Genomic DNA, 55,191 nt, shown 5'->3' on the forward strand with positions numbered 1-55,191 from the left:
GGTGCTGGCCCGGCAGCGGGAGCACCGGCCGATCCTGGCCGAGTGGGCGCGCTCGTGGCGCGGCCTACGCGCGGCGGCGCGGCACCAATCGAAGGATGCCGGCTACGTGACCGCGTACCACGCGGTGCGGCTGCCGAAGTACGCGGCGAAAACCGTTGTATGGGCTCCGGTTGGGCTGTTCCGCGGCCTCGGTCGGGCGTTGCACTGGGCCAGCGCCGAAGAGGGCAACTGGCACCTGCGGCAGGCCGCCGCGACCCGTGGTGAGGCGGACGTGTGGCTCAAGCTGGACGCCCGCCGGCAGCGCCAAAGCGTGTGGCGGTGGTGGGTGCTCGCCGCTGGTGCCGGCGCGACCGTGGCCGGGGCGATCGTGCTCAGCCTCGGGCCGCCGTGGTGGCGCTACCTGGCGCTGGCGGTGGTGGTGCCGCTGCTGGCTACCCTCGGCCGTCCGGCGGACAAGCCGCTGACCGACCGGGTTACCGAGGGCACCCGTTACCGCAAGCTGACCGCTGACCTCGTGCGGCGGGCGTTGACCTCGTTGCAGATGGCCGCGATCAACTCGGCGGTTGCCAAGGACCCGAAGGCGATCAGCTTCCCGGTGGACATTCACCGTGACGGCCCCGGGCACCTGGCCGTGGTCGACCTGCCGTATGGGGTGGAGGCCGCCGAGGTGGTCGCCCGCAGGGGTCGGTTGGCCTCGGCGATGCGGCTGCCGCTGGATCAGGTGTGGCCCGAGCCGGCACCGGGTCATACGGGCCGGCTGGCGTTGTGGGTCGGCTACGAACCGGCGTCGCAGATGACGCAACCGCCCTGGCCGCTGCTGTCGACCGGCGCGAAGGTGGACCTGTTCAAGGCGTTCCCGTTCGCCACCACCCCCCGACTGGACGCCCTCAACGCGGAGATGATGTTCCGCAACTGGCTGTTCGGTGGTCAGCCCGGCTCGGGGAAGACGTTCGCGCTGCGGACGTTGGTGCTGGCCGCGTCGCTGGATCCGCGCGCCGAGATCCGGGGTTACGAGTTGAAGGGCGTTGGGGACTTCGCGGTGTTGGAGCCGGTCATGGCCGAGTACGGCAACGGCTTCGATGACGACACGCTCGCCCGTTGCTTCGCCTTCATTGAGTGGCTGTACGAGGAGTGTCGCCGCCGGTCCAAGCGCATCGACCACTACGCCAGGTTGGGCAAGGCACCCGAGAACAAGGTCACGCCCGAACTGGCCAACCTCAAGGGCTCCGGGCTTCACCCGCTCGTGGCGTTCTTCGATGAGCTGCAAGAGCTGATGACCAGCAAGTACGGCAAGGAAGCCGGCGAGATCCTGGAAAAGGTCATCAAGCTCGGCCGGGCGTTCGGCGTGATCCTGCTGATCGGCACGCAGATCCCCGACAAGGACAGCCTGCCGACCGGCATCACCCGCAACGTCAACTCCCGGTTCTGCCTCTCCGTGGCCGACCAGACCGCCAACGACATGATCCTCGGCACGTCGGCCTACAAGAACGGATACCGGGCCACGGTGTTCGTGCCAGGCGACGAGGCCGGGTGGGGCATCCTGCGCGGCTTCGGCCCCAAGCCGACTGCGGGCAAGTCGTACAAGGTAGACACCAACGCCGCCGCCGGGATCGTTGCCCGCGCGGTCGCCCTGCGACAGGCGGCCGGGACGCTGCCCAAGCCGGACGAGCAGACCCGCGAGGTTGCCCCGGTCGCGGACGTCCTGGGCGACCTGGCGCGGATCTGGCCGGGCGACGAAAAGGCGGTGTGGAACGAGACGCTGTGCGGTCTGCTCGCCGAGCTGCGGCCCGAGGTCTACGGCGGGTGGGAGGCGGCGCAGCTCACCACCGCGCTCAAGCCGCACCCGGCGGTGAAGGTCGGCGACGTGGGCCGGCGCATCGACGGCAAGCCGACCACCCGGCGCGGCATCAAGCACCCCGACGTGCTCGCTGCGATCGCGGAGCGTGACCGGAAGCGGTCCGCCGGCTGACCACTGCGGAGGGTGCTAGCGCTAGCGGCCCGATCTGCTAGCGCTAGCACCCCCGCTAGCACCCGATCCGAATCATGAGCTGCGACCTAGCAGATAGCAGCTCACGGCCGTTCGCACCCAAAAACCGGCCCGGGAGGCACTTGTGAACCCCCACCTGACCGCCGCTATCGTCCTCGTCGCGATCCCCGCCCTGATCGCGCTCGGTTACGCCATCGTGTGCTGGGTCAAGCCCGTCAAGACCTGCCAGCGGTGCGCCGGCACCGGCCGCATCACCACCCGCGTCCTGCGCCGCCCGCGTGCCTGCCGCCGCTGCGACCGAGGCCACCGGCTGCGCACCGGCCGCCGCGTCTACAACCACTTTCACCGCCTGCGCGCCGAGGCCAACCGATGAACCGCCGCACCCGCGACGGGCACACCGACTGGTGCGGCAGAGACCACCGCTGCGGCCTCGGTGAGCACCGATCCGAAGAGATCGTGGTCGACGTTGCCGGCCGCTCCCGCGCGGTGCTGGTGCGGGTGCGCACCGCCGCCGGGCGGGAGCACGCCGAGGTGCGCGTCAGGGTCGCGCTCGCACCGGGCGAAGTGGCGGCGCGGCGGCAGTTGGTGGGGTTGTTGGGTGACCTGCGGGAAGCGGTGACCCGCGCCGCCATCGCGGGCCGCCCCCGACCTCGACGGGCCGCCTGATGCCCACCGCGCGCCGCGACGGCCCATCCCCGCGTGACGCCCGGCTGTCCGGGTTGGAGGTCTGGCTCACCGGCACGCCCGCCGAGCTGGACGCCGTCACCGCCGCGCTGGCCGACGCCGGGCACCTCACGCAGCACGGCACCCGCCGACCGCTGACCGGCACCGACGCCGGCCGCTACCGGCTCTATCTGCGCCTCAGCCTCACCGCCAGCCGGCAGCGGCCCACCGGCACCCCGGACGCCTCCGGCGGCGCGCTGATCGACCTCACGGCCGCCCGCGCCGCCCGCCGTCCGGCCTGATCCATCCCCGCGAACCTTTGGGAGATCTCCTATGCCTGACCTGTTGACTGCCGCGCTCGCGCACGCTGCGCGCGGCTGGCACGTCTTCCCCCTGCGTCCCGACGACCGACCTGACGACCCCGATGCGGCCAAGCGGCCCGCGTTTCCCAACCGCTGCACCGCCGAGCACTGCCCCCGCACCGACCCGCGCTGCCGCGCCGCCGGCCGTCACATCGGCTGGGAAAAACGCGCCACCACCGACCCCGAGCGCATCCGCCGGGCATGGTCGACCCGCCCCTACGGCATCGGCATTGCCTGCGGCCCGTCCGGGCTGGTCGTGGTCGACCTCGACGTGCCCAAGCACCCCGACGACACCCCACCGCCGCAGTGGGCTGGGGCGTGTGACGGCCTGGACGTGTTCGCCACCCTCGCCAACCGGCACGGCGGCATCGACGCCACATACACCGTGACCACGGCCAGCGGCGGCAGTCACCTCTACTACCGCCACCCCGCCGGGCCACTGCTGCGCAACACCACCGGCGACCGGGGCGGGCTGGGCTGGAAGGTCGACACCCGCGCGCACGGCGGCTACGTCGTCGCCGCCGGCAGCACCGCCGCCGGCCACCCATACGCGGTGGCGATGGACTGCGACCCGGCGCCACTGCCCCCATGGGTGGCCGGGCTACTCGCACCCGCCCCGCGACCGGTCCACCGGCCCGCACCGGTGGCGCTGCCGGCCGACCGGCGCGGCGCGTACCTGGCAGCGGCGATCCGCCGGCAAGTCGCCCACCTCACCGCCGCGCCCGAGGGCCAGCGCAATCACGCCCTGTTCACCTCGGCAGTGGCGCTCGGGCAGCTCGCCGCCGGGGGTGCGCTCACCGACGACGACGTGACCGCCGTGCTGCAACCCGCCGCGCTGTCGCTCGGCCTGCCCGCCGGGGAAGTCGCTCGCACGATCGCGTCGGGGCTACGGACCGGGGCGCGGAACCCGCGCCGCCTGGGCAGCGTGGGGCGGGCGGCATGAGCGGGATCGGTGACAACCAGAGTTGTCGCCGCGCGCCCCAGCTCCACGCGGCGACGGGTCATGTCGCCGAGCACGCCGCCGCGCTGGCCGCCGCGCAAACCCCCTCGGATGCTCTCGCCACGCTGGCCGCGTTGGAGGCCGCGTGCCGGGAGGCCCGGGAGTGGATCGCGGTTGACGCGGTGCTGATCGACGGGTGGTCGTATGCCGACGTGGGCCGGGCGATGGGCACTACCCGGCAGGCAGCTAGCAAGGCATACGCCGACGCCGTCAACGCCCGGATGCGGCGCACCGTGATGGGCCGAGACGACGCGGTGGTGATCGTGCCGTGCGGCGTGGCGAAGCTCGACCGGACCGCGCCCGCTGGGCGCTTGTACACCGGCAGCTACCACCGCGCATGCCGGCGCGCGGCGGAGCGAATCGGCGGACGGCTGCTCATCCTGTCCGCCCGCTACGGGCTCCTCACCCCGGACACCGAGATCGAGCCATACCAGCTGCGCATGGGCCAACCCGGCGCGGTGAGCGTGCCGACCATCCGCGCGCAAGCACGCCGGCTCGGCATCGACGTGGCCAGCACCGTGACCGTGCTCGCCGGCCGCGACTACGCCGACCCCGTCACAGCGGTATGGCCCCACGCACGCCGGCCGCTCGACGGCACACGCGGCATGCCCGAACAGATGGCCGTGCTCGCCCAGCTGGCGCGCACACCGACAACCCCGGTTGTCACCGAACGACCCACGGAAGGACTCGCCGCATGAGCACCCGGTTGCAGATCGGCTCCGGCCCCGAAACCATCCGCGTGCTCAAAGCGGCGCTGGTCGACGGGCTGCTACCCGACACCTACGTGTCCGCCGGAGCGCTCGTGCACATGGAAGCCGTCTCCGGCGGGCTAGCCACCGCCGCCGACGAAGACTCCCCGCTGCCGGTATCGGCGAGCATGGTCAACCCCGCCGGGCTAGCCGGGCTACTGGCCGAGCACGCCTACGTGTACCGGCTCAAGACCCGCAAGAGCGACACCGGCGACCCCGAGGTCTACGAAGACGAAGTAACCCCACCTCGCGACATCCTGTCGTCCGTGCTGGCCGGCAAAACCTGGCCGGGCGTACCGCCGCTGCGCGGAATCATCGGCGCCCCGGTACTGCGCCGTGACGGCACCCTGCTCCAGCAGCCCGGCTACGACCCGGCGACCGGCCTCTACCTGGCGTCCAAGGTGGCGCTTCCCCCGGTGCCGGACCAACCGACCCCGGAGCAGGTAGACGAGGCGCGCACGTTCCTACTCGGCCGGTTCCTACGCGACTTCCCGTGGGCATCCGCCGCTGACCGGGCTAACTACGTGGCGCTGCTGGCTACGCCGATCCTGCGGCACTTCACTCGGTCCCTGACGCCGTTCGCGCTGATCGACGCGACCATGCCGTCATCCGGGAAGACGATCCTCACGGCCGGGCCGGGCATGCTCTACGGACAGCGGGTCATGACCTGGGCATACTCCGATGAGGAACTGCGCAAGTCCATCACGGCGGTGCTGGCCGAGCAGGTCGGCGTGGTGATCTGGGACAACCTGGCCGAGGGCACTGTTATCGACTCGGCCGTGCTCGCCCAGCTCGTCACCTCCGGCGTCTGGTCCGACCGGCAGCTAGGCGCGTCGCGCAACGTCGCCACCGTCAACGACCGGCTGTGGATGGCCACCGGCAACAACCTCCAGGTGGGCGGGGACATGGCCTCCCGCACCGTCCGGGTGCGCCTCGACCCGGACATGCCCCGCCCCGAGCTGCGCGACCAGCGCGGGTTCGGCATCCCGCACCTTGACCAGTGGATCACCGACCCGGCAAACCAACTCACGGTGTTGTGGCACCTGCTGGTGCTGGTCCTCGACTGGACCCGCCGGGGAGCACCTCGGGTGTCGGGGTTGTCGATGCGGCAGTTCACCCCGTGGGCGCAAGCCCTCGGCGGGTTCCTCGCGCATCACGGCATCGACGGGTTCCTGACCAACGCCGCCGACATTCGTGAGATCGATGAAGACGAAACGCGCTGGCGCGCGTTCCTCACCTGCTGGCACGACCGCCACGGCGGCCGTGCGATGACCGCCGCCGAACTCCGCCAAGACGGCGAACCCATGCACCTCGGCAGCGACGCCCACGACCCGTGGGACGGGCAGTTCATCACCACCCACAACGGCCGCCTACCCAACCCGCTGCAACTCGGCCGACTCCTCACCGGACAGGCCGGGCGGTGGCGCGGTGAGCACGTCGTCCGCGCCGGCCGCAACGACCGAGGCGACCGGTCCGTCTTCTGGGTCGAGCACCACGAGGGGTGAAACCCGCTGAACCATCTCCGCATCTCCGCAACGCCGCACCGACCCCCTACCACCAGGTAAAACACCCTGCGGAGATCAGAACCAAGAGGAACATCGATCTCCGGATCTCCGCAACCAAACTGCGGAGATCCCGGCCCTTTGCGGAGATGACCCCTCACCACCTCCGACCATCTCCGCAAGCATTTGCCCAGCTCACAGGCATGTTTGCGGAGATGCGGAGATGCGGAGATGGTTCAGCCGCTCTCACGCAAGGCGGTTGGCCACCCGCCGTCGACTTATCACCGCAACCCGCTGAGAGCCACACAGCGTTCGACGCAGAGCCCTTACGCCGAACTGCCAAAGATCTTGCCTGTACGGCGCTTTCAGCGGTTCGGACGCCGAGATAGTGCGGGGAGGTCGCCGAGGTGGAACCTCCTCCTTCAGATGAGTTGCATCGAGGGCCTACGCTGGATGCAACCCCGGGCATCCGGGCTGACTCCGCGCCGGAAGAGGTTAGGCCAGTGGCCAAGTCATCGAATTAGCGGGATTGCGGCATGGATCGGACTCGCCCTGCTCAGCGGGCTCGTCCAGAATCTTGCCTACGACGGGATCAAGGCCGCTGGGCGGTGGCTGCGCAAACGTAGTGCCACGGCTCGCGACCGCGCATGCAGGACCGGGCCGGGTGGCGGTTAGCCGCTCGGGTCTTAGCGCCCCGTCCCGTGCGAACCGGGGCGGGGCGCCTCTTTGTGACCGTGCGATCCCGTCAGAAATTCCTGGCGGCCTAGATCGGCCCGGACCACCGATCGCGCGCTGTCTACAGTGCGGTATGCCGGTCGCCGTCCGTGGCAGGGGTAAAGCCCGGTTCGCAGAGCGCTTCGATCGTTGCCCCGCCGTCCCCATAGACCAGGGTGTCGGAGTCCCAAGCTAGTGCCACGTCATCAAGCCCGCGCGGTTGCGGACCATCCAGTCGTAGTTCAGCAGGGCAATTCGCGTCTCTTCGGTCATGCACGCGACCGTAACCACAGAGAACCCACGCTGTCACTGTCTGGTGCCTGTTGGGTTCCTGATCGAGCAACGCAGCGTAGTTGACGCTTACTGGTGGGGTCTTCATAGGTCGGGGCGCCACTGGCTCTCTCGTGGTGCGGCGTGTGGTGCGAAGTGTGGTTCATCGGAGCGAATCCGAGTGGCCAGAGTCATGGCGAGTGCAACCTGAGTTACATGAAGGGGGGACAATCCCCGCCGTGAGTGTCACTCATAATCCCTCGGTCGCGGGTTCGAGTCCCGCCCGCCCCACCAACCGTTTTTCCTGGTCAGCCGCCGATCAACGTCCTGTCATGCCGATGACCGGATGTCGATCGGGTGCCGTGACGCGGGTGTCTTTCCGGCGAACGCAGAAGCTGTCCCACCGCACGCGTGAGATGACGTCCGGCCCAGATGTGCGCCCTGCCGATGGGCTGACCGGCGGGCGCGGTGCCTCAAGCCATCGCGGGAAGGATGACCCGTTCCAGCACCGTGAGCGGGGTCCGCCACTGGTCGGGGTCGTCGTAGTTGCCGGCGGTGACCGCCACGGTGAGGTCCAGGTCGGGCAGGACGAACAGGCGCTGGCCGCCGTTGCCCATGCCGGCCAGCAGCCGATGGCCCTCAATGGATTCGATGTACCACTGGTAGCCGTACTGCGCGCCCCAGTTGGTCTGCAGGCGTGGCTGGAGCATCGTGCGGATCCAGTCGGCGGGGACGATCCGCTGACCGTCCCAGGCGCCCTCGGCCAGCACCAGCTCACCGATCCTGGCCAGGTCGCGGGGCGCGAGTCGCAGCCCGGACGCGGCGGAGGCCACTCCGTCCGCGCCGGTCATCCACTCGAAGCTGTCGATGCCCAGCGGTGCGAACAGGACGGCCTTCCCGTACTGCGGCAGCGACTGCCCGGTGCCCTCGGCGATCAGTCGGCCGAGCAGAGCCGTGGCACCGCCGCAGTAGGTCCATCGGGCGCCGGGTGGCTCGAGGATCGGCCGCTCCAGGATGTACCGGTATCGATCCGGCGCCAGCTCCATCGCGATCTCGGCGTTGGCCGGGCTGTTGTACGGGAGATCTTCACGCCATTCCAAACCCAACGACATTGTCAGTGCGTGCTCGACGGTGAGCCGGGCACGGTGGGGGTCGGCCGCCAGGTCGGGGTACTGCGGGAACCGCTGCAGGAGCGGCTCCGCTGGCGGCGGGACCAGCCCTTCGCCGAGCGCGATGCCGTACAGCAGGACGGTCACGCTCTTGGTGACGGACCGGATGTCGTGGAGGACCCCGGGCCCGAACTCGACGACGCCCAGCGAGTCGCCCCAGGCGAAATCTTCGCCGGCCCTGTAGTACTCCAGCACGGTTTGACCACCGCGAACCGCCGCGACGGCGTGCAGACCGCCGACCTGGCCAGCTTGGAGTATTTGGTCGAGACGGTCACGCAACTGCGTCGTCATGGGCACTCCGAGGGGGCGATGTCGGCCAGCGGAACAGCATGCTTGTTATAGCGGAATTTTCGCTTCTGGATCGACCCGGTGGGGAGGAGGCCCAGCCCGGCCCGCCGCTGCCCGCTGCAGCCATGATTCAGTCGTGAAAGACGGCCACACGCTGGCGCAGAGCCTCGACGTCGACGTCCAGGACGTGCCGGCCCATTTGATGAGATCGCTGTCGACGGTGCGCGGGGTGGTGCCGAGCACGAGCAGCACAACGCTAGAGCAGCAGGCCATCGGGCGTGGACGCACGGAACTACCCTCATTGGCGTGCCCGTTGATGATCTTCTGTTGCCTCCTGCGTTCGAGGCGGTCACGGCCTGGGCCGGTACTGGGCGGGTGGTGCGTGCTACCGAGCTGGACGTGGCGACGTGGCGGCTTCCCGAGCCGCAGAAGGCCGCGCTGGTCTCCTCTGGCGTACCGTTGATCGATGACCTCGTGAGTGCGGTGTCATTCCACGCCGAGCCGACGATGTACCGGTTGGCGAACGCCGATGACCTGGACTGGGTGTACGGTGCCGCGCCGGGGTCCGGTGAGGTGCAGATTTGGTCGTCGGACGGCAGCGCCGGGTTCGTCAACTCAACGATCACCCACTGGCTGTGTTCGCTGCACATGGTTGGTAGCTGGCTGACCAGCTCAACTGTCATCGACCGCTGGGACGAAGATGGACAGGCCGAAGACGAAGCACTCGCGGAGCTCGCCGACCTGCTGGAGCGGATCAAGGCCCTTGACCCGCCCGCGTTCGGGGACGGCGACCATACAACCCACTTTTGGCCCGGGGTGCTCGACCGGTGGCTCTACTGATCGAAGCAGTGCCGGTTGTCGAGGGGCGATGCTGCCGAGCAGCGCCTCACGGAGCTGGTCGAGGTCGCCGCCTGTCCGCTCGATCGCGTCCGTGGTCACGAGGTCGTCGGGGCGCGGCCCCGACGGGCTGCTCCCGGAAGCACGCCGGGCGGGATGATGCCGAACCAGGCTCCGACGGCGACCATCGAGGCGACGACATACGCTACCCACCACCCGAGCAGCGCCCACATTCCCTGGGTGACGGCGCCGGCCAGGCAGGGCAGGACGAGCACGAGAAAAAGGTAGGCCAGACGGCCGTGCGAGAGGCTGTTCGCCTTCGGCAGCCTCCGGGCCTTGCGGAACGGAATGAGTCTGACTCCGTAGGGACGACGGCGCAGCGTGAAACTCGCCGGCCAGAGCCGCCCGTACCCGGCCACGTCGACCACACTGACGCCGGACCCGTGCCGGACCGTGGCCTGACGCGGCCTGGTCAGCTCGCGCAACCACGGTTCCCAGACGACGCGTTGGCGCAGGACACCGCCGTTCCGGCCGCTCACCGTCAGCCACACGGCGTATCCCTTGGGACTGGTGTCGATCCCGCCGGCGGCGCTCACGGCGTCCGCCGCAGCGGTGACCCGCCCCGCACTCGCCGGCTGCGGCGACTGCGCCAGATGCGCGGTCACCATGACGCGCCTCGCGGGAGCACGAGCGGCGCCCCACCACTGCAGAAGGCGGACGAGCCAGGACAGCACCAGGAGGGCTCCCGGAGCCAGCGCCACGAGGATGACGTCCCCCTGCTCGACCCGCGGGTCGGTACCCAGCCGGTACCCCGGCGCGATGAGGGCGGCCAACGCGACGACGCTGCCGATCACGACCATCGGCGCGCGAGCACGCCGATTCGGCAAGGCCGCCGCACTTCCGCTGCTGGCCACCGCGTCGTCCTCCCCGGTTGCCCCTCCGGACGTCGCCCCGACGTTAGCAACGCCGAGCAAGGCCGACATCGCTCGTCCGTTCCAGATTTCACGTCGTACGGCGGTGCGGTGCGGTGCAGTGCGGTCGCGGACGGGCCCTGAGCCGATCGCATCGAGTCCCGCCCGCCCCACCAACCGCACCCCTGTTCAGAAGACGCTAGGTCGAGTCCGAAGATTCGCTACGTCTGCCATCACGTGGCCGATGCCTGATGAGGCCGAACGCGAGAAGCGCGAGCGCCAAACCCGCAAGCGTCCACGTTGTCGCGGGTCCGAACGCGCCGATGAGCCGGCCGAGGTACCCCACTGCGAGTGACACGAAGGAGAGCCCAGCGCAGAGGAACCACATCCCCGCATCGACGGGCCGCATCCACCTCCTTCGGGCAAAAGGCGACATGTGGCCAGTCAGCAGGAGACGAGCACCGTAGCCGGCAAGGACCAAACCGCCGACGCCCAACAGCACTTGGAACGAGGTTCGGGGGTCCATGGATCTGCCTCTACCCGGGGGAGTTGGTTGGCAACCAACGCAAGGCCAGGCCGCCTCGGTAGCAGCGCCCGCGACAGGACGGCTGCCGCCCCTGACCCGGCAGGACGGTGGCATGGTCATGGCACCTGCGAACTGGCGCACCTGTGCGCTGAGTGTCAGCCTGGCCGGCTGACGGACGAGACCCCCGGGTCTGCGGAGTAGCGGCGGGCGACGTCGGCGGCGTCGCCAGCGGTGGCACCGGGATCGAACAGCACCTCCATGCAGGGCGCTTGCGGCCCTTCTGACCCGACGCCCGCAATCACGTGATTCGGGTCGAAGCGGTGGTTCTCGTGCACCAGCTCCTCAGCGGATTGTCCCTCCCGCACGCACACCACGGCCTCGGGCTGACTGCCACCCCAGGCCAGCGCTGGAGCCGACACGCCGATGGTGAGCACCACTGCCGTCCCCACGCCGATTACGGTCATCCGGCCGAGCCCTGGCCGGCTGGGGGGCGAGATCACCGCCACCAGGGCGGACAGTAAGTACACCCAGAGAGCCCGTTTGTCGGACGAGTCATGGAGAGCCAACCCGACGACGCCGGCTCCGACGGTCTGTGCGACCAGGCTGATCGGTCGGAACCCTGGCACGTCGACCATCGCCGCTGGTATTGCCCCGAGTGCACCAAGCAACAGAAGAAGCATGACAAGCCCGTACGCGCTCCATTCACGGCGCGCGTCCAGGACGAGCAACACCAGGGCAGCCACGTGTCCGCAGACGACAAGCGGCGGCCGGAGGTGCGCCAGGATCCGTGCGACCATCGGCAGACCCTACGTGATGAGCGACGTCGATAGAGGCTTGGTCGCGCGGTCCACGTGAGGAGGGGCAGGGCATGGTTCAAGGCACGCGCGACGAGCTGATCGGGCATCTGGCCGAGGCAGTCGGGTCGGTTGCAGTCGCCCACCCGACGCGGGTTGCCGTCGACGGACCGCCCGCCGCCGGCAAGACCACGCTCGCCGACGAGTTGGCCGTCGTCCTGCGCGATCAGGGCCGCGATGTCATCCGCGCCACGATCGACGATTTCCTCTTCCCCCGGGCGCGGCGCTATCCGCGCGGCGAGTACTCGGCCGAAGGCTGCTACTACGACACCCACGACTACGACGCGCTGAACCGGGTTCTGCTCGACCCGCTCGGGCCGGGCGGAGATCGGCGCTTCCAACCCGCTGTCTACGACAGCACCACCGATGCTGTGCTGTCCCCGCCGGTCACGACGGCCCCGGCCGAGGCCGTGCTCGTCTTCGACGGCGTCTTCCTCCTGCGCCCGGAACTGGTTGACCGGTGGGACCTGCGCATCTTCGTGTCGACGGCACTGGAGAAGACAGTGGATCGTGCCGTGATCCGAGAGCGCCGGGTGTCAACTCGGGCCGACGTCGAACGACGCTGGCGCGAGCGATACATCCCCTCGCAGCAGCTCTACTTCGCTACTGCCCACCCGACCCAGCACGCGAACATCGTCGTGCACAACGACGAGCCCCGGCGGCCGATCTGGGGGACCCCACACCCTGACCGCAGCCGGTGAGGAGCCGTGCCTATGGGTGGTCCAGGGGAGGATGGTCCACATGCTCGCCAAACGGCTCGATGGACCCATCCCAGCCGTTCCAACCCTGTTGGGTGAGCTGCCCGTTCGTGTAGGTGTACGACCAGCGGGCGCCGTCCTCGCCCTCGATCTGAACCGTGCCCGAGCGAACGAACGGCGCGACAGCGACGTAGAAGGCCGTCGCCCGGTTCGACCACTTGGGGTCACCCTCATCGTCGTACCCGAACTCGATCCAGTCTCCGTCGCGGACTATTGAGGCCCTGGCCGCCTCCGCCAGGTCGGCAAGCGTGGCGTTCGACAGAGACGCCTCCGGCTCGTACCACTCACCTCGTCCAGCCAGGGCGGCCTGGACAGCGGCGACCGCAGCGGCGTCGTCCGACTCCGGCAGGTTCAGACGGCCTGAAGGACTCACCGTGTATCCCACGGCGCGCACCCTACAACGGTTGGCCACCAATCAGGATGTACTGGGGCGGCTGTCGCGGAGACGGAACTGGCCCGGGAGGTCGCAGCAGCCTTCGGCGTGGAGGTCGAGGGTGGGGGAGTTGAGGGTGGACGGCATGAAGTAGGACGGGTCGAGGTGGTAGGTCAGTCTGGTGCCGGTGCCGCCCGGTGCGTCGAAGTCGTGGCGTGGACCCAGCGGTAGGAGGTCAGGAGGGAGCCGTAGTAGCCGGCGGTCGAGCCGTCCGGGCCGGTCGGCCAGTTGTCGGTTATCGAGAACGCGAGGTCGTCGATGATCTCCGCTGTGACATCGGGTGGGCCGGTGGGTGCGACTTTCGGGCCCGGGTGGAGGGACGCTATGACGACCGCGGTCAGCACGCTGGTTGCCAGGTGCGCATCGGCCCCGAAGTACATGCCTGGCCGGCGGCGGACCGACTCGTCGAATTCCAGGACCGTGATGTTCGCTGCGGTGTACTCACTCACGGGCTTACGGTGCCCGAACCGGCCGGGAAAGAGAAGGTCAGGCTATGCGTCACCGTGACTCTGCTCGCGGGTGCGCTTGATGCTGCCGACCTCGCCTTTGATCGGGAGCCAGTAGAAGGGAATGAACGCGATGACCACTATGAGGCCCACGACCGGATGAAGGGCCCCGAGAGCCGTTCCGACGGCGATCCAGAGTGGCGCGGGGCGGAAGCGTCTGCTGATCGCCCGGGCGGCGTCGTTGTCGGTGGTGGAGGTCAGCAAGCGACGGCCGTGCCTCGCGTACTCCCAGATCACGTTGAAGAGGATGGCCGCCGCCTCGTAGGTGGCCCCGTAGAAGATGAGTGCGGTGCGCTGGCCGTGGCCCGACTCGAACGCGTGGGCCAAGAGGGACGAGGCGAACGGCAGGAACGCGATCACCATCAGCAGCAGGGTGTTGAGCAGGAGCAGCATGCGGTCGGCGGAGCGGATGTGGTCGAACATGACGTGGTGATTCACCCACATCTGCCCGATCAGCAGGAAGGTGATGGCGTACGCCACGTAAGAGGGCCACAGTTCGACGAGGCCGCGGAGCAGGTGCTCGGTGTCCTCCGGCGGCTGGATCTCCAGGACGAGCAGGGTGACGGCGATGGCAATGACCGCGTCGCTGAAGGTGACCGCCCGCTTCGGGTCTCGTTCCGCACCGATCGGAGTGCTGGATCTGGGTGCGCCCGTCGTGGAGGCGTCGTCGGCCGCGCGGAACCAGCGCATGAGCCTCCCCAACGGTTAGAGCCCCCGGCACCCGCACGGCAGCGCCCCGGGTTTCCCGCCGTCGGATGAACCAAACCGGCTATGGAGCCTGCCCGCGACGATCAAGTAGCCGGGCTGTGGCAGCCGCCTCGTCGACCGCGTCGGCAGAGGCCAAGGACTCAGCCTTCCAGGTAGGCGAGTACCGCCAGGATGCGACGGTTGTCGTCCTCGGAGGGCTTGAGACCGAGCTTGGTGAAGATGTTGTTGCTGTGTTTGCTGACGGTCTTCTCGGTGACGAACATCCGGGCGGCGATCGCAGCGTTCGAGCGGCCCTGCGCCATCAGGGTGAGGACCTCATGCTCGCGTGGGCTCAGCTCCAGGAGCTTAGGATCGGTGGAGCGGTGGGTGAGTAGCGCACTCACCACGTCGGGGTCCATAACGGTGCTGCCGGTAGCGACCTGCCGGACACTGGCGACGAACTGGTCGACGTCCGTAACCCGGTCCTTCAACAGGTAGCCCACCGCGCCCGCGCGATCCGACATCAGCTCCCTGGCGTAGATCTGCTCGACATACTGCGAGAGCACCATGATGGGCAGCCCTGGAATCTGCCGGCGGGCCTCGATAGCGGAACGCAACCCCTCGTCGGTGAATGTCGGCGGCAACCGCACGTCGACGATGGCGACGTCGGGGCGGTGCGTCATCAGCGACCGGATCAGCGCAGGGCCGTTGTCAACGGCTTCCACGACCTCGAAGGAATTGGCCCGCAAGATCCTGATCAGGCCCTCGCGCAGCAGGGCGAGGTCCTCGGCTATCACGATACGCACGGCAGCGACATCCTCACCTCGGTAGGTCCGCCCGGCGGGCTGTCAACGGTCAGCGTGCCGTCGAAGGCCGCCAGCCGACGGACGATGCCACGCAGGCCCGTACCGGAATCGATCGAAGCACCCCCACGGCCGTCGTCGGACACCAGCATCGTCAGTTCCCCGGCAGCGCCGCCCCGGTGGGGTGCGAACTCCACGGTGATCCGGATCTGCTGGGCCTGGGCGTGCTTGATGGCGTTCGACAAGGCCTCGGCGACGGCGAAGTAGGCTGCGGACTCGATCGGGGCCGGCAGCCGTCCCGGTAGGCGGGTCACCACAGTGGTCGGGATCGGATTGACCAGGGCCAAGGCATTGAGTGCGCCGTCCAGGCCGCGGTCGGCCAGTACCGGCGGATGGATGCCTCGTACCAGCTCGCGCAGCTCGGTCAGGGCGCTGGAGGTCGACTCGCGGGCCTCGGCCAGCAACTGCTGGACGGCCTGCGGATCCTTGGGCAGTAACTGTTCGGCCAAGCCCAGGCTCATACCCAGCGACACCAGCCGGGCCTGCGCGCCGTCGTGCAGGTCGCGTTCGATTCGGCGCAGTTCACCGGCCTGGGTGTCGACGGTCTCAGCTCGCGAGGTCGCCAACTGTTGGACGCGGGCCCGCAGGCGCGCCTGTTCGGTGGGGCCGAGCAGAGCGCGGATCACCCGGGCGTTGAGGTTCGCGAGGCGCACCGCAGTGACGTACCAGAGCAGAAGGAGAACCGGACCGAGCGGTACCAGCCAGAACGACTGCGCGACGCTGTGCAGCCGGAAGCCCTCCCCCATCGGAGTGCGGAATACCTGGGGAGGCGTCAGCTGATAGATGAGCGGATAGGTCAGGTATAAGACTCCGAAGCCGAAGAACAGCAGCGACAGTCCGCAACTCAACCAAAAGGTGATCGAGTTGACCACCAACCAGATCCAGTCCCGCCACGTCGCCGGGTCGCGCAGGATCGTCCAGAGCCGCACCGGCCACCCGGCGTCCGGCGTCGGCTGATAGGGCCGGGCGGGCACCGGTTCGCCGAGCCGGTCGGCGGCCCACTGGCGATGCAGGTCGGCAAACCAGCGCACCAGTACGGTCGCGAGCAGGGTCAGTGGGATTCCGACGCCAAGGACGGCGATCGATATCGAGGTGATCCACAGTGCGGCCAGCACGGCACCTAGGACCGCGCCCGGCAGCAGCACCAGCGACCAGCCCAGCAGGCTCATCCTCTGGGTCAGCGCGGAGCGCGGAATCGGACCGCTGCGAGCGACGCGACCCGGCCCGGAGCCCTCCCGCGAGGGCGAGGAGCCGCCGGACAGGGCGGTTCGGCTGTTATCGGTCATCTCACTCCATCATTGCGCATCGTGCCGAACCGCCGGGCTGGTGATTCATATCGGCGGCGATCCGCACTGCCCCACGGTCGCTGTCCCCACGTCGCGTGGGATCCAGCGACCATGGTGTCCGTCCGTGGTCCACGGAGGCCCGCATCGCCGATCGACGGCTCGATCGATCGACACCCGCACACACGCTACCCATCGCGTAAGCAGTTCCGGCCCGCTCCCCGAATCTCGACCACCACCTCGCCGTCATCGGGATCCGGTCCTGTCAGCCGTCGGCCCGACGGCCTTTACTTGACGGTGGCGGTCATCTGTTCGATTTCCTTGAGCACCACGGCGGGCTTGTCCTGGGGAACGTCGTGCGAGCTCCCCTCGGCGATGACGAGTGTGCGGTCGGGCCCCGCCTTGGTGAACGCCGCTGCCGCGTCGCGCCAGGCCTGAGCGTCCTGCGGAGATCCATCGAAGGGCGTCTTGTCCGACACGACATAGATGACGGGAACGCCGTCGGGCCAGGAGACCTTGTGGTACGCCTGGTGCGTGGGACCGAAGTTGTCGGCCGTGGCGATGAGCTGGCGGTTCGCCTTCGTCGACGGCGCCTTCTTGAGCTCTTCGATCTGCGGCGTGGTTAGCGCGACGAGGCGTTGGGTCTGGGTGTCGGTGAAGAATTGCGGCACGTTGGCATCGATGAGCACCGCGCCGGAGACAACGCCGGGGTTCGCGAGGACGAAGTAGTGGGCCACCTCTCCTGCCTGCGAGTGGCCCGCGAGGACCACGTTCTGAGTGACGCCGAGTTCACGCAGACCGGCCTGCAGGTCGGAGGCGGCGGCCTTGGGGTCCCATGGGCCCTTCACCTCCTCGCTGGCGCCCAGACCCGCCCGGTCGTAGGTGATGATCTGCGATCCGGTGGCCTGCGACAGTTGCGGCACCAGGGCATCCCAGTACGAGGAGTCCTCGCCACCGCCGGCGTCCAGCACGATGGTGGGAGAACTTCCGGGCATGACGTGGAAGGCAAGCTGATGCCCCTTGTTGGCGATCATATGCAAGCCCGCTGCGGGGGCCGCACTTGCCGGGCCGGCCGCGCTTGTCGAGGTCGAGGGAACCGCGGCTACCGAACTGGCCGCGGGCGCGGCCTTCGGCGCCGCCGAGTCATCACACCCGGCGACTGCCGCTATCACGGCGACGGGAAGGACGAGGGCCAGGGCGGCCCGATGGAACCGGGAGATCTTCTGCGTGGTCATGGAAATGAGCTTCCACGGTTTCCGGATCTTGCTCGATCCTGCTACCTCCCAGTCGGGTTGGGAGTTACCCCTACCCTCGCCAGGGGCAAATCAGAACCTGTCACCGTCTCAGCCGATGTTGAGCAGCAACACCTGGTCGTCGCGAAGGTCGGAGACGGTGTCACGCAGCAGCCTCAACGTGTCCAGACCGGCCAAGCCGCTCTCCTCGAAAACCACCCCCATCTCCTCGAAGTGGGCGGCCAACTCCTCCTCGCGGTGCGCGCCGGGATCGAGCTGTTCCGACAACCCTGGGGCTGGAGTGATGAGCGTGGTCAGGCCGTACGCGCTGTTGATGGCCTCCGACTCGGCATTGAACTCCGACGGCTCCAGGTCGATGCCGCGCTCCTCCAGATAGGTCAGGACGTACAGCATGCAGTAGCCGGACCAGTCGTACTCCTGCCGCGTCTTGCTCCCGTGTTCCGCCAGGTACGTGCGGAACGACGACGGCGATGTGCGGGCCAGGCGGGCCAGTTCGGTGATGCTGTCCCTGGGGACCACTGTCAGTGACGCGATGGCAGACAACGGATCCTCCGTCGGTTCAGGAGAGCACGCGGTAGGTCACGTGCAGGACCGTGCCTGCCGCTCGCGCCGTCGCCTGTTCGAGGGTCAGCGGCGGGACACCATCGAACAGCCGCACGCCGGCGCCGAGGGTGACCGGCACGATGTGCAGCCGCAGCTCGTCGACCAGACCCGCGGCGAGGTACTGGTTGATGGTGGTCGCGCCGCCGTGGATCAGGATGTCGCCGCCGCCGGCCGCCGTGCGAGCCTGTGCGAGCGCCGACTCGATCCCGTCGGTCACGAAGTGGAAGGTGGTGTCGCCCGCCATCGGCTGCGGCTCGCGCGCGTGATGGGTGAGCACGAAAACCGCCTTGTGAAACGGTGGGTCGTCACCCCACCAGCCGTTCCACTGCCGATCCCACTCGCCACGCACCGGGCCGAACATGTTGCGGCCCATGATGACCGCTGAGGCCGCGTTGCTCAGGTCGAGCTCGGCCTGGTTCTCCTCAGCGTCGTCGAACATCCAGGCGTGCAGCCTCCGGCCCCAGCCGTCACCACCGTCGTCACCGAACGGGCGATCCTCGGTCTGGTTGAGCCCGGCCGAGTACCCGTCGGCGGAGATGGTCTGGTCGGCGATCACCTTGCCGCTACGTGTGGTCACTGCGCTCACCTATCCGGGGGGGACGGGGACGGTTGGACGTTCCGGTCTTCGACTGTCGGCCACGGCACGATGGGGTCGCCGGCGGCCGGATAATCGGGCTGCGCTCGAAGGAACATGAGGATCAGGGCGGCCATCATCACCAAGGGGGTCAGGCCGCAGGCGACAGTCACCACCACCGCCGTGACCCGAGAGCTGGGGTCTCTCCCGCTCTGCCACCTCGGGAACGCGTACACACCCAGCAGTAGGAGGACGAGCCACAGTGGCACCAGCACGGGGGCGAGGGCGGGCCAGGCGGACCACACCGGCTCGGTGACTCTGCCCCGGCCCAGGGCCGCCCAGGTGAGGGCGGCGCCCGGGAGGAGGCCAGCCGTCACCAGGGTGCCGACCAGCAGGGGTACGGGTCGACGTCGCCGTGCCACCCACCCGAACAGCGCCGCGCCGGCTGCGGCGCCGACGACGGTGCCAGCGACAGTGCTGGCGAGGAACTTGCCGGGCGCGGCCGGTGCGATGGTCAGCTCAGTCCCGCTCGCCGAGTAGTCGAGCGTGACCGTCAGTCCGTCGCGCTCAGCCCGCCAGCCGTCGCACAGGTAGCCAGGGACGCGGCGGAGGCCCTGCCACCCCTGCGACACGGCGTTGCGTCGCACCTGCTCGGAGAGCCCGCAGTCGTCACCATCGTCGTACCAGAAGAACGCCTGGCCCGAGCCCAGGTCGTCGGCAGCGAGACGGACGCCCCACCGGGAGCCCTGCACGACTCGACCCGAGTTGACCGGCACCGCACCAGGAAGCAACTGCGCTGCCATTGTCCGCGCCTGGTCGTCGGTGGGCGGCGTGACGCCGCGGCCGCCGTACCAGGCACCGAGGCTCAGGCCGACCGTACCCAGCATCACCGCACCGAGCAGCGCCATCGCGACGCGCCGCAGCCGATGGCTCATCGGCGCACCTCCCTGCCGTAGTGCGCCAGAGGTTAGCTCCCGAGGCCCTCCTGTGCTGCCCTGCGGGTGTCGCCGCGGGGGCGACGTGGATCGTGTCCATTACGCGACGAATAGATCGAGTTTGCTGGGCGGGGGACGTTAGTTTGATTCGGTGATGTCAATCGCTGGTACGGGCGTGCGCGTCAGGCTGCTCGGGCCGGTGGAGGTGGTCGTCGCCGGCAGTCCGCAGGCGGTGAACGGCGTGCGCCGCAAGGCGGTACTGGCGACGTTGGCGCTGCACGCGGGCCGGGTGGTCAGCGTCGACCGGCTCATCGACGTGGTCTGGGGCGACCAGCTACCGGCCACCGCGGCGAACACGTTGCAGCGTCACGTCTCCTACCTGCGCGGGGTGCTCGGCGAGCCCGGGTCGATCGTGGCGCGCCAGCCCGGTTACCTGCTCGACACCGGGCCGGATTCCACTGACGTCCAGGCCGCCGAGCGCCTCATCGACCTGGCCCGGCGCTCGTCGGACCGCAACGAACGGGTGAAGCATCTGACGGCCGCGGTGGCACTGTGGCGGGGCCCACCGCTGGCCGACGTGGCAGGGTCGGCCTGGCTCGAGGAGCAGGCGGAACACCTGGCACGCCTGCGGTTGGAGGCCGAACGATCGCTCGCCGAGGCCCGGTTGTCCGTCGGTGAGCATGCTGAGCTGGTCCCCGGGTTGGAACGGCTCGTCCGACAGCACCCCTTCGACGAGCACCTGCACGCGCAGCTGATGCTCGCCCTGTACCGCGACGGCCGACAGGGCGAGGCAGTGGCGACGTACCGGCGGCTGCGCGACAACCTGCGGGAGAACCTCGGACTCGACCCGGGTCCGCGGCTACGGGACCTGGAGTGCGCGATCCTGCGTCAGGACACCTCGATCGCCGCACCGGCCGTGGCGGCACCAACGCGGGTCGCGGCGCAACTGCCTCCCCCCGTACCGACGTTCACCGGACGCGACGCGGAGCTGGCGGTCCTCGACGCGCTGGTCGACCGGGGCGGCACCGTCGTGGTGTCCGGGACCGCCGGCGTCGGCAAGACCGCGCTCGCCGTGCACTGGGCGCACCGCGCGGCCGAGCGCTTCCCCGACGGGCAGCTCTACGTCAACCTGCGCGGCTTCGACCCGGCGGCCACCCCGACCGAACCGGCGCGTGCGCTGCACGGCTTCCTGGAGGCGCTCGGCGTTCCGGTGGCCCGGATGCCCCGAGACCCGGACACGATGGCGAGCTTGTACCGCACGACGGTGGCGGGCAAACGACTGCTGGTGGTGCTGGACAACGCGCGCGACGCGGAACAGGTCCGGCCGCTGCTGCCCGGCTCACCGGACTGCCTCGCCATCGTCACCAGCCGCGACCAGCTCATCCCGCTGGTCGTCACCGAAAGCGCCCAGCCGGTGCCCCTCGATCTGCTGAGCCCCGGCGAAGCCCGCGACATGCTGGTCCGCCGGCTCGGGGAGCGCCAGGTCGCCGCCGAACCCGCCGCGGCCGACACCATCGCCGACCGGTGCGCGCGGCTGCCCATCGCCCTGGCCATAGTGGCCGCCAGAGCCGCCACCAACCGGCACTTCTCGTTGGCCGCCGTCGCCGGCGAACTGGGCGACCTGGACGCCTTCCGCGCAGGCGACGAGGCCACCGACGTACGGGCGGTCTTCTCCTGGTCGTGCCGGACGCTCAGCCCACCCGCGGCGCGGCTGTTCCGCCTGCTGAGCCTGCATCCCGGCCCGGACGTCTCCGCCCCGGCCGTGGCCAGCCTGGCCGGCATCGACGGTCAGGCGACCGGCCCTCTGCTCACCGAGTTGACCCGGGCGAATCTCTTCACCGAGCACACCTACGGGCGCTACGCGTTCCACGACCTGCTGCGCGCGTACGCCGCCAGCCTCGCCGACGAGGCTGAGCCGCCGGCCGAGCGTCGGGACGCCGTGCACCGGCTGCTCGACCACTGCCTGCACACCGCCCACGCCGCCGACCTGGCACTGCACCCGCACTTCAGCGCGATCAGCCTCCCACCACCCCCGGCGGGCGTGACGCCGGAGCGCCCCAGGAGCCGGTCGGCCGCCGCGGCGTGGTTCACCACCGAGGTCCCCGTCCTGCTCGCCGCGGTACCGCTCGCGGCGCGGTCCGGGTTCGAGGGACACGCCTGGCGGCTCGCCTGGGCCATGGCCGGCTTCCTGCACCGGCAGGGTCACTGGCAGGACTGGCTCGGCACGCAACAAATCGCCTTGGCCGCCGCCTCCCGCATCGGGGATCAGACGGGGCAGGGCCACGCGCACCGCAGCCTCGGTCTCGCCTGCTCCCGGCTCCGACGGTACGACGAGGCCGACGACCACCTGCGGCGCGCACTCGACCTGTTCACCGACGTCGGCGACGACGCCGGCCGGGCGCACACCTACCTCAACCTTGGCCAACTGGCGGAGCGGCAGGGACAGCACCAGCAGGCGCTGCGCCATTCCCGGCAGGCGCTGGCCCTGTTCCGGGGGACCGGAAACCGGGCCGGGCAGGGGTACACCCTCAACGCGGTCGGTTGGCAGGAAGCGCTGCTCGGCAACTACCACCACGCCCTTGAATCGTGCGGCGAGGCGCTGCGGATGTTGCAGGAGGTGGACGACGTCCAGGGGCAGGCCGACACCTGGGACAGCCTCGGCCACGCCCACCACCAGCTCGGCGACGACCGGCGGGCGATCGCCTGCTACGAGCATGCCCTCGACCTCTTCACGCAGGTCAACGACCGGTACGCCGAAGCCGGCACGTACGTCAATCTCGGCGGTAGCCACCGGGCGCTCGGCGACCTCGGCGCCACCCGCGCCGCGTGGCGCCGAGCCCTGACCATCCTCGACGAGCTCGGCGATGCCGACGCCGACTCGATCCGTGCCGACCTCGACCAGCTCGACGCCACGCGGCTGCACTGACGTACCCCGCTTTCTGCGCCGTTTCCGGGCCGCTTCAGCGCGCCCCGCCACTCTTCGGACACCAGTTTCTTCCGCATCAGGAATGGAGCGTTCGATGAGTCGTTTGGCACACCGCCTCGCGGTGATCGGGGTGGTCAGCGGGACGGTGCTGGCCATGTCCTCCGCCGCCGTGGCCCAGACCGAGAAGCCGCCGCAGAAGGGCGCCGACTGCGTGGTCCAGCACGTCGACGAGCGCGGAAAGATCCTCCGCACCGAGACCGCGCCCGAGGGCCGGGAGTACAGCCCGTTCCGCTGCATCGCCGGGAAGTGGACGTTCGCCTGGGCGCCGTTCGGCGCGGACGACATGATCACGGCCGACGAGATCCAGATCGAGCCGTCGGGTGCCGTGTCGGTCCGACGGTTCGCCGGCCCCGCCCTCGGCAACGACCTCACGGTGGGCGAGATCGCCGGCATCGCCCAAGCCGTCAGCGGCAGCCGAGAGGTGCTGGTCGACCGCGCGATCGTGGCTGTCGACGACGGCAAGGAGCGGACCCCGGAGCAGGTCGCGGCGCTGTTGGCCGGCAAGGACGACACCGGGGTACGGGTGCTGGACATCATCGAGAAGCCGAATGCCGCCATGTCGACGAAGGACGTTATCGACGAGGCCGGCGGTACACCCGAGTCGACAGTCGTCTACTTCAGCATCTGGGGCGCGATCAAGTCGGTGTTCGCCTGGATCGTGGACACGATCGGCGATATCGGCGAGTGGATCGACGACCACTGCGACGTGGGGTCCCCGAACGACTTCGGCGACATCGTCACGTGCCGCTGGTAGCCCGTCCCACTCCGCCGACACCGATCACCGAGATGAGGACAGGATGACAACTCTGCGGGACATCGCCAGGCGCGCCACCATCGTCACGACCGCCCTGATCGTCGGGCTGACCGCTTCGTACGCTCCGTCGCAGGCCGCCGATGGTGAGGCCCGGACGACGATCACCGACCACCCCGGCGCCCCAGGCACGATGCTTCAACAGTTCGAGGACCTGACCGGCCGACCCGTCGGCGACCTGGACAAGGTGCTGGCCGTCGACACCGGTGGGCGGACCCTCACCGGCGACCAACTCGCAGCGCTCGCCGCCGGTAAGGAGGTCGACGGCGTCAAGGTCGTCGGCACGATCCCGGGAAGTCGGGACGTCCTCGGCACCACAATGGCCGACCTCGCCGACGGCGCGTACGACGGCAGCGGCGACAGCGGGACAGCGACGTCCCTGCTCTTCTCCTCCTCCACCCCCGACGGCCGGGAGTGGTGCCTGACCATGTGCGTCGCCTCGGGCAAGACCATCTGGCAGTGCCTGTTGTCGCGGCGGACGGGCGATCTGATCCTCACCCTCGACCTTGATGGCGGCACCACTGTCGGCGGAACGAAGGCCGCCTTCGAGAAGGCCAATGGCGTAGCCGTCGACGGCCCGTACACGGTGGACACGTTGATCGGCGACCGCGAGCCCTCGGCGGACGAGATCAAGACGCTCCTCGACGGCAAAGACATCGAGTCAATGCGCCGGGTGGCGACAGTGGACGGGCCGGACCCCGGGTGGGCACTGGCCGACATCGCCGAGAAGTCCGGCGTTGTGTACGCGAAGAACAAGGGCCACCTCTTCACCCTCAACCTGCCCATCCTCGGCAAGATCCTCATATGGTGCGACTCGAAGGATGGCGGGAAGACCTGGAAGTGCTCGGCCTATAAATGGGGCGGGTTCTGACGAGTAGCCCGTCGACGGTCCCGCTCCGCCTCGACCCCCCGGTCGATGCGGAGCGGGATTCCACGCCTGCGGCCATGAGTACGACGCCCGGCGCGCCATCCTCCACTCAACCTCGGAGGCCGCCGGTGGCGTCTCACTCTGCGTCCGCAGTTAGACGCGAGGTGGACGCGACCTGGAGGTGGCGTGAGTCGGGACAAGGACGACGAAGAGTTTCGGCTGTTCGTCCAACGACAGTGGGGTTCGCTGCTCCGAACGGCCTACCTGCTGACCGGCGACCGGGGGACAGCCGAGGACCTGACGCAGTCGGCGTTGGAGAAGACCCATCGGCGCTGGGGTCGGGTGCTGCGCAGGGACGCGCCGGAGGTCTACGTACGCCGGGCGATGGTCAACACGGCGATCTCCTGGCGGCGTCGGCGGCGGCCGTTGGAGGTGCCGCTGCTGACCGGCGACAGCCAGCCGACGCATGACGCGTACGTGCAGGTGGAGCAGCGGCAACTACTCCTCGCCGCGTTGCGGCGACTACCGCCCAGGACACAGGCGGTGCTGGTGCTGCGCTACTTCGAGGATCTCAGCGAGGCGGACACCGCAAAGGTTCTCGGCTGCTCCGTCGGCGCGGTAAAGAGCCAGGCGTCGCGCGGGTTGGCCCGGCTGCGGAACGACTTCGCCCCACCCGCCGCTCAGTCCCCGGTACGGCTCGAGGAGGAACTGGCATGACCGGAAGCTTCGCCAATTCGACGCTCAGTCCGGCGCTGCGGCAGGCCGCGCACGGCGTCGACGTACCCGAGGACCCCTGGCCCGGGTTCGCCCGCCGTGAGCGACGGCACCAGCGGACGCGGCTGGTCCGCACCGCGTTGGCCGCCGCGGTCGGGGTCGCGCTCGTCGGGGTCCAGACCAACGTGGTGCCGCTGCCCGGATGGGCACCGGGCATCGCGGTCGCCGCCACTCCGACGGCACTGCTCGACGCACCACCGCGGGGAGCGCTGGCCGGGGACCGGGCCTGGCTGGACACGCTCCGGACGCGGATCAGCGCCGATCCGCCGGTGCGAATCGACGCCCCGGTGGGTGCCTGGAAGGTCGGCGACCGAGACCGGATCCGGCTGATCTACGGCGGTGACCAGCCGGGCCACCGGGTCGCGCTGGTCGCGGTGCCGCTGCGGTTCGGCCTGCTGACCAGGGAGGCACTGGTCTGGTACGTGGGTCCGGCCGGAGCCGGTGCCCAGCAGATGCGCTACGGCGGTCACAGTGAGGGTGACGACGACCCGGTGATGACGCTGATGCAGGCCTACCCCGACCGGGCCGGATTCGCGGTCGCCGTGGGTCCGCCCGAATCCACAGTGACGATCAGTGGTGACCCTCGATACACGTCGAGGGGGACTGTGGAGTACCAGGACATCGCCAGGGCGGACGGGGGCGGAGTCGGGTTCGCCGTGCTGCCTCCCGAACCGCTTCCGCACGAACCCGTCGTCCGGGTCAGCCGCGGCGAGCGGGTGTTCTTCCAGGGCGGTCTGGGTGGCGGCCCGTACGTCGGGCTCGACCCGGCCGGGCCGGAGATCGACGCCCTGCTCAGCGGCGCTCGCCGGCCCGCCCGAGGTACGCCGCTCGACGACGCCAACCTCCGAAACTTCGTCCATACGGCACTCCAGGACAGCCACCTCCCGGCCGTCGGCACGACGGTACGGGTGCGGTGGTCGGGCAGCGAGCACGGCCAGGCCGCCGCGCTGCTCACCGTGCAGCCGGCCGGCGGTGGAGTGATCGCGTACGCCATGCACGGCGACGATCGGACCGGCTGGTGGACCGACCTGCGGCTGCTGATGCCTGCCGAGGGCGCCGACAAGCGACCGATCGGCTGGCGGGTCCGGACCGAGGACGGCGCCCGGCCCCCCACGGGCGAGGTGCGGGTGATCGCCCCGCCGGACGCGGCCCGCGTCACGGTGACCGTCGGAGGCGCACCCCCGGCCGCTGTCGCCCTCGACGCGTCGAACGCCGGCACCACCCGGGTGCCAGCGGACCAGCCGGCCACTCTCACCGCGTACTCCAGAAACGGTGGTGTCCTCGGGACCACCCCGCTGCCGCCGGTGGAAACGGACCACGAGGCGGGGGGTCTACCGGGCGACAGCCCGGCCACCCGGGTGACACCCTGACGCTCCGAGAAGCGGGCCTAGCCGTCCGAGGGCGGTTCAGCCGCGCCGTGGTGGCCAGTCGGGCCGTGGTGGCCAGGCGGGCCGGGCCCGGGCCGGATCAGGTGTGCAGGGTGTCAGTGGGGGAGCGGCCGTACACAGCCCGATAGTCGGCCGCGAAGCGTGCAGTGTGGAGGTAGCCCCAGCGGCGCGCTATCGCGGCCACGGTGTCCCCTCGGGTCGGGTCGGCCCCGAGTAGGTCCTGGTGAGCCCGGTCCAGCCGCGTCCGTCGAAGGTACGCCATCGGAGTGGTGCTCAGATGCCGGCGGAACGCCGTCTGCAGGGCGCGGGGTGTGACGCGGGCGGCGTCGGCGATCTGGGTGGCGGTGATCGCTTCACCGGCATGTGCCTCGATGAACGACATGGCGCGCCGCACCGAGCCGATTGGCAATGAGTTGGCCTCCACCCGGTAGGACAGTGTCATCGCGGTGTTCGGAAAGGCGGCGAGCGCGGCAGAGGCGGCCAGGTCTGTGGCGGCCCGGATCACCAGCGGGTTTTGTAGCGGCTCCGCAGGCCCGGTGAACAGGCGAAAAAGATGAGCCGCGGTGTGGTGCCAGAACTGACCCATCTCGGTCGAGACGGGCATCATCGCCTCGAATCGAAAGTCGTCGGGGTCGATTCCCGTCCGCTCGGTGGCCGCCTCGGTCACCACGCGCAAGTCCAGGTTGATGCTGTAGAGATCGAAGTGCTGGCCGACGTTGACAAGCGGCCGGCCGGGCTGTTGCAGGAGCACCTGGCCGGGGCCTGACCGCGCCTCCTCCCGGCCATCCCGTACCTCGGCCCGCCCGGTCGTCATCGCGACGATGAGCAGGTCAGCCAGGGGCTCAAGATGCATCTCGATGTCCATGGCGCACTGCACCCGGGTCGCCAGGATCGGCCCGACGGCGGCCATCTCCTCCCGGTAGGTGAACTGGTCGGCGACGCTGCGCGACCACAGCTCGAGCCCCGCGCATCGCTGGCGGATGACGTCGTGTGCCTGGGAGACCTCGTGGGTGGCGTACCTGTGCCGAGTGACTGGAGTACCTGTCCCGGCGTTTCGTTGCAATCTGTCTCCCTAGTTGGCCGGCCGACTGCGTCCGCCAAATGCGTCTGCTCGGCCGACCTGCGGTCGGCCGAGCAGATAAGACGTGAGAAGGCTGCTACCAGTGACAACGAGACGAAGCCTCGGCCGACACGATCAGGCACTGTCGTGTGCTGGCATGGCCAACACGCGGTCGCAGCGTCTCCGGTCCTCGCTGAGGTGAGAGGCGAGGACGCAGGTCAAACCCGGCCGACGGTCCAGCGCGGCCCAGAGCCGGGCTCGGAGTATCGCCGGCCGGCGCGGTGGTCGCGACCCGGTATCGGGGCGCCGGACGACGCTACCGCCGCCTCGAAGCTCCTCATGTGTACCTCCCCGGATCGTGGCCGACGGGAGCCTGCGAACCGCAGCTCCGACGGACGCGGGACCGGCCGACCGGGGTCGCAACGTCGCGGACCCCGATCGGCTGGCCGAATGGGCCGGGCCAGGGTGAGTGGCTCGGACAGGCAGAGGCTAGAGCGGGTGGATGGAGTCGGCCGTGTGTGCCAGGGAGTCAAGAACCCGACAAACTTGCGAGGAGAAACGCGTTACCACAACGTCATATTCATCCCGCCCGACCGTAAGACCGCCTCGGTACAGGCCGGGGGCGCGATATGGACGATCTCGATTGTGACCTGGTAGAGAACCATCACGCGACCTGCGGTTCGCGAAACGTCCAGCCTTGTACGCGAAGCGGATCGGCTCGCGAACTCGGCGTGTCGCGTCGACGTGGATATCGCTGCCGTCGTCCTGATGTCGCCGTCAGGCCGTTGCGTACCGCTGGGTATCACGTTCAATCAGTTCGGGTCGGATTAGCGGCCCGACGGAGGTGACGGCCTATGCCGTGGACGGGGAACCATGACGGGCAGGAGCCTGTAACCCGAGATGTCGTCGAGACTGACGACCCAGAACGAGCGCACTATTTGATCGCGCAAAGGTTCGGAGAACACCGAGTTCGGATTTCCGGGCCGCCTGCCCGGTTCCGCTACCGGCAAGCCGTGTTGCGGGCCGACGAGCTGGAGATCGGCGAGAGTCGCTACACCATGCGATGCCGCAGCGAATCGCTGCCCTATACCGATCTGGCCGTGACGAGTGTGACGCACGGCCGGTACGCGGTGCGCACCAACGATGAGGAACTGCGCCTCGGCCCCGGCACGACCGGCCGCTACCCGGAGGTGGGCGCAGTCCACCTCATCGACGACCTGGCGTCCGTCTTCGTTCGGCTGCCGATGCAGCGGGTCGCGGCGACCGCCTCCGTTCGAACCGGCCTGCCCGCCGCGAATTTCCACTTCACCACGATCACGCCGCTCTCCCCGGCGATGGCCCTGCTCTGGCAGTCGATGACGGCGTTCGTCCGGCGACAACTCGCGGTCAACGCGGTGGTTGCCAGTCCACTGGCCCGGGCGGGCCTGGTGGACCTGGTGGCGACCACCGCCATCGCGGTGTTCCCGAACACCACCATGACCATCAACTACCTGCCCAGACAGGCCGGCGTGGGCCGCGCGATCGTGCGCCGGGCCGCCGAGTTCATCGAGGCGCATGCCGCGGTCCCGTTGACCGTGGGCCGAATAGCCGAGGCCTGCGAGGTCAGCCAACGCGCGTTACAGGTCGCGTTCCAGCGTTACCACGGCCAGAGTCCGATGGCGTTCCTGCGTGCCGTCCGATTACGCCAGGCGCACTGGGACCTGCAACACGCCAAGCCCGGGCAGACCGTGGCCGAGACGGCCCGACGCTGGGGCTGGACCCACCCCGGGCGGTTCGCCCAGGCGTACCGCGAGACGTACGGCTGCCATCCCTATGACACCCTGCGGGCAACGGGAGTGTCGCCAGCGACGGAGCAGGACCGCTGATCATCGCTGTCCGGCACCGTCTGACGCCGCAACTGCGCGAGTTGGGCGGGCACATCGGTTACGGCGTTCGTCGCTCCTGGGTACCGACCGGGTGACGCATCGCCACGACGTAGGCCTCTAGGATCGACAGCCTTGACGGCGAAGACGGCCTGCGGGAGCGCGCTGTGACAACCGAGGCAGAACGGCCACCCGACCGGCTCGCCGACATCGTCGAGCGGGCCGAAGCCGTACTCGTCGACTTCGACGGCCCGATCTGCCGCCTGTTCGGCAGCAAGGCCGCGCCGCGCATCGCCGCCGACCTGCGTCAGCTGATCCTCAGCCGGGGCGTCGTCCTGCCCGACGAGCTGCGCGACGGGGACGACCCGCTGGAGCTGTTCCGCGCGACGGCTGTGGTCGCGCCCGAGCTGGTCGGTGTCGTCGGTGCGGCCCTGGCGGCGGCGGAGGTCGAGGCGGCGGCGTCCGCGGAGACGACGATCGGCGCCTTCGACCTGGTCGCGGCGTGCCTGGCGACCGGGCGTCCCCTCGCCATCGTCAGCAACAACTCCGCCGCAGCCATCGGCGCCTATCTCGGGCGCCGCGACCGGGCCCGCTACTTCACCGCCGTCATCGGCCGAGGCGAGCATCCCGATCTGCTCAAGCCCAACCCGGTGCCGGTTGTGCAGGCCCTGCAAGCACTGAATGTCGCACCCGATGCCGCTGTTCTGGTCGGTGACTCGATCACCGACATCGCCGCCGCCCGAGCCGCCGGTGTCGCCTGCGTCGGGTACGCCAACAAACCCGGCAAGGCCGAACGCCTCGCCGCCGCCGGTGCCGACGCGATCGTCACCGACATGACCGACCTGGCCGGCGTCCTTGCTCGTACGCGCAGGCCGGTCAGCCAACTGCCGTGGGTCGACTCGGGCGGCGGGCCGCTCATCGTCGTGCCGACGACGGCGCTCGGCGAGTGGAAGGGCGCGTCGGACCACGACGATGACTCCTGGGGTGACTACGACCGGGCCTGCGACGTCGACGGTTACGTGGGGGTGCTGGACGTCGGTGCCGACCAGGCGCTCGTTCTGGCCGACGAACCGGCTTCCACCACGTACCTCCCGGACCGGCGGATCTTCGTGCGGTGGCTCTACGCCGTCTCCGAGGCAGAGGTCATCCGCCTCGTACCCCGGGCGGTCGAGATCGCCGACTGGGAAGACGCGGGCACGTGGACGACCAGCGGGCCAGCCGAGTTGTTCGACTCCGGCTACACCGGCGACGGGCTGGAGCACACCACCCACCTCACAGTGGACCTGGCTCGTGGCACCTACCTGATCCGCACCGCCCTTGTGCAACCCGACAAGACGACGGCGCTGATGCTGGTCCACCTGGTCGAAGAGACGCAGCCGGTCTGAGCGGCCCGAACAACCCCGGACAGACCCGTGAGCAGCCCGGACAGGCGCGCAACTGTTCGGAACAGGCACCGATCGTAGCGATTGCCCAACTGTCGGCAATACGCTGACGTCCAATCACCCAGGACGCCGGCGAACGAACCGGGTGATGGACATGTGGGGGCCTTCAACGTTCCGTCAGCGCTGTCGCCTATTCAGAAGGCGGCACACTCTCTTGGAGAGGGAGACATCATGCGAATCCGTCGTGTTATCTACGCAGCTGCCCTCGGAGCCATCCTGGCCGTGACCTGGATGGCCGCGCCGGCTCAAGCCGGTTGGGGCTACCCCTACTAATTGGCTTCAGGCGAATGCGGGCGGGCCGGCATCCAACAGGACTCCGGCCCGCCCGACCGCTGTGCCTCAGCCGCTGGGAGGCGCGTCGCCCCAGCTACGAGTCGAGCCGGGGCTCACACATGCCCAGGGCGTCCTCCTGCCAGGCGCTTCCGACGAGAGCGACCGGGTAGCGCACCTCTCTGAGCCGCTTGTCCTCGGTCTCGACGGAGAACCGCACCGACAGCGGCTCCGGCTGGAACGCGGTCGAGCACTCCAATGTCAGATCGACGAGAATCTGGCCGGTGCCACCCGGGCGTATCAGCCGGGCTTGACCCATGCCGCGTACCTGGGCGCCCGGCCCTTCCGCTTGGATGGCGCGGATCGTGATCGGCGCGGGGCCGGTGTTGATCAGTGTCAGCTGCCCGTTCAGCCGGACGGTTCCCCTGGAGTTCGAGCCTCCTGAATAGCCCGACTCGGGTAGGGCCACGAGAGCGACCACGCTGGACCGTTCGCGCTGGGCGCGAGAGTCGCGCAATTCGCCGACACCGATGCCGCCGAGCACCACACCGATCACGAAGGCGACGACGAGTTGAAGCAGCACGCTCCGCCTGTTCGCGACGTTTCGCTGGGTGGTGCCGCCCCGTTCGTCCGGCTCATGAGCGGGTTCGTCGAGGTCGATCACCACATGCTCCGCCGCCATTGGGACAGCCTAAGGCTGGCGCAGGTCCGGTCAGGACGCGGCCGTGGGGATCTCCGATCGGGTCCCAACGACGCGGTGGCGGCGGACCGGGTACAGGACCGGGTGCGCGATGCTCCAGGCGGCGCCCGTGCAGACGAACTCCTTGTACCGGGCCGCCAGCTTTCCGGTGAGGAGGGCCGGCCTGGCCCGGTCGTCGGCGGTCACGTACTGGATGATGCCGTCGCGGCGGCCGAGGCTGATGCACTGGTTGAAGTAGCGCAGTGGAGCCTTCGGGAACTTCGCCCGACCGGTCAGGCGTGCGGCGATGGCGTCGGCGGCCTGCCAGGCCATCGGGATGCCCGAGGCGCAGGACATCCGCAGCGGCTTGCCGCCCGGTCCTTCGGCGATCGCGGCGTCGCCCACCGCGTACACCTCGGGGTGTGAGACCGACCGCATGCTGGCGTCGACGATGATCTGCCCGGTCTCCGCGACCGCCAGGGTCGTGGCGGCGGCGATGGGGTGGACGGCGAAGCCTGTCGTCCACACTGTCACCTGGGCCGGGATCTCCCGGCCGTCGCGGGTGACAGCACCGGCCTCCTCGACCCGCGTGATGTCGGTGTGCTCGTGCACCGTGATGCCGAGCCGGTCGCAGACGCCGCGCAGGTGCTGCTGCGCCCTGCCGTTGAGCCAGTCGCCGAGACCGCCGCGGGCGGCGAGCGCGACATCGAGGTCCGGCCGGGTCTCCGCGATCTCGGTGACCGCTTCGAGGCCGGTGAGGCCGCCACCGACGACGAGCACGGTCCCGCCGGCCGCGAGGTGGGCGAGGCGGTCGCGCAACCGCAGCGCCGAGGGCCTGCCGGCGATGTCGTACGCGTGCTCGGCGACCCCGGGGACGCCGTGATCGGCGGTAACGCTGCCGAGGGCGTAGACGAGCGTGTCGTACGCGATCTCGTCGGCGCCGTTGTCGTCGGCGAGCGCGACGGTCCTGCGATCGGCGTCGACGGCGGTGACCCGCGCCCGCAGAGGGTTGACGCCGGTGCCGGCGTAGACCTTGCTCAGTGGGCGTGGTGTGAGGTCCTGTCCGGCGGCGAGTTGGTGCATGCGGACCCGCTCGACGAAATCCGCGTCGGCGTTGACGAGGGTAATCTCGGTGTCGTCCGGGTGCAGCCGCTTGGCGAGGCGCCCGGCGGCCATGGCTCCGGCGTAACCCGCTCCGAGGACGACGATGCGGTGCTTCATGGTGGCACTCCTGTCTCGGTGGTGGTCGCTTCCTGAACCGGACAGCGACGCGATTCCTGACAGGCCTCGGCTATGACCTGGGTCACCAGCTTCCGGTCCGACTCGCCGGTGCGAGGGAGGCGCTCATGCGTGCGGGGGAGGCGTCGGGCGGTGGCAAGATCGCCGGGCGGAGCGATGTCTGCGCGGTGGCGGAACGGCAGGCTCAATCACGTCGAACACCCGACGTGAACGCCTCCCAAGGAGTCACCACAATGCAGTTTCGCCCCGCATTCATTGCCGCCCCGGTCCTGGTCATGGGCTACGGCATCGTCCGTCTGATCGACGGCCTGGACGGTGTTCGTGGTCCCGGCCCGGCCTGGACCATCGGGCACCTCGCGTTTCTCGGCGCGCTCGTCGCGTTCATCTCGGTGTTCTGGCAGATGCGCCGCATGGCTGGCGGCCGGACCCTCGCGACGGTGAGCGCCACGGCCGGCACCTTCGGGGCACTGGCGCTGATCACCCAGTTCTCGATCGACCTCGTCGCCGGCTTCCTGGCCACCGACAACTACGGCATGAGCATGATCATCCACGACGTGCGCACCCTGCCCGGCATCTCGCAGCTGGCCTACGACTTCGGGCCGTACGCCTTCTATCTCGGCCAGCTCGTGCTGGTCGTCCTGCTCGCCGTGCAGCGCCGGGTCAAGGTGTGGACGCCGATCCTGGTGCTGGCCGACCTCGCCACGCCGTTCATCGACAAGGACCTGATCCCGCTGGGCTCGGCCCTGCTGCTGGTCTCCTTCCTCCCGCTGGCCCGGGGTGCCGCCGCCACCTCCACGCAGCCGGTGCCCGCCCTTGCCTGAGCGGCGAGTCCCGAACCGAACCCCAGCACCACCGGGGGGATCGGGTGCCCGTGAGGGAGGAGGTCAGGAGCTGTGAATACTGTCGCGATGTCGCTCGCCCGCCTCGTGCGTACCACCAATCCGTACGTGGTGGACGCGGCGATCACCGTGTTCGTCCTGATCGCGGTGTCCCTGCCGTTCGTGCTTCCCGGACCGGGTCGCGAGCCAGGGCCGCTGGCCTACCTGCTGACCGCCGGCACGGCGATCCCGCTGATCTGGCGCCGACGGGTGCCGCTCACCGTCCTGCTGGTCGTGGCACTGGCCACGATCGCGGGCAAAGCGGCGGACGCGCCGGGGCAGCCACTCGCGTACGGCGGGCTGGTCGCCCTCTACACGGTCGCCGCGCTCGGTGGTCGCCGGCAGCGCTGGTGGGCGCTCGCCGCGACCTTCCCGGGGGTGGCCGCGGGGGTGGCGTTCAACACCAACCGCGTCAGCGAGTACTTCTACACCTTCCTGGTCTTCTTCACCGCGTACGTGCTGGGTCGGCTCAGCTCCGCCCGGCAGGAGCGCGCGACCGCCCTGGAGGACCGGGCGCTCCGCGCCGAGCGTGAGCGCGAGTTCGAGGCCGACCGGGCCGCCGTCCGCGAGCGGGCCCGGATCGCCCGGGAGATGCACGACGTGCTGTCCCACGCGGTGAGCCTCATGATCGTGCAGGCCGAGGCCGGGCCGGTCGCGGTGCGTACCGCGCCGGACCGGGCCGAGGCAGCGTTTGACGCGATCGCCGCCGCCGGCCGGGACGCGATGGTGCAGCTGCGCGGCATGCTCGGCCTGCTGCGCTCCGAGCCCGGGCCCCGCAGCCCGCAGCCCACCCTGGCCCAACTGCGGTCGCTGATCGACGGTGTTCCGGTGGCCGGCCTGCGGGTGACCGGGGAACCGCGCCCGGTGTCCGCCGACGTGGAGTTGGCCGCGTACCGGATCGTGCAGGAGGCCCTCACCAACGCGCTCAAGCACGCGGCGGCCAGCACTGTCGACGTACAGCTCGGCTGGTCGCCCGATGCCCTCACGGTCACCGTGACCGACGACGGCGCTGGAACCGGCGGCCCGGGCGGCGGACACGGCCTCGTCGGCATCCGGGAACGCGCGATCGCCTGCGGCGGTACGGCGAAGGCCGAACCGGCGGCAGGCGGACGCGGGTTCACCGTCGAGGCTCGGCTACCGTTCCCGGCGTGACGATTCGGGTGGTGATCGCAGACGACCAGGAACTCGTCCGCAGCGGATTCTCCATGATCCTCGACGCCCAGCCGGACATCACCGTCGTCGCCGACGTCGGTGACGGGGCCGCGGCCGTGGCCGCCGTCCGGGAGCACCAGCCGGAGGTGACGCTCCTGGACATCCGCATGCCGACGATGGACGGCATCGAGGCCGCCCGCCGCATCTGCGCGGAGAGTGCCAGTCGGGTGATCATGCTGACCACCTTCGACCAGGACGACTACATCTACGAGGCGCTCTACGCCGGCGCAAGCGGCTTCCTGCTCAAGGACGTACGCCGCGACGACCTCGTCCACGCCGTGCGGGTCGTGGCCGCCGGCGACTCGCTGCTGGCCCCGTCGGTGACCCGGCAGATCATCTCGGACATCACCGGCCGCCACCGGCCCGGATCGCCCCGGCTGGCCGCCACGCCCGACGCCCGCCTCGACGTGCTCACCACCCGCGAACGGGAGACCCTGCACCTGCTGGGCCGTGGCCTCGCCAACGCGGAGATCGCCCAGACCCTGGTGGTCAGCGAGCACACAGTGAAGACCCACGTCAGCAACGTGCTGACCAAGCTCGGCCTCCGCGACCGCACCCAGGCCGTGATCTGCGCCTATGAGACCGGCCTGATCACCGCCGGCGAGAACTGAGCGGCTGCCCCGCAGGTCACCAGACGTGGAGGGCGGGCTCCCCGTGCTCGGTCGCGGACCACTGTCGGGTGGCGCGGACGAGCTTGTCGGGGTTGACCTGGTTGTGAATGGTCGTGACACCCTCGGGCGTCACCTCCAGAGACATCACACCGATGACCCGGTCGTCGATCACGACCACCACCGCCGGAGCGCCGTTGGCGGTGGTGACGTGCAGGGCGGGGCTGCCACCGACCAGGTCCCGTTTGACGTCGGCGGGCTTGAACAGGCCACGCAGGAACTTCGCCACCGCCAGCGCGCCGACGATCGGCGCGGCCCGGGCCGGGATCTTGCCGCCACCGTCGGCGGTGCTCGTCGCGTCGTCGGTCAGCAACTCCACCAGCCGCTGGATCTCGCCGTTGTTGGCCGCGGCGAGGAACTCCGCGACGATCTTCCGCGCGGCGGCCTGGTCGACCTCCGCGCGTCCCCGTTCGGCGGTGACGTGCTGCTTGGCACGCCGGTAGGTCTGCTGGCAGTTCGACTCGGTGATGCCGAGGATCTCGGCGATCTCGCCATGCGAGTAGCCGAAGGCCTCCCGCAGCACGTACACCGCGCGTTCGTTGGGCGACAACCGCTCCAGCAGGGTGAGCACTGCCATCGAGACCGATTCGCGCTGCTCGGCGGTGTCGAGTGGGCCGAGCATCCGGTCCCCGGCGAGGACCGGTTCGGGCAGCCAGGTGCCCACATAGGTTTCCCGCCTGGCCCGCGCCGAGGTCAGCTGGTTGAGGCACACGTTGGTGAGGACCTTCGTCAGCCACGCCTCGGGCGTCTCGACGTGCTCCCGGGCGGCGCCCTGCCAGCGCAGGAAGGTGTCCTGGACGGCGTCCTCCGCGTCGCTGGCCGAGCCCAGCAGGCGATAGGCGATCGCCTCCAGGCGGGCCCTGGAGTGCTCGAACACCTCGACCTCGTCCGGACTGAGCGGCATGGCTAGACAGTATCCAGGCGCACGGCGAACGGCTCAGGGCTGGCTCGTGCTCGGGCCGGAAACCCGGCTCGGCTCCCGCCGGCTCCTGTAGAAGATCAGCCCGGCCAGCAGCAGCACGAGCGCCAGCGGCACCAGCACGGGGGCGAGGGCCGCCCAGAGCAGCCACGCCGGCTCCGTCAACCCATTGGTCATCAGGCCCTGCCAGGTGGGGACGACGCCCGGGAGGAGAACGATCGTCACGAGCGTGCCAACCAGTCGGGGTACGGGTGGACGTTGCCGTCCCGCCAGCCAGAACAGCGCCGCCCCGGCCGCGGCACCCAGGACGGCGGCAATGAGGGTGACGGTGACGTAGCCGTCGGGCGCGGCTGGCGCGAACCTCAGGACCGCCCCGCGGTCCATCTGAGTGAACGTGGCCGTCAGCCCGTCCCGTTCGGCCCGCCAGCCATCACATGGCGTGCCCGTGACCCGATGACTGCCCTGCCAACCCAGTGCTGTGGCGTTGCGCCGCACCGACTCGGAGTGCGTGCAGCCGGCAGCCTCGTCGTAGTGGAACTCCGTGAACGGCGAGCCGAAGTCGTCAGGGGCCAGGACACCGTAGAGGTAGTTGTTCCCGGCGCTCGAGCCGAATGGTTCGGTGCCGGGAAGCAACTCCGCCGCCATGGTCTGTGCCTGGTCGGAGTTGACTGGCGCGGTGCCGCGGCCGGCGTACCAGGAGCCGAGGCTCAGGCCGGCCGTGCCGAACAGCGCCGCGCCGAGCAGAACCATCGCGACCTGCCGTAGTCGATCTCTCACCGGTGAACCCCTTCGCTGGTGTGGGGGAGCGTAGCCAAGGCGAACCAGCTCTGGATGCTCCGCGAGAGGGACCGGGCGCGCGCGGTGGTCGTACCCTTGCCGCGATGACGTCCGATTCGTTGCGCCGCGCCCTCACCGCACCCGCGGACCCGCCACTACGGCCCCTGCCCGACCCTGTCGTCGCCCTGCTGGTGGCCCTGCACGCGCCGCCGCGCCTCGCCGCGCACCTGCGGGCCGTGCACGACGTGGCCGCGCAGCTCACCGACGCGATGGCGCACCGGTTCCCGCAGCTCCCGTTCGACAGCGAGGCGGTGCTCTTCGGCGCCGCCACCCACGACATCGGTAAGGTCCGGCACCCGGAGGAGTTGTCCGGGCCCGGTTCCGCGCACGAGCCGGCCGGTTACGAGCTGCTGCTCCAGCACGGTTTCGCCGAGTCGTCGGCCCGGTTCGCGCGCGACCACGCGTCCTGGCACCGGGACGGCATCGACGTCGACGACCTGCTGGTCAGCGTGGCCGACAAGGTGTGGAAGGGAAAGCGGGTCACCGACCTGGAAGAGCTGCTCGTGGACCGGCTGGCCGACGTCACCGGCCGCGAGCGGTGGTCGGTCTTCCTCGACCTGGACGACATCCTCGACCAGATCGCCGCCGACGCGGATCGCCGACTCGCCTTCCAGGCGACCCATCCGGTACGCGGCTGATTCAGCGGCTCGTCCGGCCCGCTCCAACCGTTCGGCGCGGTGCGGGCACGGTTGCCGTCTCGTCGTGCGGTGCCGACCGGCGGCGGAACGTGGCCACCACCACGGCGGTCAGGCAGATCGCCGCGGCTGCCACGAGCGGGGGGCGGGCGCCGAGGTGGACGGCCGCGGAGCCGAGCGGGATCGCGACGACGAGCGGTCCGAACATCGCGGTGTTGGCCGTCGCGGAGACCCGTCCCAGCAGCGCAGACGGCGTGTGGGTCTGCACGGCGGTCACCGCCGCGACCAGGGTCCAGGGCAGCCCGACGCCGGCTACCACCGCCCCGACGACGGTGGCCGGCCACCACGGCAGGCAGCGCGCCAGGCAGCCGATCGCGAACAGCGCCGTTCCGGCGACACCGACGGCGACAGCACCTCGTGCCGCGATGAGCCGGCCGACGATCAGGCCACCGAGAATGGAACCGGCACCCTGCGCGCTGGCCAGCACCCCCAGGAACGTCGTCGGCAGGCGCAGCTCGGTCACGACGATCGCGTAGATTCCCGCCGTCGTGAAGCCGGACATGGCGATCGACACCGCGGCGAGCACGACCGGCATTCGTGTTGCTCGCTGTCCGAACAGGACCACCAATCCGGTACGCGGGCCGCCGCCGCGTTCCGTGCGCCGGTCGGTGGGCGTGCGGTTCAGGCGGAGTAGCGCGTACAGGGTGGCGACCAGGACCGGCATGGCCGCGCTGAGGACGGCGACCGCGTGGCCGCCCCGCCACACGTAGAGGCCGGCCCCGGCCAGGGGAGCGACGAGCTTCATGCCCTCCTGGGCGCTGGAGCGCCACCCGTTGACGTCGCCGAGTTCGGTCGGCGCGAGCGCCGACGGCAGCAGCGCCGTCTCGCCGGCGTCGATCAGCACGTAGCTGACGCCGTAGGCGCACGAGACGGCGAAGATGAGCCAGATCTGCCCCGGCCCGCGCACCGCGAGCAGTGCCAGCAGGGCGGCGGCCAACATGAGGTTGACGGCGATGACCAGCGGTCGCCGGGATGCCCGGTCGAGCAGACCGCCCAGCCATGGGCCGGCGAGCACCGGGGCGTACACGCAGAGCCCGGCGAGAGCGGCGAGGCTGGTGGAGCCGGTGCGGTCCAGGATCCAGATGCCGGCTACCAGGGACATGGCGCTGCTGCCGAAGCCGGACAGCAGGGAGATCGCCACGAACAGGCCCGCGTTGCGACGCATGAGCACTCCGAGGTGAGTCGAGGTGACTCATATCCTCAAGCTTGAGCGGGAACCAGGGCAATGCCGCTGTGCCCTGTCAACGAGTCGTTGACAGGGCGACGTCGATCTTCGTCGCGGCGGTCCGCACGGGCGCGGGCAGTCGCTCACCCGCTTCGGCGAGATCGGCGGCGAGGTGCACTGCCAACGCGTGCAGCGAGCCGGGGGCGGCGTCCAGCGCGGCGTCCACAGTGCTCCGCACGAGTGCCGCTCGACGAAATCGGCTGTCCCACCGCCGATCGGCACCGATCCACCGGGCGAGGTCGGCCACTGCCGCCCGCAACGCCGCGATCTGCTGAGGCAACCGGAGGTCGAGCTGCTGCCGCCGCGACCACCGCGCCGCCACCAGCCGCTGTCGACGCTGCTCGGCGGCCTGCCGGCTGCCGAGGCCGAGTGCCCTCGCGATCTGAGCCCAGGTCGCACCGTCGTGGCGCGCACGGTCGATGATCTCCAGCTCCTGCTCGTCCAGGCGGGCGCGGGTAGCGCGAATCTCCGCCAGCCAAGCCAGCTCCGACGTCATCTGTCAACGTTACATTGACATCGTCGGGACCTCGGCGGTGATCGCCCTGGGTTCGCGGACCATGAACACGTCCACCGGATCCTCGGTGTCGACTGTGAAGCCGTGCCGCTCGTACAACCGCCGGGCCGGGCTGCCCCGCAGCACGTTCAGCCGGACCCGCGTACCGGCGCTGTCGCACCGGTCCAGCAGTTCGCGCAGCACGGCCGTGCCGATGCCACTGCCCTGTAGCCGCGGGGTCAGATAGAAGTGCTCCAGCCAGTGGGCGTCCGCGTCGGGCCGCAGCGCCACGCAGCCGGCGAACGCGGCGTCCACCTCGACGACCCAGGTGTACGCCGGTGCGAAACCGTCCCGCAGGCGCTGCCGCACCCGCTGTTCGTCGTACCGCCCGAGCCGCTCCAGATCGGCCCGCAGCACCACCGCCCGCAACTCGGCCACCGCGTCGACGTCCGCCGCCGAGGCCGGCCGAAGCTCCCAGTCCGCCATGATCAATAAGCTATCGCGGCCCGGTGCCCTGGCGTTGGCGCAGCCCCGCGACGAGGAGTTCGACCATGCGACGCGCGTCGTAGCGGGGTTCGCCGGCGCCGATGCAGAGATTGCCGACACCGCGCAGCAGCTCGAAGGCCGTCACGTCGGGGCGGATCTCACCTGCCACGGCAGCGGCGTCGAGCAGTTGGGCGCACACCGGCACGAGGCGGTCCAGGAAGTAGGCGTGCAGCGTCTCGAAGGCTGCGTTGTCGGACTGCAGCGCCTCGGCGAGGCCGTGCTTCGTGACCAGGAAATCGACGAAGAGGTTGATCCACTGGGCGAGGGCGGCGTGCGGTGTGCTGCTGTCTGCCAGCAGAGTCGGGCCAGCCTCCGCGCACGCCTCGACCTGGTGTCGGTAGACGGCGACGATGAGATCGGCGCGGGTCGGGAAGTGGCGGTAGATGGTGCCCACACCGACGCCGGCCCGGGCGGCGATGTCGCGTACGGGCGCGTCCACGCCCGAGGCGACGAAGGTCGAGGCGGCGGCGTCCAGCAGTGTCGCCTCGTTGCGCCGGGCGTCGGCCCGCTTTCGCGGGGTCGGCCTCCCTGATCCGCTGTCGATGTCGGCCACCGCGCCGTTACCCCCGTCACTTGGCAAACGGAACGTTGTTCCGTATCGTTCTTAGCGGAACATGGTTCCACTTACTTCAGGATGCCAGAGCGAGTGGGCCAGTGTCACCTCACCCTTCCGTGGAGGAACAGCCATGCAGTACCGCACCCTGGGGCGCACCGGCGTCCAGGTCAGCACCCTCGTGCTCGGCGCGATGAACTTCGGCAAACTGGGGCACACCACCCAGGGCGAGGCGACGGCGATCGTCGACGCCGCGCTGGAGGCCGGAATCAACCTGATCGACACCGCAGACATGTACAGCCAGGGCGAGTCGGAGCAACTGGTCGGCAAGGCCATCGCCGGCCGCCGCGACGACATCGTGCTGGCCACGAAGGCCGGCATGCCGATGGGCGACGAGCGCAATCAGCGGGGCGCCTCGCGCCGCTGGCTCATCACCGAGTTGGACAACAGCCTGCGCCGCCTCGGCGTCGACCACGTCGACCTCTACCAGATCCACAGATGGGACCCGAGCACCAGCGACGAGGAGACCCTGTCGGCGTTGACCGACCTGCAACGGGCCGGGAAGATCCGCTACTTCGGCTCCTCGACCTTCCCCGCGTACCGCATCGTTCAGGCCGAGTGGGCCGCGCGAAAGCACCACCTGGGCCGTTACGTCACGGAGCAGCCCAGCTACTCGATCCTGCAACGGGGGATCGAGGCCCACGTCCTGCCCGTGACCGAGCAGTACGGGCTCGGCGTGCTCGCCTGGAGCCCGCTCGCCTCGGGCTGGCTCTCCGGCGCGATCCGCGCCGGCCGGGAGATCACCACCAGCCGATCGGCGCTCCTGCCCGCCCGCTTCGACCTCAGCGTCCCGGCCAACCAGGCCCGGCTCGACGCCGTCGAGCAACTGGCCACAGTCGCCGACGAGGCGGGGCTCACCCTGATCCAGCTCGCCCTCGGTTTCGTCACCGCGCACCCGGCCGTGACCAGCGCGATCATCGGCCCCCGCACCATCGACCACCTGCACGCCCAGCTCGCCGCCGCGGACACCGTGCTCCCGGCCGACGTGCTCGACGCGATCGACGCGATCGTCGCACCCGGGGTCGACCTCGCCGCAGCCGAGAAGTTCGACACCCCGCCCGCCCTGCTCGACCCGGCGCGGCGGCGTCGCTGAGCATTCGGATGCGGTGGTCGGCCTAGGTCAGCGGCTGGCCTGTCGTATCGTTCCAGGATGGCGCAGCCGGTGTGGGCGAACGGTGACGCGTACGAGGCGTACGTGGGTCGGTGGAGTCGCCTGGTCGCTGTGGACTTCCTGCGTGGGTTGGCAGTGCCGCCGGGGCGGCACTGGCTCGATGTGGGCTGCGGCACCGGGGCGCTGACCTCGACGATCCTCACCCACGACGATCCCGTCGGAATAACCGGCGTCGACCCGTCGGAGGGTTTCGTCGCTGTCGCGCGTACCCGGGTCACCGACCCCCGGGCGGCCTTCCAGGTCGGTGACGCCCGGGCGTTGCCGCTGCCCGATCGTGTCGCGGACGTGGTGGTCAGCGGATTGACGCTCAACTTCGTGCCGGAGCCCGCGCGGGCGGTGGCGGAGTTCGCCCGGGTGGTGCGGCCGGCCGGGGTGGTGGCCGCCTACGTGTGGGACTACGCCGAGGGAATGGCGATGATGCGGCACTTCTGGGCCGCCGCCGCACAGCTCGACACGGCCTCGGCGAAGCTGGACGAGGGGAACCGCACCACTGTGTGTCAGCCCGACGCGCTCCGCACGCTGTGGGAGCGGGCCGGGTTGCGGGACGTGTCGGTCTGGCCGGTCGACGTACCGACGACCTTCACGGACTTCGCCGACTACTGGACACCGTTCCTCGGCGGTCAGGGGTCCGCGCCGGGGTACGTCGCGACGTTGGCCGAATCCGACCGGGCCGCGCTGCGGGAGTCGCTGGAGACCCGGCTGCCGGTCGAGCCGGACGGGTCGATCCGGCTCACCGCGCGGGCCTGGGCCGTACGCGGCACGCCGCCCGACTAGCCGTCGCGCCGGGCCCCGCCGCCACTGTCGCAAACCGGACAAGACGGTAAAGCCCCTGGTAGAGCACCCTTGGGGCAGGTGGAGGTAGACGGGTGGCGGGCCACATCCCGATCCTCCGGCCCGGCGGGGACAACATTGTCCCCACCGGTGCCGCCCTCACCCAGCCCGGCCATGATGCCGCGGCGGTCACGGCACAGCTGCCGTACCGAGCGCGCACACCACAGGCCACGGCTGCCAACGACACCCTGCGGGCGCCCGCAGCGGTGCCTCCGCCCATCGGGACAGGGACGTCAGCACCGCCGGGCAGTCAGGCGACGCCGCCCACCGGCCGTACCTGCCGTCCACGTGCCCCGCCGGCCTTTCGCACTGTCGACCCGCCGGGTCCGGCGCCGCCCAACCGCGCGCCGAGCCCTGGCGACCGAGCCAGAAAGGGGACGACATGGCCGCTCCCACTGCGACCGCAGCCTTGAACGCATCCGTCTTCGCGCCGGGTGCCCAGATGCTGCTGACCGTCACCTACTCAGACGCCGACACCAAACCGCTGACCGTCACCATCGTGGTCACCGACGCGCAGGGCAACAGCAGCGCACCGGTCAAGGTCACGGCGGTCATCGACCCGCTCACCGTGACCGTCACCGACAACTCCGGGCGTACCTGGACCCGGGCCTCCGACAACGGCTCCGTGGCCGTGTATCGGTCGGTGGCGTGATGCCCCGGGTAACCGTCCAGGTCCGCGACGCCGCCGGAAACACCGCGACGGCCACCGCCGACTACAGCCTGGGCCAACCCGTGCTCGGCGGTTACTACCTCTCCGGTGGTGCCGATCCGACCGCCGACATGGCCGGCGGCAACTTCCGGTCGCTCACCCAGTACCGCAGCTTCGCCGACGGCTACATTTTCCCCGGCTACAACCGACCCTGGCTGGTCAACCTGGGCAAGGCCGGGGTGCAGATGAACATGGTCCTGGAGTTGAAGCACTACGGCGCTCCGAACTACGGACCGCAGAGCTTCGCTGTGGACGGCACCAGCTACACAGTGCCGGCGCCGACGATGACCATCCAGCAGCGACCCGGCACGACCTGGCCGAAGGCGTACGGGTACGGCCAGGTGCTCAAGGGGCAGTGCGACGGGTTGTTCGCCCGCGCCCTGTCGCAGTACCGGACGCTCGGCTTCGGGGTGAACATCCAGCTCGCCTCGGAGTTCGACACCGACCACGAGTTCGGCACCACCGAGGACGGCAAGGCCTACACCTGGGCCGAGTCGGACGCTCGGGCGGTGCAGGCGGTGAACTACATCCTGACGTGGTTCAAGGCACGGACCCTGCCGGCCGGAACGACCTTCTCGGTCGGGCTGGGCGGCTTCGATCGGGCCTGCTTCCAGCGTATGCACCCGGAGTCGCTGATGACCCGCCTCGACTATCTCCAGTGGAACGCGTACGCCACCAATGCCAGCCACACCGCGCTGGCCCGGTTTCGGCGCACGAAGGACTGGGCGGTGGCGGATCTCGGCCCGGTGGCGCTGTCCCGGCCCGTGATCATCGCCGAGTGGGGGGTCAGGTCGGCCGAGATCCCGGACCAGGCCGCCTGGATCGCCACAGTGCCGGCGGCGATCGCCCAGCTCAACGCCGAGGGTGGGCCACGCATCGTGCGCACCAACTACTTCAACTCCGGGTGGGGCACCCTGACGCCGAAGGCGACCGGGTTGGCAGCGCTCCGCGAGGCGTACGCCAAGCAGCCGTACGCCTGACCGGGCTCCGGCGGCTCCGGGCTCCGGGGCCGCCGGGACCGCACCGGTCAGCCCTCACCGAGCCGTTCGGCGTACGCGTCGCGCAGCTCGGGCCAGCCGAAGTCCTTGGCCTCCGCGCCGCGGATCGGGCCGACCGGGTCGCCGTCGAGCAACCGGTCGGCCACGTCGAGGCAGAGGTGCCAGCCGGCCGCGACCATCGGCAGCATGCCCCGGTCGGCGACGGTGTGCCGCAGGGTGAGCCGGGTGCCGCTGCCCAGCGGGCTCAGCTCCCAGCGCAGCAGGTCGTCGCCCCAGGTGTACTCCAGCAGGTGCGGCGGCTCGGCCCGGCGTACCGTCGCCGGGTCCTCCTGGGTGGTCTCGCCGTCGATGAGGGTGAGCACGGCGGCGCCGGCGTTGCCGAGATCGCGGTCGGCGAGGAACGGCGCCCACTGCGCGAGCTGGGCCGGGTCGGTCAGTGCCGCCCAGACGGCGGCTGGCGGATGCCGCAGGTCGCGGACGAAGACCAGTGTCGCGCCGCCATCGGCGCGCACGTCGGCGGGTGGGCTCGGGCGGAACGCGTCGCGGTCCATTCACTGCTCCTGACTGTCGAGGTGCCGTTCCAGGGCGTCCAGGTGTCGGGCCCAGAGCCGCCGGTACGGGTCGAGCCAGCCGTCGACGTCCCGCAGCGGGCCGGGGTCGAGGCGGTAGATCCGTTGTCGGGCGGCCGTCCGGCAGGTGACGAAGCCGGCGTCGCGTAGCACCCGCAGATGTTTGGAGACGGCTGGCTGGCTGACCCCGAGCCCGTCGACCAGCTCGCCGACGCTGCGTTCGGCGTCGCGGAGCTGATCGAGGATCCGGCGCCGGGTGGGCTCGGCGAGGACGGTGAAGGCGTCGGTGGACACCTTCCCAATATGCCTGCTGCGTCATATGACTGTCAAAGCATACGACGACCGCGGCCGTCCCGACACGGCACCGCCGATCGGCTCCCTATGCTCGGATCATGGAACTTCGGATCTTCACCGAGCCCCAGCAGGGCGCCAGCTACGACCAGTTGCTCGCCGTCGCCCGCTGCGCCGAGGACGCTGGCTACGGCGCGTTCTTCCGGTCCGACCACTACCTGATGATGGGCGACGTGAGCGGCGAGCCCGGCCCCACCGACGCGTGGACCACGCTCGCCGGCCTGGCCCGGGAGACCAACCGCATCCGGCTCGGCACGTTGATGACCGCCGCCACCTTCCGCCTGCCCGGCCCGCTGGCGATCACCGTGGCGCAGGTCGACCAGATGAGCGGCGGCCGGGTGGAGCTGGGCATCGGCACCGGCTGGTACGCCGAGGAGCACAGCGCGTACGGCATCCCGTTCCCGCCGTTGGGCGAGCGGTTCGACCGGCTGGAGGAGCAGCTCGCCGTCATCACCGGGCTCTGGTCCACGCCGCCGGGGGAGCGGTTCGACCACGACGGCCGGTACTACCCGGTCCGTGACTCGCCCGCCCTGCCCAAGCCCGTGCAGCAGCCGAGTCCACCGATCCTGCTCGGCGGGACGGGCCCGAAGCGCACCCCTCGGCTGGCCGCCCGCTACGCGGACGAGTTCAACCTGCCGTTCGCCTCGGTGCCGGACACGGCGGCGCAGTTCGACCGGGTCCGCGCGGCCTGCGTCGAGATCGGCCGGGACCCGGCCGGGATGGTCTGGTCCAACGCCCTGGTGCTCTGCTGCGGGCGCGACGACGCCGAGGTGGCCCGTCGGGCCGCCGCCATCGGCCGCGAACCGGACGAGCTGCGGGCCAACGGTCTGGCCGGGACGCCCGGTGAGGTGCTGGACACCATCGGCCGGTACGCGGAGATCGGCAGCGAGCGGCTCTACCTCCAGGTGCTGGACCTCAGCGACCTGGAGCACCTGGAGCTGGTCGCCAGCGAGGTGATGGCGAAGCTGTGAATCGGCCGCGCCTCCGGGTCAGGCCCGGTGGGCACCCGTCCCTACCGCGTTCGGGTCGCCCAGCACGGTGTCCAGCCGCCCGTCGCGGTCACTGTCCACATAGGTGATGTCCGGGGTCCCGTCACCGTCCACGTCGATCTGGACGACGTCGGCGACGCCGTCACCGTCGAGGTCGGTGACCACCTCCACCGAACCGTCCAGGTGACGGGTCACGATCGACTGTGCGCCGGGGAAGCGCGGTGGCGGGCCCGGTGCCGGCACCGGCGTCGGGGCGGGCGCGGGCGCCGGTGTGGGCCGAGGACCAGGCGTGGGCGACGGGTGGCTCGGCAATCCACCGGCCGGCGGCGCGCTGGCCTGCTCGACCCCGGTGCCGGTGGGGTCCAGCTCCTCCTCGGAGGGGAAGACGTCGCCCCGCGGGGCCGGATCACGGTAGCTGCTCATGGGCGTAGGGTTCCCCGACGATGACGAGAACAACCGTGCCCGATCGACCGGTGTCCTCGGTGCCCGGTTTGGTGGAAGCTGCGGGGACCGACGCCACGGTCATGAACGGGGGTCCGAGCGTGGAACTGCGCCGGAATCGGGGGTCCCGTGCGCTCGCCTCGGTGTGCGTACTCGGTGGAGTGCTCTTGTTGGTCTATCCCAGCGACGGCGCCCTGCTACGGACGATCGTCGCGGTGGGGGCGATCGCGCTCGGCGCGGTGGCGCTGGTCGGCGCGTTGCGGCCGTTCCGGTTCAGGATCCACTCGGAAGGGCTCAGCATTCGGCGGCCCGGGCTGCGTCGGGAGATCGGGTGGGCCGACGTGGACGCGCTGGTCCTCGACGAGCCGCCGCGAAGCGACGGCTACCCGAAACCGCCGCGACTGCTGCTGGTGCCGGTGCAGGGTGTGCCGCGTGAGCTGGTGACCGCCCGCCACCCGCTCGACGGCCGAGCGGCCGTCGAGTTGCTCGTCCTCGACCAGGTCCGTGAGCAGCCCGAGCAGGTGTCGGCAGCGCTCACCCGCTATGCCGGAGACCGGTTCGTCGACCTGCTCGCGCTGCGTCGCGCCGCCTTCGAGGCCCCGGAGCTCCCGGTCGGTCTGCGTGGCTACCAGATGGACCGGGTCGACCGGTTGATCCGGCGCGGCCAGGACGCGCTGATGTCCGGGGACGCGTCGGCCCGGCAGGCGGCCCGGGGGGAGATCGAACGCGCCACCACTGCCGGTCTGCCGATCGCCCAGCGTGGCTACAACACGTTCCAGACGGATACCGTTCTGGGCGCCCTCGTCGCCGCGTTGGCCGACCACCAGAGCACCGATCGGGAGACCGCCACATGACCGCGCAGGGACCGCAGGCCGCGTCGATGACCGACGTTCCGCGCCGCAACTGGGCCGGCAACGTGCGATACGCCGCGAAGGCGTTCCACAACCCCACCTCCGTGGACGAACTGCGCCGGCTCGTCGCCGGCAGCAGCCGGATCCGGGCGGTGGGCAGCGGGCACTCCTTCAACCGTTTCGGCGACACCGACGGTGACCTGGTCAGCCTCGCCGGGCTGCCCCCGGTCGTCGAAGTGGACCATGAGCGGGGGCAGGTCACAGTGAGCGGCGCGCTGCGCTACGGCGACGTCGCCCGACACCTGCACACCCAGGGGTACGCGCTGGCGAACCTCGCCTCGCTGCCGCACATCTCGGTGGCCGGCGCGGTCGCCACCGCCACCCACGGCTCCGGCCAGACCCACGGCAACCTGGCCAGCGCGGTCGCCGGCCTGGAACTGGTCACCGCCGACGGCGATCTGCTCCGGGTCGACAGTGACGCCGACACGTTCGCCGGCATGGTGGTCGGGCTCGGCGCGCTCGGCCTGGTCACCCGAGTCACACTGGATGTCGTGCCGACCTTCGCGCTGCGCCAGTACGTACGCCTCGACCTGGACCGGACGGCGCTGGACGAGGCGCTCGGCTCGGCGTACAGCGTGAGTGTCTTCACCGACTTCCGTACGCCCCGGCTGCGCGAGGTGTGGCGCAAGCAGGTGGCCGACGAGCAGCCACCCCCGGCGGACTGGCTGGGCACCGCCGCCGCCGACCAACCCCGGCACCCGGTGCTCGGGATGCCGGCGGAGAACTGCACCCCTCAGCTCGGCGAACCGGGCCCGTGGCACGAGCGGCTGCCGCACTTCAAGCTCGGCTTCACCCCGAGCAGCGGCGACGAACTGCAGTCCGAGTACCACGTCGCGCGGACGGCGGCGGCTGACGCGCTCGCCGCGCTGGACGACCTGGCGGACCTGATCGCCCCGGTGCTGCTGGTGTCCGAGCTGCGGACGGTGGCGGCCGACGAGCTGTGGCTCAGCCCGAACTACCGGCGAGACAGCTTCGTGCTGCACTTCACCTGGGTCGACGACACAGCGGCGGTGCTGCCCGTGGTGGCTGCCGTGGAGGAGCGGCTGGCGCCCTTCGCGCCCCGCCCCCACTGGGGCAAGGTCTTCGTCACCGACCCGGCCGAGCTGTCCGCCCGCTACCCGAGGTACGCCGACTTCGCCGCGCTCCTGGCCGACCTGGACCCGAAGGGCACGTTCCGCACCGACGCCCTGGACCGCTACTTCCCCCGGTGACCGCACGCGTGCCATAGCGCTATGGCATGGGGAGGTTGGGATTGGTGGGGTGGAAGACCCCGGACAGACACTGATGTTTGTCGATGAGTCTCATCGGCCGGTCCCCGTCCCGGGACCGTCGGCTCCACCCCTCGGAGCGAGACATGCAGCCCGTACCCGCCATCACCCCCGAACCAGTCGCCCGCCGCCCCCGTCGCGGTCTGCGGTGGGCGCTCGCCCTGGCCGTGCTCGGCACCGGACTGGGCGCAGCGCCGGCCGCCCATGCCGCCGCCAGCCCGTACGAGCGTGGCCCGGCCCCCACCGTGGCCAGCATCGAAGCCAGCCGGGGCGCGTTCGCCATCGCCCAGAGCACCGTCGCCGCCTCCAGCGTCAGCGGTTTCCGGGGCGGAACGATCTACTACCCGACCAGCACCGCCGAGGGCACCTTCGGCGCGGTGGCGATCTCACCCGGCTACACCGCCACCCAGTCCAGCGTGGCCTGGCTGGGGCCGCGCCTCGCCTCGCAGGGCTTCGTGGTGATCACGATCGACACGTTGTCCCGCTACGACCAGCCGGCCAGCCGGGGCACGCAACTGCTGGCAGCCCTGGACTACCTCACCAACACCAGCGGCGTGCGTACCCGGATCGACCGCAACCGGCTCGCCGTGATGGGGCACTCGATGGGAGGCGGCGGCAGCCTCTCGGCGGCGAACTCACGACCGCAGTTGCAGGCCGCGATCCCGCTCACCGGCTGGCACACCGTCAAGAACTGGTCCGGCGTACGGGTGCCGACGCTTGTGGTCGGCGCCGAGAACGACTCGGTGGCGCCGGTCTCGTCGCACTCGGAGCCGTTCTACACCAGCCTGCCGTCCACGTTGGACAAGGCGTACCTGGAACTCAACAACGCCAGCCACTCCGCGCCCACGTCGACGAACGTGACGGTCGCCAAGTACAGCATCTCCTGGCTGAAGCGCTTCGTGGACGACGACACCCGCTACGACCAGTTCCTCTGCCCCGCACCCCCCGCCTCAGCAACCATCCAGGAATACCGCAACACCTGCCCCCACTCCTGACCCTGCGCCCCGCTGCCCCCGCCCCGCCCCTCGCCCCCGCCCCTCGCCCCCGCCCCTCGCCCCCGCCCCTCGCCCCCGGCCCGGTTGATCATGAAGTTATTGCCACTCGTCGCGGCGTGTCGGCGCAATAACTTCATGATCAACGGGGCGGGGTGGGGGTCACCGGGATGGGGTGGGGGTGCGGAGGGTGCTGCGTTGGACGGCGCGGCTGATGTCGCTGGGGGAGACGATCCCGGTCAGGTGGCCGTCCTCGGTCACCACCAGGGCGCGGCCGTCGGCGCACTCGCTGAGCCGGGGGAGCAGGTCGTTGAGCTGTTCACCGGGCTGGGCCAGCACCAGTTCGTCGGCTCGGCAGGCCACCTCGGCCAGCGTGGTCGACGCCCGCCGCTCCGGCGGCACGCCCCGCACCCGGTCGACGGTGACCAGGCCGGTCGGCCGGCCGTCCTCGGTCAGCGGCAGCGCCGAATGCCGGTACGCGAACAGGTAGTTGTCGACGAAGTCCGCGACAGTCATCTGCGCCGAGGCGGTCTGCGGCTGCGGGGTCATCACATCGCCCACCCGAATCCCGCGCAGCGCGGTGCCGGTGCGGGCCTGCCGCTCCTCCATCCCGGCCGCGCCGATCAGGAACCAGCCGATCAGGGCCAGCCAGAGCCCACCGAAACCGACCCCGGACAGGAACTGCCACAACCCCAGGCCGATCAGCAGCACACCCAGCACCCAGCCGGCGCGAGCGGCGACCACTGACGCTCGGGTCCGGTCACCGGTGGCCTTCCAGACCGCGGCGCGCAGCAACCGACCACCGTCCAGGGGCGCGGCCGGCAGCACGTTGAAGATGGCCAGCAGCACGTTGATCCCCGCCAGCCACGCCACCGCCCCGAACAGGAGCCCGTCCTGCCCGGCCAGCGCGAGCAGCGCCGCGATGGCACCGAAGAACGCCCCGAGCAGCAGGCTGACCAGCGGGCCCACGCCCGCGATGCGCAACTCCGCCCCGGGGTCACGCGGCTCGCCCCGCAACTCGGCGACGCCGCCGAACAGCCACAGCGTGATGCCGTCGACAGTCAGCCCGTTGCGCTTGGCCACCACAGCGTGCGACACCTCGTGGGCGAGCAGGCCGACGAAGAACACCACCGCCGCGGCCAGCCCGGCGATCGTGTACGCCACCGGCGAGTGGTCGGGGTACGAACGGGGGAACTGGTTCGCGGCCAACCCCCACGCGATCAACGCGAAGATGACCAGCACGCTCCAGTTGACGCCGACCGGCACTCCCGCGACCCGGCCAAGCCGGAAACTGGCCCTCATCGCACCGAGATACCCCGCCAGACCGTGGGCATGCGAGAAAGGATCCACTCCGGTTTCATGAAGTCGGGGTGTCCTGGCGCCAGGGATACCCCGACTTCATGAAAGACGAGTGGATCATGCCCGCCTGTCTGGCGGCCGAGCCCGGGTCAGCGGCGGGGGGTCTCGCTGGCGATGGTCACCTCACGGGGCAGGGCCGCCGCTCGCAGCGCCCAGTCCAGCGCGTAGTCGGCGATCTGCTCCCAGCCGTCTTGGCCGACAGTGAAGTGTGACCGGCCGGCGAACTGCTCGTACGCGGTGAGGGCCCGGGACTTCTGGTAGAGCCCGGCGTTGGCGCGGACCACCGACGCCGGCACCACGTGGTCGACCTCGCCGGCCATCAGCAGCAGCGGTGCCCGGTCGGTACGCCCGACGTCGACCCGGGCCGGCGAGCGCGGGTCGAGGTTGGCGAACGCGCCCTCGAAGAAGACCCGTCCGGCGCCGGGGACGGCGTAGCGCTGCCAGGCCCGGTCGGAGTCCTCGCGGCTCATCGTGTTGCCGAAGGTGTAGGCGAAGTCGTCCGAGGTGAACGGGACGGCCTTGCCGCGGTTGGCGGGGCTGCGCAGGATCGGAAAGCCCGAGCGCAGCTGACTCAGCGGCACCTTGAGCACCCCCTTCACCGCCGCGGGATGCACCCCCACCACCGCCGCACCGAGACCCCGGTCGGCGAGGACCTGGGCGAACAGGCCGCCGAACGAGTGCCCCATGATGATCGGCGGTCGGGGCAGCGCCCGGATGATCCGGTCGTAGTGCGCCACGATCGTGGCCATGCTCTGCTCGGCGATCGGGCCGGGATCGTCGCGCAACTGCTCCACGGACCGGTCCATGCCGGGCCAGGCGGGGGCGATGACGTGCATGCCGCGCTCGGTGTACCGCTGGGCCCACCCCTCCCAACTGCGCGGCGTCATCCAGAGCCCGTGGATCAGCACGACCGTGTCGACCTGACCCTGCGGCGTGGCACCCATCGCGTCCTCCCGGTGTCGCGGTTCGGCCCGGCGGTTACCCGCTGTGCCCGTCCGGAATCCGGCCGCCCTGACAAATGTCACGGTCGGGGCGTGACGACCGCTCCGGGCATCGGGGTACGCGCCGCCGGAGCATCAATGGCATGACCAGTACGCATCCGGCTGTCGAGTTGGACGGCCTAACCAAGAGCTTCGGCGCGGTCACCGCTGTCGACGGGTTGAGCCTACGGGTGCAGCCCGGCGAGGTGGTGGCGTTCCTCGGCCCGAACGGCGCGGGCAAGACCACCACCATCGACATGCTGCTCGGGCTGTCCCGCCCGGACACCGGCACCGTCCGGGTCCTCGGCGGCACCCCGGACGACGCGGTGGCCCGAGGTCGGGTCGCCGCCGTGCTCCAGACCGGCGGGCTGCTCAAGGACCTGACCGTGGGCGAGACGGTACGGATGACCGCCCACTTCTACCGGCACACCCGTCCGGCGGCCGAGGTGCTGGAGCGGGCCGGTATCACCGACATCGCCGACCGGGTGGTCGGGCGCTGCTCGGGCGGTCAGCAGCAACGACTGCGCTTCGCGCTGGCCCTGCTGCCCGACCCGGACCTGATGGTGCTCGACGAGCCGACCACCGGCATGGACGTCGAGGGTCGGCGGGACTTCTGGCACGCCCTGCGCCGAGACGCCCGGCGTGGACGGACCGTCATCTTCGCCACCCACTACCTCGACGAAGCGGACGCGTACGCCGACCGGATCGTGCTGGTCCGGCAGGGGCGCATCGTCGCCGACGGCACCACCGCGGAGATCAAGAACCTGGCCGCCGGCCGTACCGTGCGGGCCACCCTGCCCGGCGCCGACCAGGCCGCGCTCGCCGCGCTGCCCGGCGTGGACGCCGTGGAGGTGCGCGGCGACAGCGTGCTGGTGCGGACCGGCGACTCGGACGCCGTCGCCCGGCACCTGCTGACCCGGACCGCCGCCCGGGACGTCGAGATCACCTCCCGCAACCTCGAGGACGCCTTCCTCGCCCTGACCACAGCGCAGACCGGAGCCTGAGATGACCACCTCCACCCCCACCCGCGCCGGTGTCACCGAACCGGACCGTCGGCTGCCCGCGCTGGGCGGGTTCGCCCCCGGTGCCCTGGGCATCGAGCTGCGCCGGGTCCTGCGCAACCGCCGCACCCTCGCCTTCACGCTGATCATGCCGGGGGTCTTCTTCCTCATCTTCGGCCTGCCGCAGGGCGGGCAGTCACTGGACAACGGTCGGCCGGTGACGGCGTACGTCATGATCAGCCTGGCCGTGTACGCGGCAATGGTGGCCACCACCAGCGTCGGTGGCGCGGTGGCCACCGAGCGGGCGCTGGGCTGGAGCCGACAGCTGCGGCTCACCCCGCTCCGCCCGGCGGCGTACGTGGCGACCAAGCTGATCACCGCGATGAGTCTCGGTCTGCTCGCGGTCGTCACCGAGTTCCTGGTGGGTGCCGTGGCCGGCGTCCGCGTCCCGGCGTACGTCTGGCTGCTGTCCGGGCTCGCCGCCTGGGTCGGCTCGCTGGTCTTCGCCGCGTTCGGTCTCTTCATCGGCTACCTGGCGCCGGCCGAGAACGTCATGCAGATCATCGGCCCCGTCCTGGCGGTGCTGGCCATGTTCGGCGGACTGTTCGTCCCGGTCGAGGTCCTGCCGGACGTGCTCCAGCAGGTCGCGAAGTTCACCCCGGTGTACGGCATGGGCGTGCTGGCCCGCGCCCCACTGACCGGCGACGGGGTGAGCATGGCGGCGGTGGCGAACCTCGTCGTCTGGGCGCTGCTCTTCGGCGTCGGCGCGGCCCGGCTGTTCCGCCGGGACACCGCGCGGGTCTGACCGGCAGCGACCGCTAGCGTGAACCCGATGGACCTCTCGACCGGGCAGCCCTGGCCGGTGAGCCGCCACTGGCGGGTCACCGGCTGGCTGCTGGCCGCCGTCTGGCTGTTCTTTCTCAACGTGCCGCTCGCCACCGCGCTGCACCAGCCGGAGCCGTGGCGGCAAGTCCTCGGCGTGGTGGCCCTGGTCGTCTTCGGCGTCGGTTACGTGCTGCTGTTCCAGTGGGCCCGCAAGCTGCGCCAGTCCCTGCAGCCGATTCCGGCGGGCCGGGCGCGGGCCGGGCTGGCGCTGCTGCTCGCGGTGGGCCTGGCCAGCCTCCCGGGTACCGGCGGGGACTGGCTGGCCACACTGGTCTACGTGGCCGCGGCGGCGGTGTTCCTGCTGCCGCCGTGGGAGGCGTTGGCCGTCGTGGTGCTCTGCGCGGTGACCCCCGTGCTGGCCTCCTGGCTGGTGCCGGGGTGGGAGGCGGAGAACGGCATCGTCTTCGCGGTGCTGCTCGCCTCGTTCGCCATGTTCGGGGTGTCCCAACTGGCCCAGCGCAACAGCGAACTCCGCGCCGCCCAACAGGAGATCGGCCGGCTCGCGGTCGCCGAGGAGCGGTCCCGCGCCGCCCGCGACCTGCAC

The 55,191-nt window shown here is 70.5% G+C and carries 57 protein-coding genes (2 of these 57 cut by a window edge); 31 read left to right on the forward strand and 26 right to left on the reverse strand.

Annotation, left to right across the window (positions count from 1 at the left end; all coding sequences use genetic code 11):
• The 7 genes from ACLJOK_RS00820 to ACLJOK_RS00850 form a co-directional block, all read left to right on the forward strand.
• Positions 1–1,969: the 3' portion of a cell division protein FtsK gene (locus ACLJOK_RS00820; RefSeq protein WP_410815497.1), read on the forward strand. The gene continues 251 nt to the left of window position 1, outside the view; 1,969 of the gene's 2,220 nt are visible here — the last part of the coding sequence; its start codon lies off the left edge, out of view; it ends in the stop codon at positions 1,967–1,969.
• Between the two features lie 142 nt (positions 1,970–2,111).
• Positions 2,112–2,360, forward strand: a complete 249-nt coding sequence (locus tag ACLJOK_RS00825; RefSeq protein WP_410815499.1) for a hypothetical protein — start codon at positions 2,112–2,114, stop codon at positions 2,358–2,360.
• The gene (locus ACLJOK_RS00830) at positions 2,357–2,653 is read left to right on the forward strand and encodes a hypothetical protein (RefSeq protein WP_410815500.1); all 297 of its coding nucleotides are present in this window, start codon (positions 2,357–2,359) and stop codon (positions 2,651–2,653) included. Before ACLJOK_RS00825 ends, ACLJOK_RS00830 begins: the two co-directional genes overlap by 4 nt.
• Positions 2,653–2,952, forward strand: coding sequence for a hypothetical protein (locus ACLJOK_RS00835; RefSeq protein ID WP_410815502.1), 300 nt, complete (start codon positions 2,653–2,655; stop codon positions 2,950–2,952). Before ACLJOK_RS00830 ends, ACLJOK_RS00835 begins: the two co-directional genes overlap by 1 nt.
• A gap of 31 nt (positions 2,953–2,983) precedes the next feature.
• Positions 2,984–3,955, forward strand: a complete 972-nt coding sequence (locus ACLJOK_RS00840) for a bifunctional DNA primase/polymerase (protein ID WP_410815503.1) — start codon at positions 2,984–2,986, stop codon at positions 3,953–3,955.
• Positions 3,952–4,710 carry a DUF6884 domain-containing protein gene (locus ACLJOK_RS00845; protein ID WP_410815504.1) on the forward strand — a complete coding sequence of 253 codons (759 nt, stop codon included), beginning with the start codon at positions 3,952–3,954 and terminating at the stop codon, positions 4,708–4,710. Before ACLJOK_RS00840 ends, ACLJOK_RS00845 begins: the two co-directional genes overlap by 4 nt.
• Positions 4,707–6,266, forward strand: a complete 1,560-nt coding sequence (locus ACLJOK_RS00850; RefSeq protein WP_410815505.1) for a hypothetical protein — start codon at positions 4,707–4,709, stop codon at positions 6,264–6,266. Before ACLJOK_RS00845 ends, ACLJOK_RS00850 begins: the two co-directional genes overlap by 4 nt.
• Before the next feature lie 1,454 nt (positions 6,267–7,720).
• Here the strand turns inward: ACLJOK_RS00850 and ACLJOK_RS00855 are convergent.
• On the reverse strand, positions 7,721–8,707 hold the full coding sequence (locus tag ACLJOK_RS00855) for a serine hydrolase domain-containing protein (RefSeq protein WP_410815506.1): 987 nt from the start codon (positions 8,705–8,707) through the stop codon (positions 7,721–7,723).
• A gap of 324 nt (positions 8,708–9,031) precedes the next feature.
• Here ACLJOK_RS00855 and ACLJOK_RS00860 point away from each other — a divergent pair, with 324 nt between their 5' ends.
• Positions 9,032–9,544, forward strand: a complete 513-nt coding sequence (locus ACLJOK_RS00860) for an SUKH-4 family immunity protein (protein ID WP_410815507.1) — start codon at positions 9,032–9,034, stop codon at positions 9,542–9,544.
• A gap of 95 nt (positions 9,545–9,639) precedes the next feature.
• On the opposite strand, the gene ACLJOK_RS00865 is transcribed toward ACLJOK_RS00860, so the two are convergent.
• Both ACLJOK_RS00865 and ACLJOK_RS00870 read right to left on the reverse strand, forming a co-directional pair.
• Complete coding sequence (locus tag ACLJOK_RS00865) at positions 9,640–10,455, reverse strand: hypothetical protein (RefSeq protein ID WP_410815509.1); 816 nt, start codon at positions 10,453–10,455, stop codon at positions 9,640–9,642.
• A 678-nt stretch (positions 10,456–11,133) separates the two neighbouring features.
• A complete protein-coding gene (locus ACLJOK_RS00870; RefSeq protein WP_410815510.1) occupies positions 11,134–11,775 on the reverse strand; it encodes a hypothetical protein in 642 nt (213 codons plus the stop codon).
• Between the two features lie 71 nt (positions 11,776–11,846).
• On the opposite strand from ACLJOK_RS00870, the gene ACLJOK_RS00875 reads away from it, so the two are divergent.
• Complete coding sequence (locus ACLJOK_RS00875) at positions 11,847–12,533, forward strand: uridylate kinase (RefSeq protein WP_410815511.1); 687 nt, start codon at positions 11,847–11,849, stop codon at positions 12,531–12,533.
• Between the two features lie 10 nt (positions 12,534–12,543).
• Here ACLJOK_RS00875 and ACLJOK_RS00880 read toward each other — a convergent pair whose 3' ends face one another.
• The 9 genes from ACLJOK_RS00880 to ACLJOK_RS00920 all read right to left on the reverse strand — a co-directional run bounded on the left by ACLJOK_RS00880 (position 12,544) and on the right by ACLJOK_RS00920 (position 19,727).
• Positions 12,544–12,963, reverse strand: a complete 420-nt coding sequence (locus ACLJOK_RS00880; protein ID WP_410815512.1) for a hypothetical protein — start codon at positions 12,961–12,963, stop codon at positions 12,544–12,546.
• A 173-nt stretch (positions 12,964–13,136) separates the two neighbouring features.
• A complete protein-coding gene (locus ACLJOK_RS00885; RefSeq protein ID WP_410815513.1) occupies positions 13,137–13,472 on the reverse strand; it encodes a hypothetical protein in 336 nt (111 codons plus the stop codon).
• Between the two features lie 42 nt (positions 13,473–13,514).
• Positions 13,515–14,219: a TMEM175 family protein gene (locus ACLJOK_RS00890; protein WP_410815514.1), complete on the reverse strand. Its 705-nt coding sequence runs from the start codon at positions 14,217–14,219 to the stop codon at positions 13,515–13,517.
• A 158-nt stretch (positions 14,220–14,377) separates the two neighbouring features.
• The gene (locus ACLJOK_RS00895; protein WP_410815516.1) at positions 14,378–15,022 is read right to left on the reverse strand and encodes a LuxR C-terminal-related transcriptional regulator; all 645 of its coding nucleotides are present in this window, start codon (positions 15,020–15,022) and stop codon (positions 14,378–14,380) included.
• On the reverse strand, positions 15,010–16,248 hold the full coding sequence (locus ACLJOK_RS00900) for a sensor histidine kinase (RefSeq protein WP_410815517.1): 1,239 nt from the start codon (positions 16,246–16,248) through the stop codon (positions 15,010–15,012). The genes ACLJOK_RS00895 and ACLJOK_RS00900 overlap by 13 nt, the downstream gene beginning before the upstream one ends.
• A 401-nt stretch (positions 16,249–16,649) precedes the next feature.
• The gene (locus tag ACLJOK_RS00905) at positions 16,650–17,597 is read right to left on the reverse strand and encodes an alpha/beta fold hydrolase (RefSeq protein ID WP_410815518.1); all 948 of its coding nucleotides are present in this window, start codon (positions 17,595–17,597) and stop codon (positions 16,650–16,652) included.
• 108 nt (positions 17,598–17,705) lie between these two features.
• Positions 17,706–18,158 (reverse strand): hypothetical protein, encoded by a 453-nt coding sequence (locus ACLJOK_RS00910; protein ID WP_410815519.1) that lies wholly within the window; start codon positions 18,156–18,158, stop codon positions 17,706–17,708.
• A 16-nt stretch (positions 18,159–18,174) separates the two neighbouring features.
• Complete coding sequence (locus ACLJOK_RS00915) at positions 18,175–18,795, reverse strand: dihydrofolate reductase family protein (protein WP_410815520.1); 621 nt, start codon at positions 18,793–18,795, stop codon at positions 18,175–18,177.
• Positions 18,796–18,800: 5 nt separating this feature from the next.
• A complete protein-coding gene (locus ACLJOK_RS00920) occupies positions 18,801–19,727 on the reverse strand; it encodes a hypothetical protein (protein ID WP_410815521.1) in 927 nt (308 codons plus the stop codon).
• Between the two features lie 154 nt (positions 19,728–19,881).
• Between ACLJOK_RS00920 and ACLJOK_RS00925 the strand changes: the two genes are divergently transcribed.
• The 5 genes from ACLJOK_RS00925 to ACLJOK_RS00945 all read left to right on the forward strand — a co-directional run bounded on the left by ACLJOK_RS00925 (position 19,882) and on the right by ACLJOK_RS00945 (position 26,536).
• Positions 19,882–22,653, forward strand: a complete 2,772-nt coding sequence (locus tag ACLJOK_RS00925; protein ID WP_410815522.1) for a BTAD domain-containing putative transcriptional regulator — start codon at positions 19,882–19,884, stop codon at positions 22,651–22,653.
• A 94-nt stretch (positions 22,654–22,747) separates the two neighbouring features.
• Positions 22,748–23,467 carry a hypothetical protein gene (locus ACLJOK_RS00930; RefSeq protein WP_410815524.1) on the forward strand — a complete coding sequence of 240 codons (720 nt, stop codon included), beginning with the start codon at positions 22,748–22,750 and terminating at the stop codon, positions 23,465–23,467.
• A 43-nt stretch (positions 23,468–23,510) separates the two neighbouring features.
• A complete protein-coding gene (locus tag ACLJOK_RS00935; protein WP_410815526.1) occupies positions 23,511–24,395 on the forward strand; it encodes a hypothetical protein in 885 nt (294 codons plus the stop codon).
• 183 nt (positions 24,396–24,578) lie between these two features.
• Positions 24,579–25,109, forward strand: a complete 531-nt coding sequence (locus ACLJOK_RS00940) for a SigE family RNA polymerase sigma factor (RefSeq protein WP_410815527.1) — start codon at positions 24,579–24,581, stop codon at positions 25,107–25,109.
• On the forward strand, positions 25,106–26,536 hold the full coding sequence (locus ACLJOK_RS00945; RefSeq protein ID WP_410815528.1) for a hypothetical protein: 1,431 nt from the start codon (positions 25,106–25,108) through the stop codon (positions 26,534–26,536). Before ACLJOK_RS00940 ends, ACLJOK_RS00945 begins: the two co-directional genes overlap by 4 nt.
• Before the next feature lie 97 nt (positions 26,537–26,633).
• Here the strand turns inward: ACLJOK_RS00945 and ACLJOK_RS00950 are convergent, their stop codons facing one another.
• Positions 26,634–27,617, reverse strand: coding sequence for an AraC family transcriptional regulator (locus ACLJOK_RS00950; RefSeq protein WP_410815529.1), 984 nt, complete (start codon positions 27,615–27,617; stop codon positions 26,634–26,636).
• A 1,010-nt stretch (positions 27,618–28,627) separates the two neighbouring features.
• On the opposite strand from ACLJOK_RS00950, the gene ACLJOK_RS00955 reads away from it, so the two are divergent.
• Entirely contained in the window at positions 28,628–29,479 is an 852-nt protein-coding gene (locus tag ACLJOK_RS00955) for a helix-turn-helix transcriptional regulator (RefSeq protein ID WP_410815530.1), read from the forward strand.
• 164 nt (positions 29,480–29,643) lie between these two features.
• Complete coding sequence (locus tag ACLJOK_RS00960) at positions 29,644–30,861, forward strand: Imm21 family immunity protein (protein ID WP_410815531.1); 1,218 nt, start codon at positions 29,644–29,646, stop codon at positions 30,859–30,861.
• A gap of 424 nt (positions 30,862–31,285) precedes the next feature.
• Here the strand turns inward: ACLJOK_RS00960 and ACLJOK_RS00965 are convergent, their stop codons facing one another.
• Together ACLJOK_RS00965 and ACLJOK_RS00970 are read right to left on the reverse strand one after the other, a co-directional pair.
• Positions 31,286–31,870 (reverse strand): hypothetical protein, encoded by a 585-nt coding sequence (locus ACLJOK_RS00965; RefSeq protein WP_410815532.1) that lies wholly within the window; start codon positions 31,868–31,870, stop codon positions 31,286–31,288.
• Positions 31,871–31,900: 30 nt separating this feature from the next.
• A complete protein-coding gene (locus ACLJOK_RS00970) occupies positions 31,901–33,088 on the reverse strand; it encodes an NAD(P)/FAD-dependent oxidoreductase (protein ID WP_410815534.1) in 1,188 nt (395 codons plus the stop codon).
• 251 nt (positions 33,089–33,339) lie between these two features.
• Between ACLJOK_RS00970 and ACLJOK_RS00975 the strand changes: the two genes are divergently transcribed.
• The 3 genes from ACLJOK_RS00975 to ACLJOK_RS00985 all read left to right on the forward strand — a co-directional run bounded on the left by ACLJOK_RS00975 (position 33,340) and on the right by ACLJOK_RS00985 (position 35,807).
• A complete protein-coding gene (locus ACLJOK_RS00975; protein ID WP_410815535.1) occupies positions 33,340–33,927 on the forward strand; it encodes a hypothetical protein in 588 nt (195 codons plus the stop codon).
• Positions 33,928–34,014: 87 nt separating this feature from the next.
• Entirely contained in the window at positions 34,015–35,136 is a 1,122-nt protein-coding gene (locus ACLJOK_RS00980; protein WP_410815536.1) for a sensor histidine kinase, read from the forward strand.
• A gap of 53 nt (positions 35,137–35,189) precedes the next feature.
• Complete coding sequence (locus tag ACLJOK_RS00985; protein ID WP_410819189.1) at positions 35,190–35,807, forward strand: response regulator; 618 nt, start codon at positions 35,190–35,192, stop codon at positions 35,805–35,807.
• A 16-nt stretch (positions 35,808–35,823) separates the two neighbouring features.
• Here the strand turns inward: ACLJOK_RS00985 and ACLJOK_RS00990 are convergent, their stop codons facing one another.
• Positions 35,824–36,768, reverse strand: a complete 945-nt coding sequence (locus tag ACLJOK_RS00990) for an RNA polymerase sigma-70 factor (protein ID WP_410815537.1) — start codon at positions 36,766–36,768, stop codon at positions 35,824–35,826.
• Positions 36,769–36,801: 33 nt separating this feature from the next.
• Positions 36,802–37,560 carry a hypothetical protein gene (locus tag ACLJOK_RS00995; RefSeq protein ID WP_410815538.1) on the reverse strand — a complete coding sequence of 253 codons (759 nt, stop codon included), beginning with the start codon at positions 37,558–37,560 and terminating at the stop codon, positions 36,802–36,804.
• Positions 37,561–37,664: 104 nt separating this feature from the next.
• Here ACLJOK_RS00995 and ACLJOK_RS01000 point away from each other — a divergent pair, with 104 nt between their 5' ends.
• On the forward strand, positions 37,665–38,258 hold the full coding sequence (locus ACLJOK_RS01000) for an HD domain-containing protein (RefSeq protein ID WP_410815540.1): 594 nt from the start codon (positions 37,665–37,667) through the stop codon (positions 38,256–38,258).
• Between the two features lies 1 nt (position 38,259).
• Here the strand turns inward: ACLJOK_RS01000 and ACLJOK_RS01005 are convergent, their stop codons facing one another.
• The 4 genes from ACLJOK_RS01005 to ACLJOK_RS01020 all read right to left on the reverse strand — a co-directional run bounded on the left by ACLJOK_RS01005 (position 38,260) and on the right by ACLJOK_RS01020 (position 41,123).
• A complete protein-coding gene (locus ACLJOK_RS01005; RefSeq protein ID WP_410815542.1) occupies positions 38,260–39,480 on the reverse strand; it encodes an MFS transporter in 1,221 nt (406 codons plus the stop codon).
• Positions 39,481–39,556: 76 nt separating this feature from the next.
• The gene (locus ACLJOK_RS01010; protein WP_410815543.1) at positions 39,557–40,036 is read right to left on the reverse strand and encodes a hypothetical protein; all 480 of its coding nucleotides are present in this window, start codon (positions 40,034–40,036) and stop codon (positions 39,557–39,559) included.
• Positions 40,037–40,045: 9 nt separating this feature from the next.
• On the reverse strand, positions 40,046–40,519 hold the full coding sequence (locus tag ACLJOK_RS01015; RefSeq protein ID WP_410815545.1) for a GNAT family N-acetyltransferase: 474 nt from the start codon (positions 40,517–40,519) through the stop codon (positions 40,046–40,048).
• Positions 40,520–40,529: 10 nt separating this feature from the next.
• Entirely contained in the window at positions 40,530–41,123 is a 594-nt protein-coding gene (locus ACLJOK_RS01020; RefSeq protein ID WP_410819191.1) for a TetR/AcrR family transcriptional regulator, read from the reverse strand.
• 142 nt (positions 41,124–41,265) lie between these two features.
• Here ACLJOK_RS01020 and ACLJOK_RS01025 point away from each other — a divergent pair, with 142 nt between their 5' ends.
• The 4 genes from ACLJOK_RS01025 to ACLJOK_RS01040 all read left to right on the forward strand — a co-directional run bounded on the left by ACLJOK_RS01025 (position 41,266) and on the right by ACLJOK_RS01040 (position 44,883).
• Complete coding sequence (locus tag ACLJOK_RS01025) at positions 41,266–42,285, forward strand: aldo/keto reductase (protein WP_410815547.1); 1,020 nt, start codon at positions 41,266–41,268, stop codon at positions 42,283–42,285.
• 57 nt (positions 42,286–42,342) lie between these two features.
• The gene (locus ACLJOK_RS01030; protein ID WP_410815548.1) at positions 42,343–43,137 is read left to right on the forward strand and encodes a class I SAM-dependent methyltransferase; all 795 of its coding nucleotides are present in this window, start codon (positions 42,343–42,345) and stop codon (positions 43,135–43,137) included.
• Positions 43,138–43,576: 439 nt separating this feature from the next.
• The gene (locus tag ACLJOK_RS01035; protein WP_410815549.1) at positions 43,577–43,846 is read left to right on the forward strand and encodes a hypothetical protein; all 270 of its coding nucleotides are present in this window, start codon (positions 43,577–43,579) and stop codon (positions 43,844–43,846) included.
• Positions 43,846–44,883 (forward strand): hypothetical protein, encoded by a 1,038-nt coding sequence (locus tag ACLJOK_RS01040; RefSeq protein ID WP_410815551.1) that lies wholly within the window; start codon positions 43,846–43,848, stop codon positions 44,881–44,883. Before ACLJOK_RS01035 ends, ACLJOK_RS01040 begins: the two co-directional genes overlap by 1 nt.
• A gap of 47 nt (positions 44,884–44,930) precedes the next feature.
• On the opposite strand, the gene ACLJOK_RS01045 is transcribed toward ACLJOK_RS01040, so the two are convergent.
• A complete protein-coding gene (locus tag ACLJOK_RS01045; RefSeq protein WP_410815552.1) occupies positions 44,931–45,452 on the reverse strand; it encodes an SRPBCC family protein in 522 nt (173 codons plus the stop codon).
• A complete protein-coding gene (locus ACLJOK_RS01050) occupies positions 45,453–45,764 on the reverse strand; it encodes an ArsR/SmtB family transcription factor (protein ID WP_112699184.1) in 312 nt (103 codons plus the stop codon).
• A gap of 98 nt (positions 45,765–45,862) precedes the next feature.
• On the opposite strand from ACLJOK_RS01050, the gene ACLJOK_RS01055 reads away from it, so the two are divergent.
• Positions 45,863–46,792 (forward strand): LLM class F420-dependent oxidoreductase, encoded by a 930-nt coding sequence (locus ACLJOK_RS01055; protein WP_410815554.1) that lies wholly within the window; start codon positions 45,863–45,865, stop codon positions 46,790–46,792.
• A gap of 18 nt (positions 46,793–46,810) precedes the next feature.
• Here ACLJOK_RS01055 and ACLJOK_RS01060 read toward each other — a convergent pair whose 3' ends face one another.
• Positions 46,811–47,233 carry a hypothetical protein gene (locus tag ACLJOK_RS01060; protein ID WP_410815555.1) on the reverse strand — a complete coding sequence of 141 codons (423 nt, stop codon included), beginning with the start codon at positions 47,231–47,233 and terminating at the stop codon, positions 46,811–46,813.
• Between the two features lie 185 nt (positions 47,234–47,418).
• Here ACLJOK_RS01060 and ACLJOK_RS01065 point away from each other — a divergent pair, with 185 nt between their 5' ends.
• The 3 genes from ACLJOK_RS01065 (at position 47,419) to ACLJOK_RS01075 (ending at position 50,425) form a co-directional block, all read left to right on the forward strand.
• Complete coding sequence (locus tag ACLJOK_RS01065) at positions 47,419–48,105, forward strand: hypothetical protein (protein WP_410815556.1); 687 nt, start codon at positions 47,419–47,421, stop codon at positions 48,103–48,105.
• A complete protein-coding gene (locus ACLJOK_RS01070) occupies positions 48,102–49,373 on the forward strand; it encodes an FAD-binding protein (protein WP_410815557.1) in 1,272 nt (423 codons plus the stop codon). The genes ACLJOK_RS01065 and ACLJOK_RS01070 overlap by 4 nt, the downstream gene beginning before the upstream one ends.
• 143 nt (positions 49,374–49,516) lie before the next feature.
• Positions 49,517–50,425: an alpha/beta hydrolase gene (locus tag ACLJOK_RS01075; RefSeq protein WP_410815558.1), complete on the forward strand. Its 909-nt coding sequence runs from the start codon at positions 49,517–49,519 to the stop codon at positions 50,423–50,425.
• A gap of 159 nt (positions 50,426–50,584) precedes the next feature.
• Here the strand turns inward: ACLJOK_RS01075 and ACLJOK_RS01080 are convergent, their stop codons facing one another.
• Both ACLJOK_RS01080 and ACLJOK_RS01085 read right to left on the reverse strand, forming a co-directional pair.
• Positions 50,585–51,724: a site-2 protease family protein gene (locus ACLJOK_RS01080; RefSeq protein ID WP_410815560.1), complete on the reverse strand. Its 1,140-nt coding sequence runs from the start codon at positions 51,722–51,724 to the stop codon at positions 50,585–50,587.
• Positions 51,725–51,870: 146 nt separating this feature from the next.
• Complete coding sequence (locus tag ACLJOK_RS01085) at positions 51,871–52,725, reverse strand: alpha/beta hydrolase (RefSeq protein WP_410815561.1); 855 nt, start codon at positions 52,723–52,725, stop codon at positions 51,871–51,873.
• Positions 52,726–52,865: 140 nt separating this feature from the next.
• Between ACLJOK_RS01085 and ACLJOK_RS01090 the strand changes: the two genes are divergently transcribed.
• The 3 genes in view from ACLJOK_RS01090 to ACLJOK_RS01100 are tightly spaced (at most 27 nt apart) and all read left to right on the forward strand, a layout consistent with a single transcriptional unit that may run on beyond the window.
• A complete protein-coding gene (locus ACLJOK_RS01090; protein ID WP_410815562.1) occupies positions 52,866–53,765 on the forward strand; it encodes an ABC transporter ATP-binding protein in 900 nt (299 codons plus the stop codon).
• A gap of 1 nt (position 53,766) precedes the next feature.
• Positions 53,767–54,567, forward strand: coding sequence for an ABC transporter permease (locus ACLJOK_RS01095; RefSeq protein ID WP_410815563.1), 801 nt, complete (start codon positions 53,767–53,769; stop codon positions 54,565–54,567).
• A gap of 27 nt (positions 54,568–54,594) precedes the next feature.
• Positions 54,595–55,191 carry the 5' portion of a sensor histidine kinase gene (locus ACLJOK_RS01100; RefSeq protein ID WP_410815564.1) on the forward strand. The gene runs 534 nt beyond the window's last position, so only the first 597 of its 1,131 coding nucleotides appear in the window; its start codon is at positions 54,595–54,597; the stop codon falls past the right edge of the window.

It is taken from the genome of Micromonospora sp. 050-3, from assembly GCF_046549335.1.
Lineage (GTDB): Bacteria > Actinomycetota > Actinomycetes > Mycobacteriales > Micromonosporaceae > Micromonospora > Micromonospora trifolii.

What these genes read in the sequence shown, in the direction of transcription:
- ACLJOK_RS00970 (WP_410815534.1), bottom strand. Translation starts at nt 33,088, where the DNA reads ATGAAGCACCGCATCGTCGTCCTCGGAGCGGGTTACGCCGGAGCCATG.
- ACLJOK_RS01090 (WP_410815562.1), top strand. Translation starts at nt 52,866, where the DNA reads ATGACCAGTACGCATCCGGCTGTCGAGTTGGACGGCCTAACCAAGAGC.
- ACLJOK_RS01030 (WP_410815548.1), top strand. Translation starts at nt 42,343, where the DNA reads ATGGCGCAGCCGGTGTGGGCGAACGGTGACGCGTACGAGGCGTACGTG.
- ACLJOK_RS00925 (WP_410815522.1), top strand. Translation starts at nt 19,882, where the DNA reads ATGTCAATCGCTGGTACGGGCGTGCGCGTCAGGCTGCTCGGGCCGGTG.
- ACLJOK_RS01085 (WP_410815561.1), bottom strand. Translation starts at nt 52,725, where the DNA reads ATGGGTGCCACGCCGCAGGGTCAGGTCGACACGGTCGTGCTGATCCAC.
- ACLJOK_RS00920 (WP_410815521.1), bottom strand. Translation starts at nt 19,727, where the DNA reads ATGAGCCATCGGCTGCGGCGCGTCGCGATGGCGCTGCTCGGTGCGGTG.
- ACLJOK_RS00855 (WP_410815506.1), bottom strand. Translation starts at nt 8,707, where the DNA reads ATGACGACGCAGTTGCGTGACCGTCTCGACCAAATACTCCAAGCTGGC.
- ACLJOK_RS00905 (WP_410815518.1), bottom strand. Translation starts at nt 17,597, where the DNA reads ATGACCACGCAGAAGATCTCCCGGTTCCATCGGGCCGCCCTGGCCCTC.
- ACLJOK_RS01080 (WP_410815560.1), bottom strand. Translation starts at nt 51,724, where the DNA reads ATGAGGGCCAGTTTCCGGCTTGGCCGGGTCGCGGGAGTGCCGGTCGGC.
- ACLJOK_RS00980 (WP_410815536.1), top strand. Translation starts at nt 34,015, where the DNA reads ATGTCGCTCGCCCGCCTCGTGCGTACCACCAATCCGTACGTGGTGGAC.
- ACLJOK_RS01025 (WP_410815547.1), top strand. Translation starts at nt 41,266, where the DNA reads ATGCAGTACCGCACCCTGGGGCGCACCGGCGTCCAGGTCAGCACCCTC.
- ACLJOK_RS01000 (WP_410815540.1), top strand. Translation starts at nt 37,665, where the DNA reads ATGACGTCCGATTCGTTGCGCCGCGCCCTCACCGCACCCGCGGACCCG.
- ACLJOK_RS00935 (WP_410815526.1), top strand. Translation starts at nt 23,511, where the DNA reads ATGACAACTCTGCGGGACATCGCCAGGCGCGCCACCATCGTCACGACC.
- ACLJOK_RS00975 (WP_410815535.1), top strand. Translation starts at nt 33,340, where the DNA reads ATGCAGTTTCGCCCCGCATTCATTGCCGCCCCGGTCCTGGTCATGGGC.
- ACLJOK_RS01005 (WP_410815542.1), bottom strand. Translation starts at nt 39,480, where the DNA reads ATGCGTCGCAACGCGGGCCTGTTCGTGGCGATCTCCCTGCTGTCCGGC.
- ACLJOK_RS00985 (WP_410819189.1), top strand. Translation starts at nt 35,190, where the DNA reads ATGATCCTCGACGCCCAGCCGGACATCACCGTCGTCGCCGACGTCGGT.
- ACLJOK_RS01010 (WP_410815543.1), bottom strand. Translation starts at nt 40,036, where the DNA reads ATGACGTCGGAGCTGGCTTGGCTGGCGGAGATTCGCGCTACCCGCGCC.
- ACLJOK_RS01095 (WP_410815563.1), top strand. Translation starts at nt 53,767, where the DNA reads ATGACCACCTCCACCCCCACCCGCGCCGGTGTCACCGAACCGGACCGT.
- ACLJOK_RS01060 (WP_410815555.1), bottom strand. Translation starts at nt 47,233, where the DNA reads ATGAGCAGCTACCGTGATCCGGCCCCGCGGGGCGACGTCTTCCCCTCC.
- ACLJOK_RS00990 (WP_410815537.1), bottom strand. Translation starts at nt 36,768, where the DNA reads ATGCCGCTCAGTCCGGACGAGGTCGAGGTGTTCGAGCACTCCAGGGCC.
- ACLJOK_RS00875 (WP_410815511.1), top strand. Translation starts at nt 11,847, where the DNA reads ATGGTTCAAGGCACGCGCGACGAGCTGATCGGGCATCTGGCCGAGGCA.
- ACLJOK_RS00845 (WP_410815504.1), top strand. Translation starts at nt 3,952, where the DNA reads ATGAGCGGGATCGGTGACAACCAGAGTTGTCGCCGCGCGCCCCAGCTC.
- ACLJOK_RS01040 (WP_410815551.1), top strand. Translation starts at nt 43,846, where the DNA reads ATGCCCCGGGTAACCGTCCAGGTCCGCGACGCCGCCGGAAACACCGCG.
- ACLJOK_RS00830 (WP_410815500.1), top strand. Translation starts at nt 2,357, where the DNA reads ATGAACCGCCGCACCCGCGACGGGCACACCGACTGGTGCGGCAGAGAC.
- ACLJOK_RS00870 (WP_410815510.1), bottom strand. Translation starts at nt 11,775, where the DNA reads ATGGTCGCACGGATCCTGGCGCACCTCCGGCCGCCGCTTGTCGTCTGC.
- ACLJOK_RS01070 (WP_410815557.1), top strand. Translation starts at nt 48,102, where the DNA reads ATGACCGCGCAGGGACCGCAGGCCGCGTCGATGACCGACGTTCCGCGC.
- ACLJOK_RS00890 (WP_410815514.1), bottom strand. Translation starts at nt 14,219, where the DNA reads ATGCGCTGGTTCCGCGCGGCCGACGACGCCTCCACGACGGGCGCACCC.
- ACLJOK_RS00840 (WP_410815503.1), top strand. Translation starts at nt 2,984, where the DNA reads ATGCCTGACCTGTTGACTGCCGCGCTCGCGCACGCTGCGCGCGGCTGG.
- ACLJOK_RS01075 (WP_410815558.1), top strand. Translation starts at nt 49,517, where the DNA reads ATGCAGCCCGTACCCGCCATCACCCCCGAACCAGTCGCCCGCCGCCCC.
- ACLJOK_RS00965 (WP_410815532.1), bottom strand. Translation starts at nt 31,870, where the DNA reads ATGGCGGCGGAGCATGTGGTGATCGACCTCGACGAACCCGCTCATGAG.
- ACLJOK_RS00930 (WP_410815524.1), top strand. Translation starts at nt 22,748, where the DNA reads ATGAGTCGTTTGGCACACCGCCTCGCGGTGATCGGGGTGGTCAGCGGG.
- ACLJOK_RS00900 (WP_410815517.1), bottom strand. Translation starts at nt 16,248, where the DNA reads ATGAGCCTGCTGGGCTGGTCGCTGGTGCTGCTGCCGGGCGCGGTCCTA.
- ACLJOK_RS00945 (WP_410815528.1), top strand. Translation starts at nt 25,106, where the DNA reads ATGACCGGAAGCTTCGCCAATTCGACGCTCAGTCCGGCGCTGCGGCAG.
- ACLJOK_RS00850 (WP_410815505.1), top strand. Translation starts at nt 4,707, where the DNA reads ATGAGCACCCGGTTGCAGATCGGCTCCGGCCCCGAAACCATCCGCGTG.
- ACLJOK_RS01035 (WP_410815549.1), top strand. Translation starts at nt 43,577, where the DNA reads ATGGCCGCTCCCACTGCGACCGCAGCCTTGAACGCATCCGTCTTCGCG.
- ACLJOK_RS01045 (WP_410815552.1), bottom strand. Translation starts at nt 45,452, where the DNA reads ATGGACCGCGACGCGTTCCGCCCGAGCCCACCCGCCGACGTGCGCGCC.
- ACLJOK_RS01055 (WP_410815554.1), top strand. Translation starts at nt 45,863, where the DNA reads ATGGAACTTCGGATCTTCACCGAGCCCCAGCAGGGCGCCAGCTACGAC.
- ACLJOK_RS00835 (WP_410815502.1), top strand. Translation starts at nt 2,653, where the DNA reads ATGCCCACCGCGCGCCGCGACGGCCCATCCCCGCGTGACGCCCGGCTG.
- ACLJOK_RS01015 (WP_410815545.1), bottom strand. Translation starts at nt 40,519, where the DNA reads ATGGCGGACTGGGAGCTTCGGCCGGCCTCGGCGGCGGACGTCGACGCG.